Origin of the sequence: Actinomyces sp. HMSC075B09 (genome assembly GCF_001812395.1) — a bacterium.
In the GTDB taxonomy this organism is placed as follows: domain Bacteria; phylum Actinomycetota; class Actinomycetes; order Actinomycetales; family Actinomycetaceae; genus Gleimia; species Gleimia europaea.
In genome coordinates this window covers 648,916-706,586 of sequence record NZ_KV808731.1, presented here as the reverse complement: position 1 = coordinate 706,586, position 57,671 = coordinate 648,916, and the positions used below count along the sequence as shown (strand labels likewise).

48 protein-coding genes, 2 tRNA genes and 1 CRISPR repeat array (2 of these 51 only partly in view) are annotated in these 57,671 nt (G+C 55.6%); of the genes, 11 read left to right on the top strand and 39 right to left on the bottom strand.

Annotated elements, in window-relative coordinates; genetic code table 11:
* The 3 genes in view from HMPREF2854_RS04005 to HMPREF2854_RS03995 are tightly spaced (at most 58 nt apart) and all read right to left on the bottom strand, a layout consistent with a single transcriptional unit that may run on beyond the window.
* Nucleotides 1-4: the 5' portion of a CarD family transcriptional regulator gene (locus tag HMPREF2854_RS04005; RefSeq protein ID WP_070619239.1), read on the bottom strand. It extends 503 nt beyond the left edge of the window; only the first 4 of its 507 coding nucleotides appear in the window; it begins with the start codon at nucleotides 2-4; its stop codon lies off the left edge, out of view.
* 58 nt (nucleotides 5-62) lie between these two features.
* The gene (locus tag HMPREF2854_RS04000; protein WP_070619236.1) at nucleotides 63-758 is read right to left on the bottom strand and encodes a response regulator transcription factor; all 696 of its coding nucleotides are present in this window, start codon (nucleotides 756-758) and stop codon (nucleotides 63-65) included.
* Entirely contained in the window at nucleotides 759-1,922 is a 1,164-nt protein-coding gene (locus HMPREF2854_RS03995; RefSeq protein WP_070619233.1) for a sensor histidine kinase, read from the bottom strand.
* A gap of 198 nt (nucleotides 1,923-2,120) precedes the next feature.
* Here HMPREF2854_RS03995 and phoU point away from each other — a divergent pair, with 198 nt between their 5' ends.
* Nucleotides 2,121-2,771, top strand: a complete 651-nt coding sequence (gene phoU, locus HMPREF2854_RS03990; RefSeq protein WP_034508788.1) for a phosphate signaling complex protein PhoU — start codon at nucleotides 2,121-2,123, stop codon at nucleotides 2,769-2,771.
* A gap of 96 nt (nucleotides 2,772-2,867) precedes the next feature.
* On the opposite strand, the gene HMPREF2854_RS03985 is transcribed toward phoU, so the two are convergent.
* The 14 genes from HMPREF2854_RS03985 to HMPREF2854_RS03920 form a co-directional block, all read right to left on the bottom strand.
* Nucleotides 2,868-3,605 (bottom strand): phosphoglyceromutase, encoded by a 738-nt coding sequence (locus tag HMPREF2854_RS03985; RefSeq protein ID WP_034508785.1) that lies wholly within the window; start codon nucleotides 3,603-3,605, stop codon nucleotides 2,868-2,870.
* Between the two features lie 149 nt (nucleotides 3,606-3,754).
* Nucleotides 3,755-4,453, bottom strand: a complete 699-nt coding sequence (locus HMPREF2854_RS03980; protein WP_070619230.1) for a TetR/AcrR family transcriptional regulator — start codon at nucleotides 4,451-4,453, stop codon at nucleotides 3,755-3,757.
* 76 nt (nucleotides 4,454-4,529) lie between these two features.
* A complete protein-coding gene (locus HMPREF2854_RS03975) occupies nucleotides 4,530-7,733 on the bottom strand; it encodes a DEAD/DEAH box helicase (protein ID WP_070619227.1) in 3,204 nt (1,067 codons plus the stop codon).
* Nucleotides 7,734-7,882: 149 nt separating this feature from the next.
* A complete protein-coding gene (locus HMPREF2854_RS03970; RefSeq protein WP_070619225.1) occupies nucleotides 7,883-8,974 on the bottom strand; it encodes an ABC transporter ATP-binding protein in 1,092 nt (363 codons plus the stop codon).
* Between the two features lie 158 nt (nucleotides 8,975-9,132).
* A complete protein-coding gene (locus HMPREF2854_RS03965) occupies nucleotides 9,133-10,437 on the bottom strand; it encodes an ABC transporter substrate-binding protein (RefSeq protein WP_070619222.1) in 1,305 nt (434 codons plus the stop codon).
* Between the two features lie 62 nt (nucleotides 10,438-10,499).
* On the bottom strand, nucleotides 10,500-11,399 hold the full coding sequence (locus tag HMPREF2854_RS03960) for a carbohydrate ABC transporter permease (protein ID WP_261666650.1): 900 nt from the start codon (nucleotides 11,397-11,399) through the stop codon (nucleotides 10,500-10,502).
* Nucleotides 11,396-12,325, bottom strand: a complete 930-nt coding sequence (locus HMPREF2854_RS03955) for a carbohydrate ABC transporter permease (protein ID WP_070619219.1) — start codon at nucleotides 12,323-12,325, stop codon at nucleotides 11,396-11,398. The genes HMPREF2854_RS03960 and HMPREF2854_RS03955 overlap by 4 nt, the downstream gene beginning before the upstream one ends.
* 218 nt (nucleotides 12,326-12,543) lie before the next feature.
* The gene (locus HMPREF2854_RS03950) at nucleotides 12,544-13,740 is read right to left on the bottom strand and encodes a cobalamin-independent methionine synthase II family protein (protein ID WP_070619216.1); all 1,197 of its coding nucleotides are present in this window, start codon (nucleotides 13,738-13,740) and stop codon (nucleotides 12,544-12,546) included.
* A 165-nt stretch (nucleotides 13,741-13,905) separates the two neighbouring features.
* Nucleotides 13,906-13,978, bottom strand: a tRNA-Thr gene (locus tag HMPREF2854_RS03945).
* 171 nt (nucleotides 13,979-14,149) lie between these two features.
* The gene (locus HMPREF2854_RS03940; protein ID WP_083309367.1) at nucleotides 14,150-15,709 is read right to left on the bottom strand and encodes an alpha/beta hydrolase; all 1,560 of its coding nucleotides are present in this window, start codon (nucleotides 15,707-15,709) and stop codon (nucleotides 14,150-14,152) included.
* Between the two features lie 7 nt (nucleotides 15,710-15,716).
* The gene (locus HMPREF2854_RS03935; RefSeq protein WP_070619213.1) at nucleotides 15,717-16,898 is read right to left on the bottom strand and encodes a DNA polymerase III subunit delta'; all 1,182 of its coding nucleotides are present in this window, start codon (nucleotides 16,896-16,898) and stop codon (nucleotides 15,717-15,719) included.
* Entirely contained in the window at nucleotides 16,895-17,557 is a 663-nt protein-coding gene (gene tmk, locus HMPREF2854_RS03930; protein WP_070619209.1) for a dTMP kinase, read from the bottom strand. Before tmk ends, HMPREF2854_RS03935 begins: the two co-directional genes overlap by 4 nt.
* 63 nt (nucleotides 17,558-17,620) lie before the next feature.
* The gene (gene topA / locus HMPREF2854_RS03925) at nucleotides 17,621-20,353 is read right to left on the bottom strand and encodes a type I DNA topoisomerase (RefSeq protein ID WP_070619206.1); all 2,733 of its coding nucleotides are present in this window, start codon (nucleotides 20,351-20,353) and stop codon (nucleotides 17,621-17,623) included.
* A gap of 131 nt (nucleotides 20,354-20,484) precedes the next feature.
* Nucleotides 20,485-21,993 carry a DUF7059 domain-containing protein gene (locus tag HMPREF2854_RS03920; RefSeq protein ID WP_070619203.1) on the bottom strand — a complete coding sequence of 503 codons (1,509 nt, stop codon included), beginning with the start codon at nucleotides 21,991-21,993 and terminating at the stop codon, nucleotides 20,485-20,487.
* A gap of 244 nt (nucleotides 21,994-22,237) precedes the next feature.
* Here HMPREF2854_RS03920 and HMPREF2854_RS03915 point away from each other — a divergent pair, with 244 nt between their 5' ends.
* Nucleotides 22,238-22,867, top strand: a complete 630-nt coding sequence (locus HMPREF2854_RS03915) for a superoxide dismutase (protein ID WP_034509031.1) — start codon at nucleotides 22,238-22,240, stop codon at nucleotides 22,865-22,867.
* A gap of 80 nt (nucleotides 22,868-22,947) precedes the next feature.
* Here HMPREF2854_RS03915 and HMPREF2854_RS03910 read toward each other — a convergent pair whose 3' ends face one another.
* The gene (locus HMPREF2854_RS03910) at nucleotides 22,948-25,461 is read right to left on the bottom strand and encodes an ABC transporter permease (RefSeq protein ID WP_070619200.1); all 2,514 of its coding nucleotides are present in this window, start codon (nucleotides 25,459-25,461) and stop codon (nucleotides 22,948-22,950) included.
* Complete coding sequence (locus tag HMPREF2854_RS03905) at nucleotides 25,458-26,216, bottom strand: ABC transporter ATP-binding protein (protein WP_070619197.1); 759 nt, start codon at nucleotides 26,214-26,216, stop codon at nucleotides 25,458-25,460. The genes HMPREF2854_RS03910 and HMPREF2854_RS03905 overlap by 4 nt, the downstream gene beginning before the upstream one ends.
* A gap of 211 nt (nucleotides 26,217-26,427) precedes the next feature.
* Here HMPREF2854_RS03905 and HMPREF2854_RS03900 point away from each other — a divergent pair, with 211 nt between their 5' ends.
* The 4 genes from HMPREF2854_RS03900 to HMPREF2854_RS03885 all read left to right on the top strand — a co-directional run bounded on the left by HMPREF2854_RS03900 (nucleotide 26,428) and on the right by HMPREF2854_RS03885 (nucleotide 30,021).
* On the top strand, nucleotides 26,428-26,619 hold the full coding sequence (locus HMPREF2854_RS03900; RefSeq protein WP_070619194.1) for a PspC domain-containing protein: 192 nt from the start codon (nucleotides 26,428-26,430) through the stop codon (nucleotides 26,617-26,619).
* 156 nt (nucleotides 26,620-26,775) lie between these two features.
* On the top strand, nucleotides 26,776-27,471 hold the full coding sequence (locus HMPREF2854_RS03895; RefSeq protein ID WP_070619191.1) for a FadR/GntR family transcriptional regulator: 696 nt from the start codon (nucleotides 26,776-26,778) through the stop codon (nucleotides 27,469-27,471).
* Between the two features lie 204 nt (nucleotides 27,472-27,675).
* Complete coding sequence (locus tag HMPREF2854_RS03890; protein ID WP_070619189.1) at nucleotides 27,676-29,109, top strand: four-carbon acid sugar kinase family protein; 1,434 nt, start codon at nucleotides 27,676-27,678, stop codon at nucleotides 29,107-29,109.
* Nucleotides 29,110-29,136: 27 nt separating this feature from the next.
* The gene (locus tag HMPREF2854_RS03885) at nucleotides 29,137-30,021 is read left to right on the top strand and encodes an NAD(P)-dependent oxidoreductase (RefSeq protein WP_070619187.1); all 885 of its coding nucleotides are present in this window, start codon (nucleotides 29,137-29,139) and stop codon (nucleotides 30,019-30,021) included.
* Nucleotides 30,022-30,107: 86 nt separating this feature from the next.
* Here HMPREF2854_RS03885 and HMPREF2854_RS03880 read toward each other — a convergent pair whose 3' ends face one another.
* The 3 genes from HMPREF2854_RS03880 to tadA form a co-directional block, all read right to left on the bottom strand.
* Nucleotides 30,108-32,468: a glycogen/starch/alpha-glucan phosphorylase gene (locus HMPREF2854_RS03880; protein ID WP_070619185.1), complete on the bottom strand. Its 2,361-nt coding sequence runs from the start codon at nucleotides 32,466-32,468 to the stop codon at nucleotides 30,108-30,110.
* 410 nt (nucleotides 32,469-32,878) lie between these two features.
* A tRNA-Ser gene (locus tag HMPREF2854_RS03875) sits at nucleotides 32,879-32,964 on the bottom strand.
* Between the two features lie 25 nt (nucleotides 32,965-32,989).
* Entirely contained in the window at nucleotides 32,990-33,628 is a 639-nt protein-coding gene (gene tadA / locus HMPREF2854_RS03870; RefSeq protein WP_261666648.1) for a tRNA adenosine(34) deaminase TadA, read from the bottom strand.
* An 81-nt stretch (nucleotides 33,629-33,709) separates the two neighbouring features.
* Here tadA and upp point away from each other — a divergent pair, with 81 nt between their 5' ends.
* Nucleotides 33,710-34,348 carry a uracil phosphoribosyltransferase gene (gene upp / locus HMPREF2854_RS03865; RefSeq protein WP_034508711.1) on the top strand — a complete coding sequence of 213 codons (639 nt, stop codon included), beginning with the start codon at nucleotides 33,710-33,712 and terminating at the stop codon, nucleotides 34,346-34,348.
* 85 nt (nucleotides 34,349-34,433) lie between these two features.
* Here the strand turns inward: upp and HMPREF2854_RS03860 are convergent, their stop codons facing one another.
* The 5 genes from HMPREF2854_RS03860 to HMPREF2854_RS03840 all read right to left on the bottom strand — a co-directional run bounded on the left by HMPREF2854_RS03860 (nucleotide 34,434) and on the right by HMPREF2854_RS03840 (nucleotide 37,986).
* A complete protein-coding gene (locus tag HMPREF2854_RS03860) occupies nucleotides 34,434-35,270 on the bottom strand; it encodes a MetQ/NlpA family ABC transporter substrate-binding protein (RefSeq protein WP_070619184.1) in 837 nt (278 codons plus the stop codon).
* 100 nt (nucleotides 35,271-35,370) lie between these two features.
* Nucleotides 35,371-36,075 (bottom strand): methionine ABC transporter permease, encoded by a 705-nt coding sequence (locus HMPREF2854_RS03855; protein WP_070619181.1) that lies wholly within the window; start codon nucleotides 36,073-36,075, stop codon nucleotides 35,371-35,373.
* Nucleotides 36,072-37,061, bottom strand: a complete 990-nt coding sequence (locus HMPREF2854_RS03850; RefSeq protein ID WP_070619609.1) for a methionine ABC transporter ATP-binding protein — start codon at nucleotides 37,059-37,061, stop codon at nucleotides 36,072-36,074. Before HMPREF2854_RS03850 ends, HMPREF2854_RS03855 begins: the two co-directional genes overlap by 4 nt.
* A gap of 113 nt (nucleotides 37,062-37,174) precedes the next feature.
* A complete protein-coding gene (locus HMPREF2854_RS03845; protein ID WP_070619178.1) occupies nucleotides 37,175-37,588 on the bottom strand; it encodes a fluoride efflux transporter FluC in 414 nt (137 codons plus the stop codon).
* Entirely contained in the window at nucleotides 37,585-37,986 is a 402-nt protein-coding gene (locus HMPREF2854_RS03840) for a fluoride efflux transporter FluC (protein ID WP_070619175.1), read from the bottom strand. The genes HMPREF2854_RS03845 and HMPREF2854_RS03840 overlap by 4 nt, the downstream gene beginning before the upstream one ends.
* A gap of 80 nt (nucleotides 37,987-38,066) precedes the next feature.
* Between HMPREF2854_RS03840 and HMPREF2854_RS03835 the strand changes: the two genes are divergently transcribed.
* Together HMPREF2854_RS03835 and gluQRS are read left to right on the top strand one after the other, a co-directional pair.
* Complete coding sequence (locus HMPREF2854_RS03835; RefSeq protein ID WP_070619165.1) at nucleotides 38,067-38,828, top strand: hypothetical protein; 762 nt, start codon at nucleotides 38,067-38,069, stop codon at nucleotides 38,826-38,828.
* A 39-nt stretch (nucleotides 38,829-38,867) separates the two neighbouring features.
* Entirely contained in the window at nucleotides 38,868-39,779 is a 912-nt protein-coding gene (gluQRS, locus tag HMPREF2854_RS03830) for a tRNA glutamyl-Q(34) synthetase GluQRS (RefSeq protein WP_070619162.1), read from the top strand.
* 77 nt (nucleotides 39,780-39,856) lie between these two features.
* Here gluQRS and HMPREF2854_RS03825 read toward each other — a convergent pair whose 3' ends face one another.
* Entirely contained in the window at nucleotides 39,857-41,374 is a 1,518-nt protein-coding gene (locus HMPREF2854_RS03825) for an MFS transporter (protein WP_083309365.1), read from the bottom strand.
* Between the two features lie 349 nt (nucleotides 41,375-41,723).
* Nucleotides 41,724-41,942, bottom strand: a complete 219-nt coding sequence (locus tag HMPREF2854_RS03820; protein WP_070619159.1) for a hypothetical protein — start codon at nucleotides 41,940-41,942, stop codon at nucleotides 41,724-41,726.
* 417 nt (nucleotides 41,943-42,359) lie between these two features.
* Between HMPREF2854_RS03820 and HMPREF2854_RS03815 the strand changes: the two genes are divergently transcribed.
* A complete protein-coding gene (locus tag HMPREF2854_RS03815; RefSeq protein WP_070619156.1) occupies nucleotides 42,360-42,620 on the top strand; it encodes a hypothetical protein in 261 nt (86 codons plus the stop codon).
* Between the two features lie 80 nt (nucleotides 42,621-42,700).
* Nucleotides 42,701-46,636: direct repeats of the CRISPR family, unit length 29 nt; unit sequence GGGGTCATCCCCGCATGCGCGGGGAACAT.
* 61 nt (nucleotides 46,637-46,697) lie between these two features.
* On the opposite strand, the gene cas2e is transcribed toward HMPREF2854_RS03815, so the two are convergent.
* Genes cas2e through HMPREF2854_RS03775 form a run of 8 tightly spaced genes read right to left on the bottom strand, consistent with a single transcriptional unit; the run spans nucleotide 46,698 to nucleotide 55,706 of the window.
* A complete protein-coding gene (gene cas2e, locus HMPREF2854_RS03810) occupies nucleotides 46,698-47,081 on the bottom strand; it encodes a type I-E CRISPR-associated endoribonuclease Cas2e (RefSeq protein WP_261666647.1) in 384 nt (127 codons plus the stop codon).
* A gap of 20 nt (nucleotides 47,082-47,101) precedes the next feature.
* A complete protein-coding gene (gene cas1e, locus HMPREF2854_RS03805; RefSeq protein WP_070619150.1) occupies nucleotides 47,102-48,031 on the bottom strand; it encodes a type I-E CRISPR-associated endonuclease Cas1e in 930 nt (309 codons plus the stop codon).
* An 8-nt stretch (nucleotides 48,032-48,039) separates the two neighbouring features.
* Entirely contained in the window at nucleotides 48,040-48,711 is a 672-nt protein-coding gene (gene cas6e / locus HMPREF2854_RS03800; protein WP_070619147.1) for a type I-E CRISPR-associated protein Cas6/Cse3/CasE, read from the bottom strand.
* 2 nt (nucleotides 48,712-48,713) lie between these two features.
* Nucleotides 48,714-49,421: a type I-E CRISPR-associated protein Cas5/CasD gene (cas5e, locus tag HMPREF2854_RS03795; RefSeq protein WP_070619144.1), complete on the bottom strand. Its 708-nt coding sequence runs from the start codon at nucleotides 49,419-49,421 to the stop codon at nucleotides 48,714-48,716.
* Complete coding sequence (gene cas7e / locus HMPREF2854_RS03790) at nucleotides 49,418-50,533, bottom strand: type I-E CRISPR-associated protein Cas7/Cse4/CasC (RefSeq protein WP_070619141.1); 1,116 nt, start codon at nucleotides 50,531-50,533, stop codon at nucleotides 49,418-49,420. The genes cas5e and cas7e overlap by 4 nt, the downstream gene beginning before the upstream one ends.
* 8 nt (nucleotides 50,534-50,541) lie before the next feature.
* On the bottom strand, nucleotides 50,542-51,165 hold the full coding sequence (casB, locus tag HMPREF2854_RS03785; RefSeq protein ID WP_083309364.1) for a type I-E CRISPR-associated protein Cse2/CasB: 624 nt from the start codon (nucleotides 51,163-51,165) through the stop codon (nucleotides 50,542-50,544).
* Entirely contained in the window at nucleotides 51,146-52,816 is a 1,671-nt protein-coding gene (casA, locus tag HMPREF2854_RS03780) for a type I-E CRISPR-associated protein Cse1/CasA (RefSeq protein ID WP_070619133.1), read from the bottom strand. The genes casB and casA overlap by 20 nt, the downstream gene beginning before the upstream one ends.
* Nucleotides 52,809-55,706, bottom strand: coding sequence for a CRISPR-associated helicase/endonuclease Cas3 (locus HMPREF2854_RS03775; RefSeq protein ID WP_070619130.1), 2,898 nt, complete (start codon nucleotides 55,704-55,706; stop codon nucleotides 52,809-52,811). The genes casA and HMPREF2854_RS03775 overlap by 8 nt, the downstream gene beginning before the upstream one ends.
* Nucleotides 55,707-55,925: 219 nt before the next feature.
* Between HMPREF2854_RS03775 and HMPREF2854_RS03770 the strand changes: the two genes are divergently transcribed.
* Nucleotides 55,926-56,912, top strand: a complete 987-nt coding sequence (locus tag HMPREF2854_RS03770) for a diaminopimelate dehydrogenase (RefSeq protein WP_070619127.1) — start codon at nucleotides 55,926-55,928, stop codon at nucleotides 56,910-56,912.
* Nucleotides 56,913-57,038: 126 nt separating this feature from the next.
* Here HMPREF2854_RS03770 and HMPREF2854_RS03765 read toward each other — a convergent pair whose 3' ends face one another.
* Together HMPREF2854_RS03765 and HMPREF2854_RS03760 are read right to left on the bottom strand one after the other, a co-directional pair.
* Nucleotides 57,039-57,263, bottom strand: coding sequence for a helix-turn-helix transcriptional regulator (locus HMPREF2854_RS03765; protein ID WP_070619124.1), 225 nt, complete (start codon nucleotides 57,261-57,263; stop codon nucleotides 57,039-57,041).
* A protein-coding gene (locus HMPREF2854_RS03760; RefSeq protein ID WP_070619121.1) for an ABC transporter permease crosses the window boundary here: on the bottom strand, nucleotides 57,263-57,671 show its 3' portion. The gene runs 434 nt beyond the window's last position; only the last 409 of its 843 coding nucleotides appear in the window; its start codon lies beyond the right edge, outside the window; the stop codon is at nucleotides 57,263-57,265. The genes HMPREF2854_RS03765 and HMPREF2854_RS03760 overlap by 1 nt, the downstream gene beginning before the upstream one ends.

The following is a 57,671-nucleotide window of genomic DNA, read 5'->3' as shown; positions in this document are numbered from 1 at the left end:
TCATTGCTGTAAAACTCCTGATGTTAGCTCAACACCCCTATTTTACCAGCAATTACGTGCACTTACTCGAGGGGATCCACCATCTTGTATCCCAGTCCGCGCACAGTTTGCAACAGTTGCGGGTTAGAAGGATCTGCTTCAATGCGCGAACGCAAGCGCTTTACATGCACGTCCAACGTCTTCGTGTCCCCCACGTAATCCGGGCCCCACACGATGTTGATAATCTGCGTCCTCGTAAGCACGCGATTCACGTTGCGCATCAAAAGCTCAAGCAGTTCGAACTCGCGAAGAGGCAAGTGAACCGGCTTTGAATCCACCTCAACTTCGTGCCGATCAACGCGCACAAGAACCTTGCCTACAGTGAGGACATCTTCCTCGTCTCCGCTTTCAATTTCAGGCACGCGCCGGCGCAACACCGCACGAATGCGTGCGAGCAATTCACGGTATGAGTACGGCTTTGTCACATAATCATCCGCGCCGAGCTCCAAGCCCACCACGCGATCTACCACATCGTCTTTAGCCGTCACCATGATGATCGGTACCTTCGAAGTACGGCGCACCTGGCGGCACACCTCCGTGCCCGAGATTCCTGGAAGCATCAGGTCAAGCAAGATCAGATCAGGAGTAGCGGCCTCCAAAGTTGCAAGAGCAACCTCGCCGCTTTCCGCCTCTAGCACCTCGTACCCGTCTCTGCGTAGACTGAAAGCAAGAGGAGTGCGCAACGATTCCTCATCCTCCACAACTAAAATCGTCTTCAATTAGCGTTCCTCGCTCTCTTCCGGATCCTCAGAATCCACATTCTCTTCGCCCTCGGCTTGCGGAATCACCAGTGTGAATGTGGAACCGTGGCCCTTCTTGGACCACACCGAAACAGTTCCACCATGATCTGCAGCAACGTGTTTCACAATAGACAAGCCCAGACCCGATCCGCCAGTATTTCGCGACCTTCCCGGATCCACGCGATAAAACCTTTCAAACACGCGTTCCTTCTCTGCCTCGTCCATACCGATTCCGGTGTCCACAACCGCCACGCGCACCAGGTCATCTACAACCGAGCTTTTAACGCTCACGCGCGTGTGCGGATCCGAGTAACGAATCGCGTTATCCACCAGGTTGCGAACGGCGGTGACAAGCAGGTTGTGGTCACCCCACACGATGCCACCAGAAGGCTCCCCCACCTCTATATCAATATTCGAGGCAGACGCCCGGTTGCTCTCCAGCTGAACGGCTTCCCACACAACCTCGTCAATGTTAATCCGCTGGGCCCGCATCAGAGGATCACCGGTTTCGAGGCGCGAAAGCTCAATCAGATCCTGCACGAGGGTGGATAGGCGCGCGGCCTCCGCTGCCATCTTGGGGGTGAACATGCGAACCACTTCGGGATCGTAGTCACTGTCTTGCAGAGTTTCAGCAATCAGACCGATCGCACCGATCGGGGTTTTCAACTCGTGGGACACGTTTACAGTGAAGTCACGGCGAACCGCGTCAACCCGTTTTTGCTTCGTCTCATCGTCGATCAAAATGAGCACGCGCCCGCCAAGGAGCGCCGCCACGCGAATATCTAGGTAAATGGGGGAATCCGACGAGTATCGCGAGCGAGGTAGCTGCATCTTCTTTCGCAGTGTCACCCCGTTTTTGCGCACGTCCTCAACCATTTCAAGCACTTGTTTGTGCGCGATCTCTTCGTCACGAACGAGGCCAAGGGTGTACGCCTGGGCGTCCGCCCGTACAACATGATTCTCACTGTCCACAATGACAGAGCTTGACGCCATAGCAGTGAGAGCCGACTTAAGCTCAGGATTCACAGGCGGCTCAAATTCCTCGTCCTGTGATGATTCACGAATCTGGGATTGCGATACGCGAAACGCAAGCCCCGCTCCGGCCCCCACGAATAGGCCAACGAGGGCCACCAAAATTAGCAAACTGGTCTCTACACCACCCACAATATAGACAATAGGGCGAAAACCTAGCGCTTGTCGTGATTACACTAAACATCCGGCATCCGTTAACCGTTCGTTAACCTGTTGCATCCAGCCGGGACACCCGCGCATGGTGTTATTACTTTCGGCTATAAGTAGGCCCTCCCTTTGGGCCTCAAGCACCACATTGGAGGAATAAGAATGCGGGAGATGTACACCCAGGAGCTCACCCAGCTCGGCAACCAACTTTCACGTATGGCGGGGCAGGTGTCACGAGCTGTTGGCCGCGCCTCACGCGCACTCGATGAGAATGACAGTGCACTGGCAGAACAGACTATCGATGCGGATGAGCGGATTGACGACCTCGCCTACATTATCGATGAGATGTGCACGCAGCTTCTGGCCCTGCAAGCTCCTGTTGCCCGCGATCTGCGACTGATCGTTACCGGCCTGCGCATGACCAAGACGCTAGAGCGCATGGGCGACCTTGCGCGCAACATTGCGGTTATTGCTCGCCAGCAGGCACACACCGACGCACTGCCGCCCGAGATCGCGGAGATTGTTACGAAGATGGGCGAACAGGCGCGAATCGCGGGCGAGAACACTGCGAAGCTGATGGAGGATCCCAACACCGACCTCGCAAATCAAATGCAGACCGATGATGACGTGATGGATGACCTGCACGTGCAGCTCCACCGCATGCTTTTGGATCCCAGCTTTGTGCTCACCCCCGCGCAGATCATTAACTTGACGCTGGTTGGCCGCTATTACGAGCGTTTTGGCGATCACGCCACCAATGTTGGCCGCAATGTCATGTACCTGATCGAGGGTGAACGCTTCCTCACTGACTAGGCTACGTGTCCCTGCTAGTTAGAGGCGCTCCCTACTGTTCTTAGCGCAAAGAAGGGGCGATGACCGTTGCGGTCATCGCCCCTTCTTGTAGTTTGCTTACTTACCCTGCGCGGCTACAGCAGCGATCTTCGCCTCAGCCTCGGGATCAAGGTAGGTGCCGCCCTTCTTGATGGGCTTGAGCGTTTCTTCGTCAAGCTCATAAAGTAGCGGAACGCCGGTGGGGATGTTCACTGCCGAGATGTCCTCGTCGGAAACATCATCAAGGTGCTTCACGATTGCGCGTAGCGAGTTGCCGTGCGCTGCAATCAGAACGGTCTTGCCGCTCTTGATGTCTGGAACAATCTGCTCATCCCAGTACGGAAGCAGACGCTCGAGGACGTCCTTTAGGCACTCGGTTGCCGGAATCGGCTCGCCCGCGTAACGCGGATCGCCATCCTGAGCAAACTCCGAACCAGCCTCGATTGCCGGTGGCGGTACGTCGTAGGAGCGGCGCCACTGCATGAACTGATCCTCGCCGTACTCGTCGCGGATCTCCTTCTTGTTCTTGCCCTGCAGCGCACCGTAGTGACGCTCGTTTAGACGCCAGGAACGCTTAACCGGAATCCAGTGGCGGTCAGCAGCGTCTAGCGCCAGGTTTGCCGTGTAGATTGCGCGGCGAAGTAGGGACGTGTAGAGGATGTCCGGCAGGACACCTTCCTTCTTAAGAAGCTCGCCGCCATGAACGGCCTCTTCCTTACCTAGTTCTGTCAGCGGAACGTCAACCCATCCAGTGAACAGGTTCTTTTCGTTCCAATCGCTTTGCCCGTGACGGAGCAGAATCAGTTTAAAAGCCATGGCTTCATTATCCCATGTCTGGCAGTCAATGTCTTTAGGTTAAGCCTGGTTTTGGTCAATAAACTTCCAACTCGTGGTTCGTTTCCCCCTATTTTCCGCCAATTGTTGCACGTCTTAAAGAGGGAACATTCTTTGGCGAGAAGCTTCGCTCAAATCGGTTTCGACATCGCGTACAGAAGCGGAATGATCGTTTCAACAATCGGCTTAGCGGGCGACTGCGCAATGGGAAGATGCTGTGGCACCGTGCGTTCAATCCGCGGCGGTGAAGCCGGGCCAACCACGCGGCTTCGAGCCTGGCTCTGGTGTTCCTTATAGCTCTCCACCAGGGCGTCAACCGCGGCAGCCCTCATAACAATCCCGATCACCGCGTGAGTGATCACGCGCATCGGCGCCTCGGGTTTACGCCTTGCGGCCTGGAGGATCGTTTCAAGAACTCCCCCCAAAGCGGTTAAAAACTCCTCGTTGAGGTCGGCCAGGCGTGCGCCCCATTCCTGGTCTCGCACGGAACGGGCCTGCATTTCTGTGTGGAGGGCGTAAAGAGTGCGGTTAACCCCAATCGCGTCCATCGCGTCAAACAACAGGGAGTCGATTTGTGCTGGCTTTGCCGCGTCCACGCTGCGCCATTTTTCAACCTGCATGTCAAGACGCTCAATCAGATCCGCATACTCGTCCTCCGCGAGCGCCGCGAGCAACGATTCCTTTGTAGAAAAGTTTGAGTAGAACGCGCCCCGGGTAAAACCCGCGCGGCGGCACACATTATCGAGAGTGAAGCCCTCTACTCCCTCAAGAATTATGATCTCGCGCGTTGCATCAATGAGTCGCTGCTGGGTTTCAAACCTGCTGCTCACGCCGGCTCCTCCCTGTCACGTGCGCCTTCAAGATTATATGCGGGTGTGGATAACCTACCCGATTTGTGGCGCTAAGTTAGGAAGCTACCGCCCGGGCGGACATGTAAAGGTCTGGAGGCAGCGAGTGGTCAAGCTCCCACGTGATCTGCATCGGCCGCGCCCCTTTGGCTTCAACCAGATGCGCGGGACCAGCGAATGTGTATGCCGCACCCTCCCCCAAAGCGTCTTTCTTATGCTCTCTGATGAAGAGGGCAATGTTGGATTCCCCCTCCAGGTACCGCATGCCCGCCTTGGTGTGCGGTCCTGCGCTAGACTGCGATTCCCAGTGAAATAGCGTGGGTGTAAGCGCGAAATCGCGGTACAGAGTGTTAGGTGAATAGTCAGCCTCCGACTTTACAAGTGTCACCAGCAAGGCTTCCGTGTTGGTGTACTCGCAGTACTTAACCCCCTCACGCACGCCGCCGGGCGCCTGGCCTTGAAACTCGTATCCAACGCCGATGCCAGCCAGCAATTCTTCGCGCGTGTACACCGCGCCCACTTTAAGCGGTGACCACAGCCCCATTTCGCCAGCGGGCTGCTGGTATAGCTTCTTCGTACGATCACTAACAGCTACGAATATTTGCCTCAGTTCATCAACGAGGTCCGGTGTGGATCTCAAAACTTGCAAGGCGTAGTCGATGGACGCGATCTTTTTCTCGTCACGTTTACCGCTGGGCCAAAACGAGTACATGAGCATGTGCGCGTAGAACTTTTCGCGCGCCGTCATCGCCTCGTAACGGTAGTGTGGCGTGGAAAGAATCTTGAGGTAGATTTCGATCCGCTCTGGGTCAGACACGTGCGCGAAAGCGCGAAGCCTGCGGCGAACGTCCTCATAAGCATCCGCGGCGAGATCGCTACCCGTGGCCGCCACGTGCAGTAAACGCTTCCACGAAATGGGGCGCTTTCTGAAGTCTTTTCGACTGTAAATGTCTGCAATGTCGCGGTGGGAGTCTTTCAAATAATCCGTGAGTTGGTAGTCCTGCGCGTCAACCCGCGCGGCAAGGGCCGCGTTCCGAATTTCGGCCGGTAGTTTCTGCGTGGATACGTTCAGATTGTTCTTTATTGATTGCAGGACTACCTTCTGCGACTTTTCTTCGAGGAAAATCTGCGATCCGGCAGGCAGATGACTAAAGCCCTTCTCCACAGCTGCCATGAGATTCTTGCGCGACGTACCCGTAAGCACCTGCAACTTAAGGTCGAAGCGGAAGGCCTCGTTTTGGTTACCCACAAAGTCCAAAACAGTTAAGACCGTCTTGTTATTCGACAGCCGCAAGCCGCGGCCTAGTTGCTGCAAGAACACCGTGGGGGATTGGGTTGGCCGTAGCATCAACACCGTGTCTACACTCGGCACGTCAACGCCCTCGTTGAAAATATCTACTGAGCAAATGATCTGAATTTGGCCGCTAGCGAGGGCTCCAAGCGCCTTGTCACGCTCCATAGAGGATTCAGCGGAGGTGACGTACTCGGCTTTGAGGCCAAACTTTCTAAACGAGCGCGCCATGTATTTTGCATGATCAATGTCCACGCAAAAGCAAAGTGCACGCATGCCCTCTAAGTCTAAGATCTTGTCGCGCATGGCCTGCACAATCTGACGCACACGCGCGTCATTGCCGGTCAGGACATTCGACAACTCACTGGTTACGTAGTCACCGCGCACCATTTTTACGCCGGATAAGTCCGTGTCGTCATATTGAATGAAGTAGTGGAAGGGACACAGCAGGCCTTCTTCTAGTGCGTCCCATAGCCTCAGTTCGCTTGCCACACGCCCGTTGAAGAATTCGAGGGCAACGTTCACGCCGTCACCGCGCTCAGGGGTTGCGGTCAGGCCCACCAACTCGCGTGCATTGAAGTGGCGCATCAGGCGCTGATAACTGGCGGCTTGAGCGTGGTGGAATTCGTCGATAATGATGATGTCAAAGAAATCTCGCGGAATTTCGTTCAGCACGTCTGGGCGAAGTGACTGGATAGAGGCGAAAGCGATGTTGTCGTAGCGGTTCAGCGTAGCGTCATTGAGCTGTGCCAGGCTGTAGCCGTCGGAGGTGGACCAGATGATCTGCCGCGACTTCACTACATCGCGGAAGGTCCTCATGGATTGGTTCAAAATCTCGTTGCGGTGGGCCACAAACAGTGTTCGAGGGGGCCGGCCCAGCTCGCTGGCCATGCGTTCGCGTAGCGCCTTGTAATCGAGCGCCGCCACAACGGTCTTCCCGGTGCCCGTGGCAGCCACAACAAGGTTTTTGTGGCACCCCATCGCTCGTTCATACTCGAGGTCGTCCAGCATGATCTGCTGGTAGGGATAGGGCCGTATGTCGAGTGCGGTGAAGTCAATCTCGGCGTCAGATTTCTGCTCGAAACCACGCCCATCTTGGAGCGCCCGGTCAAGTTTTGCCGCGTCGCGATCTGGATCGTAAATTTCAAACGAGGGCGAAGCCCAGTATGAGTCGAAGGTAGTTTCGAACTTTTCAAATACCGCGGGAGTGTTATTTTTTGCCAGACGCACATTCCATTCCAGGCCGTCCTGCATAGCGGCAGCCGACAGGTTGGAGGAGCCTACGAATGCGGTGTGGTAGCCAGTGTTGCGGTGAATCAGCCAGGCTTTCGCATGCAGGCGCGTGGATTTGGTGTTGTAGTTGATCTTGATTTGAGCACCGTAATCGCGAACGAGGCGGTCAAGAGCTCTGCGATCTGTAGCCCCCATGTACGTGGTTGTAATGATACGAATAGGAACCCCACGAGCTTTGAGATAAGCGAGTTCTTCAGCAATAGTGCGGATCCCCGTCCATTTAATGAATGCGATGAGGGCGTCCACACGGTCCGCAGAACGAAACTCCTTCTTAAGCTCCGTTTGAATAGAGGGGTCATACTCGGCGTTGGTCAGTAGCGCCGCGTCAGTAAGCGGAGTATCGGGCCTCACGGTTTTGACCGAGTTGTCAAAAACTTTGATTTCCGTAAGTAGCTGCGCTCTGCCGTCCTTCAAAGCAATCGGCTTGTCTGCGCTGTTTCCGCCGTTAATGACTTCCAGAACTCGGTCTGTTAGGAGGAACCTCTCGCGTTCCCCTTTGGTTTTCAAGAGGGAGTTTTCGAATCGCTCCGCTACGTATCTGGATATGACGTAGGGGAAGTCCGCGTTGTCAATGGCTTCACTTACGACGCGCTGTCCATACTTGTGCAGGGCCGCTTCGAGACCGGCGTCAATAATCGTCTCGTATAGGCCGGGCGGCAGGTCGAAAGGCTCGTCCATCAAACACTTCCAGAAGACTACGCAGCTTGTTCTTTGCTTTTATATTACGAAAGCGCAGCGCAAATTTTCTGTCCGTTATTCTCCTTGGCGCGGCCACACCGGCAGATGCAAAATATCGACTCACTAAGCGGTTGCCAGCGCAGCCTGGCCTAGCGGATCGCGTGTTCGGTTTCAGCGTCGAAGAAGAGGATCTCATCTTCCTGTGGCCGCACGTAAACAATGTCGCCAGGCTGGGGGCGCGCCTTGCGGTGAAGCATTACCGCAACTCGTTCAGGAGCGGTAACAACACCGTTTGCATCTACCATTTCGCCGTAGAGGAAAGCTTGTGAGCCCAGGAGTTCAACGTGGCTGGTACGGATCGGAATTCCGCCTTCAGAGGGCGCAACCACGTCCCATGCTTCGGGGCGCACGCCAACGATTACCTGCGCTCCGGCGGCCTCGGCGACATTTCGCGGGATGTGCACGCCGTTGCTGCCCAGGAGGGCTCGGCCGTCATCCACGGTCGTGTTGAAAAGAGTGATTGCGGGCGAGCCGATGAATCCGGCGACGAAAGCATTGTTGGGGTTGGAGTAGAGGTGTTCGGGCGTATCAACCTGCTGGAGCTGGCCGTCCCGCATTACGGCAACGCGGTCTCCCATGGTCATGGCTTCCACCTGGTCGTGGGTCACGTATACCGTGGTTACGCCCAGGTTGCGCTGAAGGTTCGCGATCTCGCCGCGCATCGTGACGCGTAGTTTGGCGTCGAGGTTGGATAGTGGCTCGTCCATGCAGAACACGGTAGGTTTGCGCACGATTGCGCGCCCCATCGCCACACGCTGACGCTGACCTCCAGATAGTGCGGAGGGTTTGCGCTCCAACAGTTCATCGAGTTCTAGCATGCTGGCCGCCCACTGCACGCGTTCTTTAATTTCGCTCTTGGACACCTTCATGTTCTCTAGCGCAAACGCCATGTTTTGCGCCACGGTCATGTTGGGGTACAGAGCGTAAGACTGGAAAACCATGGCAACGTCGCGCGAACGAGGACGCACGCCGGTCATGTCTTTATCACCAATGAGAACACGGCCAGATGTGGTGGGCTCCAGGCCTGCAACCATGCGTAACGAGGTGGATTTCCCGCATCCGGAAGGCCCAACCAGTACAACGCATTCGCCGTCTTCTATTTGGAGGTTGAGCGAATCAACTGCGGGCTTGGAGGCGCCAGAGAAGACTCGGGTTGCGGATTCAAAAGTCACACTAGCCACGGTTTGTCCTTCAGTAGTTATCTAACTTGGATCTAGGTCCATATTGTTGGCCTCTTAGGGTGGCCGTGCCCCACTTGCACTCCCCGCCAAGTGGGGCACGGCCGCAGAGCTAAGCTCTGCTTATTGAAGAGGCCAAAATAATTCGATTTACCAAGCCGCTACTTGAGCTTTGGCTTGATGTCGGAGTCGATGATTCCCTGCTGTTCCTCATCGATTTGCTTGAAGGTCTGCGCAACGTCAGCGCCCTGCGCGATCTTATCTAGCGCTGCACCAATACGCATACCACCGCCGGAAACGTAGACGCGTCCAGCATCCTGCTTCTGGGTGAACTCAAGCTGGTCTACAGCGGTCTTGAAGTTCGGGTTCTCCTCGAAGTACTTCTTTGCCTCATCGGTCTCCTTGGCGGAGATGCGTACCGGCATGTAGCCCGTGGACTGCGAGAACTTCACCGTGTTTTCCGTGTTGGTGAGGAAGGCGAGGAACTTAGCTGCGGCTTCCTTCTTCTCAGACTTGGCCGCGATACCAACGCCAGCACCACCGGTGGGACATCCGGGAACACCCTCGGGGGTGGGAAGGAAGGCAGTGCCTACGTTGATCTTGCCGTCCTCGCTCACTCCCTTAAGCGAACCGGTGGATTCGAGCATTGCCGCACCCTGACCGGATACGAACGGAGCGGTGGCTTCCTTAACCGCCTTGAAGTAGCCCTGGTCGAACTGCGACTTAAGGAATTCGCCGGCCTTCACAGATTCCGGCGAAGACATGGACATGGTGTAGTCCTTGGAGTAAGCACCACCCATTGACCAGATCATTCCCTGGAAGTACCAGTCCATGTAGGAGGAACCATCCGGAATCACCAGCGGAGCCACGTTCGGGTTGGCCTGCGCAAGCTTAGGAGCGAACTCGTCGTTCCATTCCTGCCAGGTGTTCGGGCCGCGGTCAGGCAGACCGGCTGCCTGCCACATATCCTTGTTGTAGTAGAACAGCGGCGTGGAGCGCGCGTAAGGTACGGCAAAGTGCTTGTCGTTTAGCACGTACTCGTCGTAGAGGCTGGGAACGTAGTCAGCGGTGTCTGCCGGGTCCAGTAGCTCATCTAGCGGAGCCAGCTGATCGTTCAACGCGAAGTTGAACCAGGTGACGTCGGATGCGACAACGAGGTCGGGCACCTGTCCACCCGATAGCGCGGCGTTAAACTTTTGGGCCACTTCCTCATAGTTCTTACCCGCGTCGGTCAGCTTAACCTTGATGTCCGGATTCTCAGCCTCGAAAGCTGCGATCATCTCTTCTTCAAGAGCCTTCGACGAGCCGGGATGGTTTGACCAGAACTCGATGGTGGTAACACCAGCTTGGTCAGCGCCGGAGTTGTCTGCACCGTTGTCAGTTGGGGCACTGCCTGTTCCGGCGCAACCTGCGAGGCCAAGCGCGACGGCCGCGAAGCCGGCGATGCCAATGCGTCGAATGTCCATTTTCTACCTTTCAGGTGATTGTTGTTTTGGGATGGATCAGATGTTGGTGGCGCGTTTTGGGATTACCCCTTGACGGCGCCGGATGTTAGCCCCTTGATCATGTTCTTCTGCAGAATCAGGAAGACGATGAGTACGGGGATGACAGCTAGTACGGTTCCGGCCATTACGGGCCCCCAGTTGGTCATACCTTCGTTGTTTTGGAGGAAGGTAAGACCGATTTGGAGGGGCGCAGTGGACTCGTCGTCCGACATGAGGAACGGCCAGAGGTATTCGTTCCAGTCATTGACGATAGTGATGAGGGCAAACGCAGACAGCGTGGGCCACGACATCGGAAGAACGATGCGGAACAGAAGTTTCATGGGACGCGCTCCGTCCATTCTTGCCGCCTCAATCACTTCGGTGGGTAGTGACATGAAGTGGTTGCGCATTAGGAATGTGCCAAACGCGGTGCCTGCAAGAGGCATGATTATGCCGATGAAGGTGTTGCGCAGACCCATGGTTGCGATGAGCGAGTAGTTGGAGATGACGGTGATCTGATTAGGCACCATCAAGGACGCGATCACAAACAGGAATACGAGGTTGCGCCCAGGGAAGCGCAAAAGTGCGAGGGCGTAGGCTGAGGCGACTCCCAGCGCAATCTTGATGGCCGAGAGAACCGCGGTAATGATGATTGAGTTGCGCAGGTATTTTCCGAACGCGAGGTCACTGCGAACCGTCTCAAAGTTGTCCAGCGTCCACGGGTTAGGCCAGTAGTTAGCCGGATGGGTGTAAATATCGCCGGGAGTTTTGAACGCAGCAATCACGATCCAGTAGATGGGCACGAGGATGATGGCTAGGGACAAAGCCATGGCAAGGTAGCCAAGGACTTTGAATCCCCAGTGCTGGCCCACATAGTTGAGTTCTTCATGAGAATCACTGTTCTTCTGGTTTTTCTTTCGAAGAGGCATGCGTAGAGCGCTCACTTTTCACCTCGCTGCATGTAACACACTTGAATCATGGTGACTACCAGCAGGATGAGGAACAGGATGGTTGCGACGGTTGCGCCGTATCCCGCACGAGAATTCACAAACGTTTCTTGGTAAACCTGGTAGACCATCGTGGTCGTTCCAGTGCCCTGCGGGCCACCCCGAGTCATTACGTTGATAATGTCGAACACCTGCATCGAGTTGAGCAACACGGTGATTGACAGGAAGAACGTTGTGGGGCGCAATTGGGGCAGAAGCACGCGGGTGAGGTGCCTCCACGCAGAGGTTCCATCGATTTCTGCCGCTTCGTCCAGGTCTTTGCGCCGGCCCTGCAAGGCAGCGAGGTAGATGACGAAGCTGTAGCCCAAGTTCTTCCAAATGTAAGTCAGGGTCACCATGAAAAGAGCCCAGCCGGGGCGTTGATAGAAGTCCGGCGACTGGCTACCCAAGCGAATAAAAATGTCTGCAATGAGGCCGAAGCTGGGGTCGAACACGAACTGGAAGGCAACCCCGATTGCGGCTCCAGAGATGATGTAGGGCGCAAACACTACCGAGCGAACAAAGTTTCGACCCTTTAGCTTTTGATCGAGCACAAGGGCAAGGCCCAGGCCCAGTAGTAACGATCCGATCACGGTTGCCGCTGTGAAGACTACGGTGTTGGTGACCACTGTCCAAGTATTTGGATGGCTCCACCATTCTTTGTAGTTAGCAAATCCGATATATTCCGCAGTCGGTGAGGAGATGTTCCAGTTGGTGAATGATAGGCGGATATTATCGGCAAGGGGACGGTAGGTGAATACCGCGAGGAAAATCAGATTGGGAACAAGCAAGATTGCTGCTAGCCACCACTCGTTCCGGTCAGGCCGGTCTGAGCGTTTTTGCAGCGTGTCACGCCGTTCTTTGGCAGACGTAATCGACCACATGCGTGAAACTGTAGGGAGGCAAAGTTAACGGCAGGTGTCGCGGCCAGGAACGATCCGTGTCGGACAAGTGAGCCCCAGGCCACTAAATTTAGAGAAGCCGTAAAACACGCGGATTCCAGTGTTGCCGCACCGAATTACTTGTTAAGTTTTGCCTCGCGCAATCGTGGTTTTACATGACGAAACCTCCGCTTTCGCGGAGGTTTCGTTTCTGTGCGATCTTAAACTAGTTGCGCGCCCTCAGCCAATGACTTCAACTTCGCCCACGCTATCGAGGGATGAATACGTCCCCCGAAGCCGCAGTCCGTGGATGCCACCACCCGATCTGGGCCAACGATGTCCACAAATCTGGAAATGCGTTGAGCTACCAGCTCAGGGTGTTCCACAACGTTTGTAGAGTGACTGACGACGCCAGGAACCAAAACCAGGTTCGAAGGCAGGTCGACTTCACGCCACACCGTCCACTCATGTTCGTGGCGCGCATTGGCTCCCTCGAACGAAATGTATTTGGCGTTGACGGTCAAAACGTTGTCCACGATTTCCTTCAACGGAATATCCGTGGTGTGCGGCCCGTGCCAAGAACCCCAGCAAAGATGCAGGCGCACCAGATCAGGATCAATCCCTTCTAGCGCGGTATTAATCGCATCAACACGCACCTGGATATAACGCCTGTAGTCATCAAAACTGGGCGCAGGATTGATTTGATCCCACGATTCCGCCAGTGACGGATCATCGATCTGCACGGTGAGGCCCGCGTCCGTAATGGCGCGATACTCTTCGCGAAGGGCTTGCGCCCACGCCTGCACGACCTCTTCATCATTGTCGTAGTAGGCGTTAGACAGACGGGCTGCCGAGCCGGGGGAAACCGCAGCTATAAACCCGTCTTTGCGATCAATTCCGTTAGCCTCAAGAGCACTGACCAGCGCATCAATATCCTGCTTCACAGCGTCATGACCGATGTACTCGATCGGCCCTGTAATAACGGGGAAATTTTGCTTTGTCTGTTCCTCTTCAGAGAGCTGTTTCACGCCTGGCATTACCGCAGCTTCCGGATCGGAATAAACGTCTTTGAACTTCACCCAATCTCGACGCTGCTCGAACTCCACCAAACGGATGTTTGATCCGGGTGCAGGCGGCGCAAGCGGATACTCTTTGTCAGTCATTTCGAGCCCCGCAAAACGCGAGAACGAGTAGTACCACCACGGACCGAAATCGAGTTTTTCAGTCATTACGTGGCCGTACTCACCGTCATTAACCCAGTCAATTCCGATCTCTTGTTGCCTTGCAACAACATCATTTACCGAAGACTGAAGGATCTGGGCGAACATGGTCTCTCCCATTTCCTTTCTCCTCAAATTTGCGTTGAGCAGTTCTTCGGTACGCGGCAGGGAGCCGACATGGGTGGTACGAATCGCCATCTTTCCTCCTTCAACAGTAAATCGACGATGGTGCTTTTCAAGATAACAATTTTGGGAAGAAAGAGTTCAGGGCCGTCACAATCCGGTCACGCAAGTGGACAGAGTGCCACGATGTGCTAAAGACGCGTTAACAAAAAGCCCCCGCTTTCGCGGGGGCTGGCTCAGAGCCGCCTGTGGGAATCGAACCCACGACCTATTCATTACGAGTGAATCGCTCTGCCGACTGAGCTAAGGCGGCAACGCCACAAGGCACGAGCCTTACTCTAGCGAATGAACACCCCCACCGCCAAACCGCGCGCTGTGATCTACAACCGACTGAGAGGCCTCGCCGCTCGCAGATAACGGCAACCAAACCGTGAGCGCTCCATCCTTCGGCCGGAGTGCTAATCCGGTAATGCGAGATTGCCTTTCACTGCTTGGGTAGCTGGCAAGTTTTACCCTCGTCAGGCAGCTTGCCGGCCAGCATGAAGTCATCAACCGAATCAGTCACGCAGTTGCCCGCTTTACGCGAGTAGGCCGTGTGCTTGAGCCCCTCCACTTTGAGCAAGTGGCCAGACTCCAACTGCTTCGCCAAGCTCTCCGCCCAGTAATACGGAGTTGCCGGGTCAAACGTGGTACCAATAACCAGAATCGGATCCGCGCCGCTTGCTTTCACCTCTCGACGAGTGTCACGGGACTCAACCGGCCAGCCTTCAATAGACGCAGAAGAGTAGATGAACCCCTCGCCTAGTAGCGGCGAATTGTGCAAGATCCGGTCCGCATACATCTGCATCTGCTCATCGTCCAGCGCCTTGTAATCCAAAGAGTTAATCACCGTGAACGCGTCAAACGAGTTGGTTTTATAAGATCCATCATCTTGCCTATCCGCATACAGGTCAGCAACCTGCAACAAGATGGACCCATCTTTTTGGCCCATTGCCTGCGACAGGCCCGCCCACGCCACGTTCCAAGTTGAATCGTCATACATGAGGGCGAGGATGGCAGACGTTGCCAACGCTTTGGTGAGCGGGCGTCCCGGGTCAGCAGTAGGCAAAGGCTCATTCTCCAAAGTCTCCAACCACTCGCCTAGTTGCTCTTTCATCTGATCCATGGTGCCCTTGAGCGGAATCTGCCCCTTCTTTGAGCCCGCATCTAGCCAGAAGGCGAGAATATTTTCAAACCCAGAAGCCTGGCCTTCTGCGACCTCGTCCACTGGGATTGACGGGTCAAGCGCCCCATCGAGCACAAAACGCCCTACCTGTTGTGGGAACGTGTCCACGTACAACGCTCCGAGGAACGTGCCGTAAGAAAAGCCCATGTAGTCGAGTTTTTCCTGCCCGAGCGCTGCGCGAACTATGTCCATGTCACGCATTGCAGATTCAGAGTCAGAATGTCTGGCCATCTCTGGCGACTTCTCCAGACATGCCTGGCCCAGTTTGCGAGACGCTTCGCGGATCTCCTCCACCGTTGCGGGAGCATCCTCAGCCCTAAACTCGTCAGTTTCTTCCGCGGTTAGACAACGCACGGGAGCAGAAAGTCCAACGCCCCTCGGATCAACGGCAACGATGTCGTAGCCTGCCATCAGCTTCTCGGTAAACGTGTAATCCACCATGCTTGGTAGCGACGAAACCGCGCTACCTCCGGGCCCACCTGGATTGAACACAAGCGGCTTAGCGCCTGCAGACTTTGAGTACTTCACCAGTTGCAACTCGATGGTGCCATTGCTCGGACTCTCATATTCGAGGGGCACGGTGACTTTCGCACACTTAAACTCTTTTTCCGCCGCACGCCCATCCGTAAAGTCCATTACGGACGCGTCACCATCGCAGTTTTGCCAGCCGGCGCGCTGATCGTAAAAAGTTTGAAGTGCCGGCTCGGGAGCCTCTATCTGAACTGTTTCCTCCGGCACCCGCGCCTGCGGCGTAGTAGAACACGCCGACAACAGGAGCGTTATCGCGCCAACTGTTGCCAGGAGCTTCACATTCTTCACGGTTCTTCTACCTTCCTGGCACCAGTGCCGCTAACAGGGCTTCCATGATCAGGAGCGGTTTCGTATTTGTTTGTAGCAACTGCCGGCTACGTTCCACATGGCCAATGGATTCCAACGTTGCATGCACATCCAGTTTTCGCGCCCGATCGCGAAGCATGTCATCCAAGCCCACGCTAATTTGCCCCACTTCAGCGCCTAACTGCCCCGCCAGCAAATCTCTAAAGAACGCCAACAAATCAAGCAGAACCCTATCCAACGCATCGCGCTGCATACGCGTTGCCTGACGCTTTTGCTCTTCCTTCAAGTTCTTAAAGTGATAGCGCATATGGGCCGGAATCGACTCTCCCTCACCGATTCCCAATGCTCGGCGAAGTTCAGCCTCCTCCGCTTCGAACGCCACTTCTTGCCGCTTCGTTTCAATCTCCGTAGCACGCGTCATCAGGGTTTCCGCGTTCAACACGGCCTCGCCAATCGACGTAGCACTCAGCGCCAAATCCATCAGCTCTTGGTATTCGCGGATCTTTGTGTCATCACTAGCCAAGCCCTTAGCTCGACCAATGTGGGACTGCGCCAGGCGCGCGGCAGCAGCCGCCCGCTCTGGAGTTACCCCGTACTTATACGTAAGGAGCTGCGCCACGTCACCGGCCGGCGGGATGCGAAGCGCCAAATGCCTACACCGCGAACGAATCGTGGTGATCATGTCTTCCAGGCTCGGAGTACACAGCAACCAAACTGTACGCTCAGGAGGTTCTTCAATCGCCTTAAGCAGCGTGTTTGCTCCACGCTCCATCATGCGATCCGCATCCTCAATGAGGATTACACGCCAGCGACCCCGCGAAGGCGCAGACTGAGATTGATACACAAGGTCACGGATTTGCTCGATCGGGATGATCACCGAGCTGGTCTCAACATCCGTCACATCACCATTTGAACGGGCCAGCGTAGAGGCACAGCCTGGGCAAGTGCCGCACCCTACCTCTTCACCCGTGCACTGCAACGCTGCCGCAAAGGCCCTGGCCACACTCGAACGCCCCGACCCCGGAGGACCCGTGATTAGCCACGAGTGCGTCATGGCCCTAGCGTTCTCAATATTTTCAGGATTCTCTACGATGTCGCGGGCACGCCTTGCCGCGGCCTGTAGCGTCTCAACGGCACGGGCCTGGCCTACAAGATCATCCCAAACACTCACGCTTTGCCAACTTTGTTTGCCCGCAAATGCTTTTCAACTAGCGGTTCCAAAGCCCGGCGAATCTGCTGTTGCACGCTCTCAATATCACCAGAAGCATCAATCACGCGATAGCGGTCCGCATAGGTTTTAGACAGCTCGTAGTACTGCTCGCGAACGCGATGCTGGAACGAGTTTGGCTCCCTCTCCAACCGGTCCGGCTCGCCCGTACGACGCTCAAATGCAACCTCCGGATCCAGATCCAAGAAGATCGTCACATCCGGCAATAATCCCCTAACAGCCCACAGATTCAACTGCAAAATCTCATCCACGCCCAGCGCACGCGCAGCACCCTGGTATGCCACAGAAGAATCCAAGTAGCGGTCTTGCAACACCACCTCGCCGCGAAGCAATGCCGGGCGCACCTTCGTTTCCATGTGATAGGCGCGCTGCGCAGAATACAGCAGGGCCTCCGTGTGAGGATCCATGTCATCCGGACCATGAATGATGAGCTCGCGGAGCTTCTCCCCCAGCTCGGTGCCACCCGGCTCGCGCGTAAGCAACGGGGCAACCCCGCGCTCCTTAAGCCACTGCTTGGTTAGCGCGATCTGTGTGGATTTACCGCAAGAGTCGCCGCCCTCGAACGTAACGAACAAGCCGGGGTGGGTATCAGTTGAACTCATATAAATATCCTCGCATGAGGGTAGGACAAATTATTTAATCCGCCCACCCGGCCGCGCTTACTACTACTCAGCGGCCTTCTTCGTTGCGGTTTTCTTTGCAGCAGGCTTCTTCGCAGTTGTCTTTCTTGTGGTTTTCTTCTTCGTAGTCGTTTTACGCGTAGCCCGTTTTGCCGGCCCCTTCGCCCGCTTTTCCGCCAAAAGCTCAAAAGCGCGCTCTTCGGAAAGCCCCTCAACACTTTCACTACTGGGCACGGAAATGTTGGTAGTACCGTCCGTAATGTACGGGCCCCAACGGCCATCCTTAACCGTCACCTTCTTTTGCGAAACCGGGTCTAGCCCAAACTCACGCAAAGGCGGCTTCGCTGCCCTGCGGCCCCGCGTCTTCGGCTGTGCAAGTAGCGCCAACGCATCCTCGAGGCTGAGCGAGAAAATCTGCTCCTCGCTCTCCAAAGAACGCGAATCAGTGCCTCGCTTAATATAGGGCCCGTACCGGCCATTCTGCGCGGTAATAGGCGTGCCCTCCTCATCCTTGCCAATCTCGCGCGGCAAAGACAGAAGCTTCAGAGCCTGATCAAGCGACACAGTTGCCAAATCCATCGACTTAAACAGGGAGGCCGTAGCCGGCTTAATCTTCTTCTTCGAGCCGGCCTGCTCCTCCTCGCTAATAACCTCGGAAACGTAGGGGCCAAAACGGCCATTCATCGCCACAATGTCGCGGCCATTCTCCGGATTCATACCGAGCACGCGGCCGTCATTTTCAGCTTCCTTGAATAGTTCCGCAACCTTATTCGGCGTCAGTTCATCCGGGGCGACGTCGCTCGGAATATTCGCGCGAGCCTCATCCTCGCGCTCCAAATACGGCCCGTAACGACCCACACGAACCGTTATGCCACCACCCAAATCAAGCGAGTTCACCGCGCGCGCATCAATATCTCCAAGAGACTCAACCTGGTGGCGAAGCCCCTTGCCATCAGCCGAAACCTTCGGCGCGTCATCCCCCTCACCCAGGTAGAACGACTTCAGCCAGGCCACCGCATTTTGATCCCCAGCCGCAATATGGTCCAGATCCTGCTCCATCGAAGCCGTGAAATCATAATCCACAAGATTGCCAAAATGCTTCTCAAGCAACCTCGTAACCGAGAACGCCAGCCAAGACGGAACCAACGCCTGCCCACGCTTCGTCACATAACCGCGATCCGTAATCACCGAAATCGTTGCCGCATACGTAGATGGACGGCCGATCCCGCGCTCCTCCATCGCCCGGACCAACGAGGCTTCCGTATAACGCGGCGGCGGCGTGGTCTCATGCCCCTCAGCGGTGGCACTCACAACATCAACTAGCGCGCCCTCGCCCAACTTCGGCAAACGCTGATCACCGGACTGCTTATCTGCGTAGCGCTCCGCGTCCCGGCCCTCCTCATAGGCCGCCAAGAAACCGCGATGCGTTATTACCGTGCCCGAAACCGAAGCGATCACATCATGCTCCCCGGACGCGAGCGGACCCACCTCGTTCATCGAAGGCGTACGCATCGCGATTCGGAGCGTATCCGTAGTACCCGTAGCGTCCGTCATCTGCGACGCCAACGTGCGCTTCCAGATCAAATCGTAGAGGGCAAGCTGCGCTGAACTTAGCTTCGTTGCAAGCTCAGCCGGCGTGCGGAAATGGTTACCCGCCGGACGGATAGCCTCATGCGCCTCCTGCGCACCCTTTGCCTTCTTCGCATAAACCCGCGCGGATGACGGCACCGAATCCGCCCCAAACATTTCGCGAGCCTGCGCCCGCGCCGCCGAAATGGCCTCCTTCGACAGCGCCGTAGAATCCGTACGCATGTACGTGATGTAACCGTTTTCGTACAGCGACTGGGCCGTTCGCATTGTGTCGCGTGAATTCCAACGGAGCTTACGACCTGCCTCCTGCTGCAACGTCGAGGTTGTAAACGGAGCAGCCGGACGCCTCTTATACGGCTTTTGCTCCACCGATAAAACCTTCGCGCCGCCCGCGCCCAGGCCGGAAAGCACATCCGCGAGCGCCTTCGCGGCGTCCTCGTTCAAATGTAAAACCTCAAGCGGCTTCTTCAGCTGGCCGTCATCACCAAAATCACGGCCCTGCGCCACGCGTAGCCCGTCCACCTGGCTAACCCGGGCGGTGAACTTGCTGTCAGCCTCAAACTCGGCCTCGATATCCCAATAATTAGCGGCAACGTGAGCCATGCGCTCGCGCTCACGATCAACCACCAGGCGCGTAGCCACCGACTGCACGCGGCCCGCCGATAGCCCGCGATTCACCTTGCGCCAAAGCACCGGGGAAACCTCGTAGCCAACCAGACGGTCAAGAATTCGGCGCGTCTCCTGCGCATCAACCAAACGCGTATCAATATCACGCGTATTCTCAAGCGCCGCAGTCACCGCGTCTTTCGTGATCTCGTTGAACACCATACGCTTAACCGGCACCTTCGGCTTCAAAACCTCCAAAAGATGCCATGCGATGGCCTCACCCTCGCGGTCCTCATCCGTTGCGAGGTAGAGTTCGTCGGCCTCTTTAAGCGCGCGGCGCAACTGCGTAACCGTTTTCTTCTTATCCGGGTTCACCATGTAATAGGGCGCAAAATCGTGTTCGACGTCCACGGCGAACTTACCGAGCGGCCCCTTCTTTTTATCCGCAGGAAGCTCCGAAGGTTGCGGCAAATCACGAATGTGCCCAACCGAGGCTAAGACAGTAAAGTCCGGGCCAAGATAGTTAGCAATCGTCTTCGCCTTGGCTGGAGACTCCACAATAACGAGTTTGTTACCCGCCACTTTTTCCTCTTCCTTCCGCTACTAGCGGATACGGATCATTCCCTAAAGTCGAACCCGAAACGTCGGTTGTTAAACAACTTTTGCACAAGTCCTATCACAGACGCCAACCAGAGAAACACGCAAACCGCGTCTTAGGCTGTCACCCGCTTCAACATACCAGCCCGCACAAGTAGCCCAAGCTGGCTGTACACATGCTTAGAGATTACATCTCTATCCTCATCCGTTAGCACGTGCAGGGCCGAAATGATCTGGCCAATCGCCAGCTCCCCATCACACGCCCCCAACGCCGCTGCCATCCACGAGTTCAACTGGATTCGCCTGCCAAACCCGCCTCCCTGCGTCGCAATAATCACCTGCGGGTCCGTGGCTCCCGGCTCGTAATGGCGTTCCTCGCGCACGTCACTTTCGCGCACAAAAACAGCATCTTCAGAGGTTTCCGGCGTTATCTCGAACCGGAAGATTTCACTCATTGCGCTGCCAATGTAGTCACCCGAAGCGCTCTGCGAAGTCACCACCTGTTCACAGACAATCGAGGGGGTTTGTGAGCCGCGCTCCAGCGCTACCATGCCCAGCCCCACGGCATGCACACCGCGACGCTCAAAATCTGCAATCCACAGCGCGAAGGCGTCCTCGTACTCAGCGGGGCTCATCGCCAGGCGCGCACCGTTATCACGCATCCACATTTCCACATACTGAGCCGGATCCAGCTGTTCGCGCTGTACCACCCAACCATTCAACCCCGCCGCTTCGAGCCACGCGCGCGGATGGCTATCCCACTGCCCCGAGATCTCCCAGTTTCCTAGCAGCAGTGCGCGTCCGTCCGACTTCAAGTGATCCGCCGCGCCCGTGACCACCTCTTTCATCAAATCATCACCCGTGCGACCACCGTCGCGATATTCCACGAGGCCGGCGCCGCGTAGTGAATCCGGGGTGATTACAAACGGAGGGTTAGACATGATCAGATCGAACTGCTCGCCCTCCACCGGGTCATACAGGGAACCTTCACGAGTCTCAATGTCCAGCTCGTTCAACGCGAAATTGAAGCGCGCAAAATCAAGCGCCCGGCCCGACAAGTCCGTTGCCACCACGCGGTTTGCATGCGTTGTCGCGTACATTGCCAACACGCCGCAACCCGTTCCTAAATCCAGCACGCTGTCCACCCGATCACGCGGCGTCAGCTGCAAGAGTGTACGCGTGGCGCCGCCGATTCCCAGCACATGATCGCGACGCGGGGCCATACCGGTCAGCCCCTCGCCCAGGTCCGAAGCTATCCACCAGTTGAACTCGCCATTACTCGTCACCGCCTCATGCGGCTGCAACTGAACAAGGCCGCGCACCTTCCCCTCGCGTTCTTCCACAAGGCCCAAACGCACCAAACCATCCACGCCCACCGTCGGCAGTGCCCTAGCCACCTCAGCGGTGGAAACTTCATCCCAAAGCACAAACAACCGCGCCAATACGCTCAAGTCACCCTGTCCACCTCGAGCCGCAAGCAACGCCGGCACCCGCTCGTTTCGAAGCAGAGCGTTAGCGGCAACCTCGCCAAACAACGCATTCACATCGTCCACGAAAAAGCGGGCGGCAACTAGATCTTTTCGTAAACGGCGGATCAAATCTGGTTCAAGTAACAGAGCGGGCATATTTATTTACTCAACCTTAATGTCATGTAATGAGCTTCAATCATTCTTCCACAAAAGCGCAATATATCAACGAAACGAAGACCGATTTGCAAATCAACCCACCTTCACTTGTAGGATTGCGCACCGGAGATATAGGTCTCACCGGCATGCGAGGCACTACAGCCTTCGGTAGAGTCGAAGTGTCGCAACAGGAAATCCGATGCAGTTATTGAAGTTGACACCGACCTTAACCTAGGAGTTGAACATGGCTGTCTACACCCTGCCAGAACTTGATTACGATTATGCTGCTCTTGAGCCGCACATCTCGGCGCAGATCATGGAGCTGCACCACTCCAAGCACCACGCAAACTATGTAGGTGGCGCAAACACCGCCCTCGAAAAGCTTGAAGAGGCACGCGAAAACGGTGACTTTGCCGCAATCAACCTGTGGGAAAAGAACCTGGCCTTCAATCTTGGCGGCCACGCAAACCACTCGGTTTTTTGGAAGAACATGACGCCAAACGGTCAGGGCCGCCCCGAGGGTGAGCTCGCTGCCGCCATCGACGAGTACTTCGGTTCCTTTGAGAAGTTCCAGGCACAGTTCGCCGCCGCAGCACTTGGCCTGCAGGGCTCTGGCTGGGGAATCCTCGCATTTGACACGATTTCGGGCCGCCTGGTCACTTACCAGCTGACCGATCAGCAGGGTAACATCCCGGTAGGCGTTGTACCCCTCCTCATGCTCGACATGTGGGAGCACGCCTTCTACCTGGATTACAAGAACGTGAAGGCTGACTACGTGAAGGCCTGGTGGAACGTCGTTAACTGGGAGGACGTTGCGAAGCGCTTCGACAACGCCCGCGCCAAGTTCGGTGACCTCCTGGTAGTTAACGCCTAAGCTAACCGCCTGGTAACACTCATTTCAGCCCCGCTCCGTGATTTGGAGCGGGGCTGAAACTTTACCTAAGTAGCGGTCTTCTAGCCGACATCGGCGAGGGCTTCTACCGGGGACGCCTTTGCGGCCAGGCGAGCCGGCATAATCGACGCCAACAGGGCCGCTAGGAACGAGATCAAAGCAGCAACTGCCACTTGATCCCACGGGATAACCAGGTGGCGAGTAGCCTCACCAATGGGAAGCGCGTGCAGGCCAAGCGCCCCATAGCCGATTCCCATGGCCACGCCCACGACGGTGGCAACGCCCGCAATCAGCACGGTCTCCCAGGTGATCATGCGACGAAGATCGCCCTTGGTCATACCAAGTGCTCGCACCATCGCATTCTCACGTCGGCGTTCAACCACGGACAGGGCGAGCGTGTTGGTAACGCCCACAAGAGCCACCAATACCGATACGGCCAGCATGACAACGGTTGCGATCAACATTGATTTGATTGCCAAAACCATTGCCGCACGCTCTAGGGCGCTTCCTCCTATTTGCGGAGCCTGGACTTTGTCCATGAGGTTGTTCCTCGTCTCCAGCACCTGCGAGATGGAAAGCCCGTCTTTTATCCTCACAAATGCCACGGACGAGTCCACTGCCTCCTCGCCGTACATTGCACGCACCGCCTCGAAATCTTTCGAAGATAGCGTGTAGTTCGGGGTGTGCGCAGCCTGCACGGCAAACGTCATCGATTTGTCGCCCGCGCTGAACTGTTTTGTTCCTTCATCCGGGTCGTACAGCCATCCGTCCACCGCAACGGTGCCTTCAGGTGGCGTGGCAACATCAGTGTGGGCGACCTTCGAGAGGTCTGCGGCCTCGTTGATCTGCATATAGCCGTTGCCCATAGGATCAGCCTCGTCACCGGCCGGAACTCGTAGAGTCTTGGTAACTGCAACCTGGGTAACGTTCTCAGTCTTATTAATGGCCGTGATTTCCGCGTCCGTCAAAGGGCGATTATCTTCAGTACTGACAATCAGATCAATCGGACGCTTCTCGTCAATCTCCGTCAAAACGGAGGTTTCCACCGATTTTGCGCCAACAATCATCATGGTCACCAGTGTGATTCCAAGAACGAGGGCAGTTCCGGTAGCTCCGGTACGAGCGGGATTGCGCCACGTGTTTTCACCGGCCATCTGGAAGGTGACACTGTTCTTGCCAATCAGCTTCCCGATGCCTCGCGTAATGTATGGAACCAGCCAGGTCAGAAGCATGAGCGCACCGATGAAGCTGACTACGCCGCCGAGGAACGCGAGACCAAACTGAGCCGCTTCTTTTCCAAAGTCGGGGCTCACGGTGGCAATGGTGATGCACGCGAGGCCGATACCCGTGATTACGATGCCGAAGATCAGGCGGGTGAGCCGCTTGCTCTTCTGCACGGCAGCACTATCAACCGGCTCTAGAGCGACCATTGGCGAAAGGTTTCCTGCTTGGAATGCTGGACGAATACCTGCAATAAGGGTTATCAGTACGCCAATCGCGAGGGCTGAAGCATAACCCCAGAGCGGGATAGCCAAGAACGCGTCAGTCCACTCAGGAACAATTTTTGTGAACTTGTTTAGAAGCGTTGAACTAACCGCACCAAGCAACAGGCCCGCGATTGAGGCCAGCAGACCAACGATCAGGTTTTCTTTGATCATGAGGCCGCGAATCTGCCGGGCATCCGCGCCAATAGCTCGCAGAAGAGCAAGTTCTCGCTTCCGCTGCGCCAACATCACCTGGAAGGTAGTTGAGATAACGATGATAGCGGTAACGGCTGCAATACCAGGGAAAACCAGGACTACCGCAAGCACGGCAGGCATGCCCTCCGCGATGTCCTCCATCTGCTTTTCAACATATTCTTCAGAGGATAGGACAATCTCCTCGGTATCCAAATCTGGCAGGATTTTGTGGGCTTCTGCGCGTACGTATTCAACTGCAGCATCACCCTTCTTGCCATCAACATTGAAGACAACCTCGGACACATAGCGATCTTCATACAGCTTCGGGATTTGGCCGGCGGCATACAGGATGCTTGGCGCCGAGTTAATCCCGTTCTCCACTTCAGTGAAGCCGGAAATCTTGAACTCGCGGTCTATCCCAGTCATTTTGACCTTGCTGCCCACTTTCACGGACAGGTTGGCTTTAACGAACTCGGGAAGCGCCACTTCATCTGATGCGGCTGGTAGCTTACCTTCGGCTAGTTTCGGGTTTCCAAACGGTTCGGGTCGCACCTGCGCGATTCTGAGAAAACCGCTATCGGCCCCGCCGGGAACGGTCACTTCTTCAATGCCGACATATATTGGTTCGCCGTGAACTTTTGGATCGTTTTTGAGGTGTTCCCAGATTTTGTCCGTCGGATTTTGTACGGAGTCATCAAGGTCCTGGTACACGACGTCACTTATGATTCCGTCAGCGCCTAGTACATTCGATGCGACTGAAGCTTTGGCAGAATATTGGAGCGCACCAGCTAGTCCGAACGCGGTGAGTATGAACGCTACCGCGAGCGCCACGGCTATTACTGTGGCCCGGTAACGCGAACCGTGCGACTTCATGTTTGCGGATAGTAAGCCTTTCACCGGGTCACGTCTCCAATCGTTTCGGGCGTTGGCTGCGCAATGTCAGCAACGATGCGCCCGTCTCGTACAACCAGTGTGCGGTCCGCAATCGAGGCGGCGTTCACGTCGTGGGTGACCATGATTACGGTTTGTCCGAGGTGGTCTACGGCGCTGCGAAGCATGTTGAGAACTTCGGCGGAGGCGGCGGAGTCGAGGTTGCCGGTTGGCTCGTCGGCGACGAGGACGGCTGGACGGGACAGGAGTGCGCGGGCAACGGCGAGGCGTTGTTGCTGGCCGCCGGAGAGCTCATGAGGTTTGTGCGTGAGGCGGTCTTCGAGCTGCAGGTTGCGCACGATTTGGTTCATCCACTGTTTGTCAACGCGCTTGCCGGCAAGCCGCATAGGAAGGGTGAGGTTTGCTTCCGCATCAATTGTGGGAACGAGGTTAAAGGCTTGGAAGACAAAGCCGATGTTGTCGCGTCTAAAGTGGGTAAGTACGCGGTCGTTCATGCTGGTGATCTCTCGCCCAGCAATCGTAACGGTGCCTCGCGTTACTGAATCAAGGCCAGCCAACGAGTGCAGGAGCGTCGATTTTCCGGACCCGGATGGGCCCATGATTGAGGTGAACTCGCCCTCGAAAATATCGAGGTCGACGTTGTCGAGGGCCACCACGCGAGTGTCGTCTCGACCATAGATTTTTGTAACGGAACGTAACTGTACGATCGGTGTGCGTTGGCTACTTGCGTGCCTTGCAACCGGCATTGTGTGGGCGGACATTGTTTCCTCTTTCGATAGGTTTAAATCGTTGTTTCCAAACTATCGACAGCCAAGTTTTCGCGTTATCCGGTAACACCCTGGTTTATCCCTGAGTTACGAAGCTGGTTATTTTTGCGAAATCGTGGTTAAAAATCAGGGTGATCCCCGATAGTTTTGCAATCCACCTAATTCCATAATGGAAGTACGAAAAACCTAGTGGTTGGAGGAAATCATGGCACCACGTCTTTACCGTTCGCGCACGGACCGCTACATCGGTGGCGTGTGCGGTGGCCTTGCTAGGACTTACAACTGGGATCCCACTCTTGTACGAATTGTTGCGCTACTGCTAATTCTCGGCATGGGTTCGGGCCTGCTTGTATATCTGATTTTGTGGGCGATCGTCCCGCTTGAACCTGCGTACTGATCTCTATTTGTTTCACTTGCAAGGGGGTGGGGCTCTTCCGAAGTCCCACCCCCTGTTTTACGATCGGTTGATGCGCGTTCTGGCTAAGACTAGATATCTCGGTTCATTTCGTTGTTTAATTGGGCAATAATCCATTCTTCACTGAGGTAAATATTCATGCCTAGCGACCGCGTCCAACGAGCGACAACGATGATTCTTGACGCAATCGTTTCAAAGAAGTTCAAAGTTGGTGAGGCCCTCCCTCCTGAGATTGAGCTTGCGGAGTGGTTGCAAGTTGCGCGTCCAACGATGCGGGAGGCTGTGCGAACACTTACTGAGCGTGGTGTAGTAAACGTGGTGCACGGCCGTGGAACGTTTGTAGTTGACCCGGCCGAGTGGACGGACCTCAGTTCGATTATTTGGTGGATCTCGCAAACGTCGTCTCCAAAAGAGCTGGGAATGTACCTTTCGGAAGTTCGTCGAATGCTAGAGGTTGGCGCATGCGGTTTAGCTGCAGAACGCCGCGTTGATGCCGATATAGAGCACTTGCGACAAAAACTAGATGAATATGATGCCGCCAGCGAGCAGGGCGACATAGAGGCGGCTACTCGCGCCGACCTCGAGTTCCATCAAGCCATCTTAAGCGCCTCTAAAAACCCTTTCCTAGCTTCGATCATGACCCCGCTTTCTACTGCTCTCCATGATTCTCGACTTCTCACAACCTCTGTTCCTCAGATTCGCAAGCGGGCTAGGCATCACCATTTTGAGATTTTGGAGGCCATCGAACAATCCGATGCGCAAAGGGCGAAGGATGCGATGCGAGCTCACATGACTCAGACGAGTTCTGACATTGAGACACACCTGTCGGATTAACTCGTTAGAGGCTCAAAACACTCATTCACGCCCGCCTGATGCTTTAGCGCACGCTGCGGTCGGATAGCGATTTATCCCTTTGCCCTGCACCGTTGAAGCTTCATTCGTTGAAACCTTGACACCTCAACCGGGTAAACCTATTCTTAAATTGTCTTAGACCTCTGACGTCTAAGGTCTCTAGAGTTTCAACAAAGGAGTTGTTGCATGAAGACGCTAGCTGAACTAACTGCGGCACATCCGCCGGCCGTGAACGTCGACGCGCAACGAGTGCGTGATGAAAACGCTCGGACCTCGCCGCCCATCCTTGTGGTGCTCGATGATGACCCTACCGGTACACAGTCCGTATCCGACTTGCCTGTACTAACGTCCTGGGAGCCCGAAGACCTCGAATGGGGATTCAGCACGGGAAAACCAGCTATCTACGTGATGACAAACTCCCGTTCCCTCTCCCCCGAAGATGCGAAGCAGATAAATCGCGAGGTAGTCGAGTCCGCTTACAAGGCGATCAAAAAACACGATGGTCTGGAAATCAGTTTTGTATCCAGATCTGATTCAACGCTACGCGGTCATTTCCCGCTTGAGCCGAACACTCTAGCCGACGCGATGAAAGAGCAGACGGGGCGCGACGTTGATGGCATCGTAGTTCTTCCCGCGTTTGCAGATGCTGGCAGGATCACGATAGACGGGATCCACTATGCGGGGTCTGAGGCTGATGGTTTCACGCCTGTGGGTGAAACCGAGTTCGCCAAAGACGCAACGTTCGGTTTCAGTTCCTCGGCGTTGGCCGCGTGGATTGAAGAAAAAACAGGCGGTGCTACAAAGGCCAGCGACGTCATTGCAATCGACTTAACGACACTTCGAACCGATCTTGACGCTGTCGTCGAAAAGTTGCGTGCCGCTAAAAACAGGCAGCCGATCATTTGCGATTCTGTCACTGAAGATGACCTGCGGCTCCTTTCGCTTGCGCTGAATCAGGCAGAAGCTGCCGGCTCAACTTTTCTATACCGAGTTGGCCCCCCATTTGTCAGGGCCCGCATCGGACAAGATCCTAAATCCCCGCTTACAACAAAAGAGGTGGAAGAATCCCGACAGGGACGAAGCACTGTGCCAGGCGGGCTGATCGTTATCGGAAGCCACGTAGATCTAACCACTCGTCAGTTGAACTATTTGCGCGACAACGTTGAACTGGAAGAGTATGAGATCGATGTTCAAAAAATTCTTGATGACAACGCCAGAGATTCGCATATCGCCGATGTTATAAACAGTGCGATTTCGGGTCTTGATAACGGCCACGTTGTTGTTCGAACATCGCGCAAACTGGTGCGAGGTAACGATGGTGCTTCATCACTTGAAATCTCCCGACGGGTATCAGCAGCGGTTGTCGACGTCGTGCGAGGAATCGTTGGACGCACCACTCCTCGATTCGTGATTGCTAAAGGTGGAATCACTTCATCTGACGTGGCTTCGAAGGGATTGGGCATTAGGCGCGCAACCGTTATCGGCCCCATGCTTCCCGGAATTGTTTCACTTTGGAGCGGACAGAACGAGCCTGCTCGCGGCATTCCTTACATTGTTTTCGCAGGCAATGTGGGCAACGAAACTTCACTGGCCGCCGTCGTAGAAAAACTTTCAAACTAATCTTCTAAGGATCAAAGGAGATCAAAAATGTCTAAGAAAATCGCTGTTTTGGGACTTGGCGCTATGGGCCTGCCCATCGCCACTAACCTGAACAAAAAGTTTGCGGTTACCGGTTTCGACCCCGTTGCAGAGCGAACCTCACTTGCTGCAGATGCCGGTATAGCTACGTTTTCGTCGGCGCGCGAGGCGGCCAACGGCGCAGATTTCGTTGTACTGGCTGTACGTAACCAGGCGCAGCTTGACAACGCTCTTTACGGCGAGGACGGCGTCGTAGCGGTGCTCAACGAGGGAGCTACCATCATCTTGACTTCAACTGTCGGTGTCGACGTCGCCTCTAATGCCCAGGAACCTCTTTCACAAAAGGGTATCGGTTTGGTCGATGCCCCCGTGTCAGGCGGCCCCGTGCGCGCAGGTGAGGGAGACCTTCTGGTAGTTGTCGGTGCGGTTCCCGAGGTATACGAGAGGGCACTACCTGTACTTGAGGAAATGGCCGGAACTCTCGTTAAAGTTGGCGACACGGCCGGCAAGGGACAGGCCATGAAGACTGTAAACCAGCTACTCTGCGGCGTTCATATCGCAGCGGCTGGCGAGGCACTCGCACTAGCGCGAAAGCTTGAGCTTGACGTCCCCCAGGCACTCCATGCTCTCATGTCAGGCGCGGCAGCATCGTTTATGCTCGGGGACCGCGGCGAGCGTATGTTGCGGGCGTACGAAGAAGAGGACGTCGAAGTTAAATCGCGCCTCGACATTTTTGTGAAGGATATGGGAATCGTCACGGATGCCGCTAAATCAGTTGGTTTGGCCGTTCCGGTGGCGGCAGCCGCGCAGCAGGAATACCTCATCGGGGTTGCTCAGGGCATGGCCGCAAAAGATGATTCGTCTGTAATCCGCGTGGTGGCACCGCAGGCTTAACACGTTAGACCGAATGCTTCTTCGTTGGAATCTAAATAGTTTGGGTCCTCAACCTTCAGGTTGAGGACCCAAACTATTTTCGCGTGTTAGATCTTGGTTGGTTCGATCTTCCACACTTCGTTCGCGTAGTCACGGATGGTGCGGTCAGAAGAGAAGCGTCCGGACTCGGTGATGTTCTTCCAAGTCATTGCCGCCCACTTCTTGCGGTCCGCGTAGTCCGCAGCCATTTGGTCGCGCACCTTGCGGTAGTCCTCAAAGTCGCCGAGCAGGTAGTACATGTCGGCCGGCTCGTAGCCGTTCGTGTTGAGGAGGGACCAGCGCAGGTCGTGGAACATTCCGGTACCACCGTCGTCTAGAGTGCCGTCGGTGAACGCGTCGAGGACGCGGCGCAAGCCCGGAACGCTCTCGTACTGGTGGCGCGGGTCGTAAGTGCGACGAAGCTCGGGGAGTTCCTCTTCACGCGCACCAAAGATGTAAGCGTTGTCGTAGCCAACCGAATCCACGATCTCCACATTTGCACCGTCGAGCGTGCCTAGGGTCAGAGCGCCGTTCATCATGAACTTCATGTTCGAGGTGCCGGACGCCTCCTTACCCGCGGTAGAAATCTGCTCAGAAACATCCGCTGCCGGGATGATCTTCTCGGCTGGCGAAACGTTGTAGTTCTCCACGAATACGACCTTCAGAACCTTAGAAACTTCAGGATCGTTGTTGACCAGGCGGCCAACTTCGTTGATCAACTTGATAATCGCCTTGGCACGCACATAGCCGGGAGCTGCCTTAGCACCAAAAATGAATACGCGCGGCGGAATATCTGCCTTCGGGTCATCCTTTAGACGGAAGTACAGGTCAAGCACGTACATGATGTTGAGCAACTGACGCTTGTACTCGTGGAGGCGCTTGATCTGAACGTCAAAAATAGCATCCGGATCAATGTCGATACCCTGACGGTTCTTGATCCACTTCGCGAAATCAACCTTATTTGCGTGCTTAATTTCGTTCAGACGGTCATAGATTTCGTCATTGCCGGCGTCCACGTACTTCTTCAGCACATCGAGGTCACGCACCCACTCGTCTCCGCCAGTCACTTCAGTGAGGAGGGCGGCTAGGCGCGGGTTGCACTGGTTCAGCCAGCGACGCGGCGTTACACCGTTGGTCTTGTTGTTGAACTTCTCAGGCCAAATGTCGTGCCATTCGCCCAGCGTTTCACGCTTAATGATCTCCGTGTGGAGGGCCGCAACACCGTTAATGGAGTAGGACGCGTAGCACGCAATCCACGCCATGTGTACAACACCGTTGGATACGGGAGCCATGTAGTTGATTCGACCGTCATCGAGGCCGAGTTCCTTCATCTCCACACGGAAACGGCGATCGATTTCCCATACGATCTCCATGATGCGTGGGAATAGGCGATCAAAAATCGAGATCTCCCAGGTCTCCAACGCTTCAGCGAGGACCGTGTGGTTGGTGTAAGCGAATGTCTTCGAAACAATCTTCCAAGCTTCGACCCAGCCGAGGCCATGCTCATCCATCAGCAGGCGCATGAGCTCTGGAATAGCGAGCACCGGGTGCGTATCGTTCAGCTGCACGCAGTTGCACTGTGCAAAGTTCTCAAACGTGCCGTGCACTTCCAGGTGGTTCTCAACGATTTCCTGCAAAGAAGCAGAAACGAAGAAGTACTGCTGGCGTACGCGCAGCACCTTGCCTTCATAAGTGGTGTCATTCGGGTAGAGCACGCGAGAAATGTCGTGCGTGCGCTCGCGGTCCACGATAGCGTCGGTGAAGCGCTGCGAGTTGAAGGCGTCGTAGTCGAACTCTTCCATCGGCTCGGCCTTCCACAGGCGGAGCGTGCCAACGTTCTCCGTGCCATAGCCGGTGATCGGCATATCGTATGGAACAGCCCTTACCTTGAGGTCGGCGTAGTCAACGATACGCATTTCTTCCTCATGGCGAATAACCAGAGGGTATCCCTCTTCCATCCAGGAGTCGGGGTGCTCGGTCTGGAAACCACTGCGGAACTCTTGCTTGAAAAGCCCGTAGCGGTACAGGATGCCGTAACCAACTGCGGGGAGGTCCTGAGTTGCGCAAGAATCCAGGAAGCATGCTGCTAGACGTCCAAGGCCACCATTTCCGAGGGCAGCGTCGGGTTCCTCTTCGAGGATCTGTGACAGATCTTGACCAAATGCTTTTGCAGCCTCTTCGGCCTGATCTACCAGGCCAAGGTTGAGGAGGTTGTTAAGGAGGGCTCGGCCCATGAGGAACTCAGCGGAGAAGTAGTGCTGACGCCTTCCCTTGCGGTAGAGCTCCTTGGTTGCGTACCAGTTGTCAGCAATCTGGTCTACCACTGATGCGGATAGTCCTTGCCAGAACTCCATCGGAGTTGAAACTGCCGGGGGCCGTCCAGAGACGGCGCGAACCGCTCCAGCGGATGCCGTCGTAAAGTCGGTCATTCGTTATCCTTCCAAAGTGAACAGACTCGCCAAACCATTTCAGTCAAGCGAGCTTGAACATCGTCGCTAGTTTATCGAGATGGCGCCCATTGCTCGAATTCACCAATGCAATAAATCCCCGTTTTGTGCTCAAGAACACCAGCCAAAGCAATCATTCACTACATGGGCCCGGATTGTCGGCTCCTTTTTTGCGCTGTATCTAACGGCTGTGCGGTTGTAATAGCGCAGGGTTCGCGTCATCTCCTGTCCAAAAACAAGTTTGAAACAACAAGATCGCGGGGGCAGAAAAGATCAATCCGGATTCACGTCTGACAAGTAGCGCACCCACACCAGATCAGAGGGGCGGGGCGGGGCGTCATAACAAAAATCTCGCGGCATATGCAGAACACACGTCGCGAGATTTTATTCAGCGGTAGCGGTGGGATTTGAACCCACGGTGGCTATTAACCACACAGCATTTCGAGTGCTGCACCTTCGGCCGCTCGGACACGCTACCTTTGGACTTTCATCCGGCCCTCATACTACATGGTGCGGCGCGTTGAGAAAAACCCGCGGAGTTGAATTTCGCATTCCGTGCGCAAAATCTCGGGAATTACCTCCACCTGATGGTTGAGACGCGAGTCGCGAACCACATCTCGAATTGACCCTGCGGCCCCTGCTTTTGGATCCCACGCTCCCATCACTAAGCGTTTTACGCGCGCGTTCACTATTGCTCCGGCACACATTGTGCACGGCTCAAGAGTGACAACAAGGGTGAGGTCATCTAACCTCCACGTGCCGCGTAGTTTCGCGGCATCACGTAGCGCACTGATTTCGGCGTGACCAGCAGGATCGGATTCCGCTTCTCGGGTGTTCCACCCCTCCCCCAGGATCGTTCCCCATTCGTCGATCACAACGGCCCCAACGGGCACGTCGCCCGCGGCTCGCGCGCGATCAGCCAGGTAGAGGGCGCGGCTCATAGCGTTTTCGTAGATGGATTTCATTTCCGAGGGCGCGGGCGGATTCCTGCGCTCCCCACGTGCATTCGGAGCCTCGGCTCGCGCCTCTTGCTTGACCAGCCGAGCCTTGGCCGCGGCTTGTTTTTCGGCTTGCTCAAGGTGTGCTTTGAGGTTTTGGGTACCGTGTATCTCTACTCGACTCGGAAATGAATGATCAGCCATAATGCTTGATTTTAGCGAATTATTTTCAAACCATGCCGCAAAGATTAACTTCCTCGTACCTGGTCAAGGTACGGTATAAGCATGCGTTTACATGTTGCTGAACACCCCCTCATTGCTCACAAATTGACTGTTTTGCGTGACGAGAGGACGCCGTCTGCGACGTTCCGTCTTCTTGCTGACGAACTCGTTACGCTTCTTGCCTATGAAGGCACTCGCGACGTCCTGGTTGAGGACGTCGAAATTACGACTCCGGTTACTAAGACTGTTGGTAAGCAGATCACTGGTCCGCGTCCGCTGGTTGTGCCGATTTTGCGTGCCGGTTTGGGCATGCTGGAGGGCATGACGCGGATGCTTCCAACCGCTGAGGTTGGCTTCCTCGGCATGAGGCGTGACCACGAGACGCTTGAGGTTGAGACTTACGCGAATCGTTTGCCCGATGACCTGTCGGGACGCCAGTGCTTCATTTTGGATCCGATGTTGGCTACCGGCCACACCATGGTTGCGGCAATCAACTACTTGCTTGACCACGGTGCACGCGATGTGACGTGCCTGTGTCTGCTGGCCGCTCCAGAAGGCTTGAAGACGGTTGAGGAGGCTGTTGGCGACCGCGCTAATGTACAGATCGTAACCGCATCTGTGGATGAGTGCTTGAACGAGAACGCTTACATTGTTCCCGGTTTGGGTGATGCGGGCGATCGCCTGTACGGAGTTTTGGACTAATCGTTTCTTGTTGTGATAGAAGTTGAGCCCGGATCAAACGATCCGGGCTCAACTTCTACCTATTCAGTCAGTTTCTCTCGCGTTATTAGAACGCGGGGATAACGGAGCCGTCGGTCCAAGTATCCTTGATGAACTGTGCAACTTCTGGCGAGTGCAGGAGCTTGTCAAGAGTCTTGATGGCCTCGTTATTGTCATCTTCGGAGCGCCATACGAGGACGTTGACGGCCGGGGAACCTTCGGGATTCTCTACGAGGAGAGCGTCCTTTGCGGAGGACAGACCACCCTCCTCGGCGTAGTTACCATTGATAACCGCGATGTCTACGTCCGGGAGGGAGCGCACTAGCTGCGGGCCTTCAACCTCGACGAACTCAACGTTCTTTAGCTTCTCGACGTTGAAGATCGTTGCGTCTTCACCTTCGGGAACCTTCACGATGCCAGCGACTGCGAGCAGATCGAGGGCACGGCCCTGGTTCGCAGTGTCGTTGATAATGCCGATCTTTGCGCCATCCTTGAGGTCGTCTAGCTTCTCAATCTTGTCGGAGTAGATCGCGAGGGGCTCCAAGTGGATGCCTTCGCCGTGCGAGAAGTCAACTCCCAGTTCCTTCTTCTGACCCTCGAGGTAAGGCACGGTCTGGTAGAAGTTAGCATCGATATCACCGGACTTTAGCGCCTGGTTAGGGATGACATAGTCGGTGTATTCAACAATGTTGAGATCAATGCCAGCGTCAGCAGCGAGCTCATCCTTAACGAACTTCAGGATGCGCGCGTGAGGCGCGGGGGAAGCTCCAACCGTGAGGGTGGTGACACCCTGTTCGGAAGCTGCCTGGCTTTCAGTGCTGGTTTCTCCTCCGGAAGAGGAGCATCCTGCGAGGGTTAGAGCTAGGGCAGCTGCTGCTGCGGCAAATACACGGGTCTTACGCATTGTAATCAAGTCTTTCTGTGTTCAAGTTTGAAATTTGTTGGAGTGCTGGCAAACGTGTTGCCCGGGAAGTCCAGGATTGCTATCCCGGCTGGTGGAGAGCTCAGCGGTGATCCACCAGCCGGCTCAGCATGTCTCCAACAACTTGGACTATTTGAACGATGATTACGATTCCCACCACGGAAACTAACATGACGTCTCCTTGGAATCGGTTGTATCCGTAGTTCATTGCGAGTTGGCCGAGGCCGCCGCCACCGAGCACGCCCGCGATTGCGGAATAGCCGATGAGGGTGACTGTAAGAACTGTTACGGAGTCAATGAGGGCAGGTAGGGCTTCGCGTACCTGTACGCCAAACATGATTTCCCACCTGCTGGCACCCATCATGTGGGCGGCTTCGATCTTGCCTGCGCTTACGCCGCGAACGTTCGTTTCTACGAGGCGGGCAAAGAAGGGGATTGCGCCAACGCTGAGCGGTACCACCGCGGCCTTCCAGCCGAGGGTGGTGCCTACAACGAAGCGAGTAAATGGAAGAACTGCAATTAGCAGGATGATGAATGGGATTGACCTGCCAACGTTAACGATGAATCCGAGTATTTGGTTTGCTACCCGGTTTGGGGTGAGGCCACCGCGGGCTGTAGATACCAGGAAGAGGCCGAGCGGGGTTCCAATCACTACGGTGATCACGGTTGCCCATGCGGTCATGCCTAGTGTTTGCCATACGGACGGCCAGAACGCCTCTTTAATGGCGGGGTTATCTAGCCACTGACCGTCAGCAGCGAGAGCGACTAGCGCTGTTGCTACGCTCATGATCGCACCTCCACTGCTACATCGTTCTGTTCCAAAGTTTCCATGATTTGCTTTAAGTGCATGGTGGGCACGGTTAAAGCAAGGCGTCCTACTTGGACGTTGGACAGGGTTTCAAATGTTCCTGCCGCTACGTCGCCACCCATTCGTGATGCCATGGCAAGGACAGTGGCTCCGGTTGGGACGCCGGGGGTTGACGTGAACATGACGTCAAGAATCGTCGAGTTGGCGTCCTTATCGGTTTCGTCAATAGACGGCATGGGGACGAGTTCACGCGCAAGTTTCGATTTTGGGTTTGCAACGATCTCGTGGACGGGACCAGACTCGAGGATCTGCCCGTGTTCAAGCATGGTTGCGGAATCACAAATTTCACGCACAACACCCATTTCGTGCGTGATGATAACGATGGTTACACCAACTTCGTCCCTGATTTGTTGTAGCAACGCCAGAATTTGGCGAGTGGTTTCAGAGTCTAGGGCGGAGGTGGGCTCGTCACACAACAGCACGGCTGGTTTGGTGGCGAGGGCGCGTGCAATTCCTACGCGCTGTTGCTGTCCACCCGAAAGTTGGGAGGGGTAGGAGCCGGCGCGATTCTCAAGACCGACAACTTTGAGTAGTTCTGTTGCTCGCTCAAGACGCTCTTTTTTGGACACCCCCGCAATTTTGAGCGGGTATGCAATGTTTTCAAGGGCGGTGCGCGAGTCCATTAGGTTAGCGGATTGGAAGACCATACCAATCTTGCGGCGTGCTTTACGAAGGGCTGAGTGGCCAAGGCCGGATAGATCTGTGCCATCCAGGTATACGGAGCCATCGGTGGGCTGTTCAAGTCCGGTAAGGCAACGGATAAGAGTTGATTTGCCCGCTCCGGACTGGCCAACGATGCCGTGAATTTCTCCCGCATTTACAGTCAGGTTTGCGTCGTTAAGGGCGCGCACTTCATTTCCGCCGCGCAGGACATAAGTTTTGGAGAGGTTTTCGAGCTTGATCATTGGCTGGCTCATGTCCCCTCCTTCATGTCCGACGTTCTTGAGGATGTCTACGATTCTAGAACGAGTTGCCGCAAATCCCTTCTTCGTGTCCACCTTTTGGCGCGAGGTTTACCTCACATCCCGCTGATTGCAAGGCCAAGGAGGGCGCTAGCGACGCTGGCGAGTAGACCAAATGTTGCGGTGATCATGCCGGATGCGATGCTCGTTTTTCGCGCCTCGGGCAGGGTAAGGATGTTGAGCACGTCAACCATTGCGGTAGAGAAAGTGGTCCAGCCTCCCATCAGTCCGGTGCCGATGATCAGCCAGGTTTCGGCGCTGAGGTGTCCAACGAGAAGACCGGCGAGGAAGGACCCGATGATGTTGATGGTGATGATGGGCCATGCCAGGGCAGTGCGACGAATCAGGCCGGCGTCGGGTTTGACGGGAATGAGGCCACGTCGTTTGAGCAGGTTTTGGAGGGCGAGGTCGGTGCGGTAGCGCGCGTAGGCGCCAAGGCCGCCGGCAAGGGATAGGTAGAGCCAGGTCATGCTTGCACTCCTTTGGCTGCGAGGTGTTTCGCAAGTCGAGTTCCAAGCCATGCGCCCGCAATGCCGGCAAGGATGGTGAGGGCGCCCGCGCCTAGCGCAAGGGCAAGGTTAGTGCCGCGCGCAATAGCGAGGGCGAAGGCGGAGTATGTGGTGAAGGCTCCAAGAAAGCCGGTGCCGGCAAAAATTTTTATGCGGTCCCACAGGGGGTGCATGCCACGTCGAACGCTCCACGTGGTGATTAGGCCGCCCATGAGGAATGCGCCAAGCACATTTACAAAAACGGTGGACACGTTGATGCCTGCGAAGGTGCTTGCAATGAGGGTGTCGATGAGGGCACGCGAGAGGGTTCCCAGCGCTGCGCCAAGGAACACGAGGAGGCCTGGTTTTATCTCGTACATAATCTCTCTACTTGCTGTGAGTGGTGCCGCCAGCCAGTCTACTCTTAGTGGTAGACGGGATTTTGGGGAGGTTCACGGCCATGTCTTGTTGCGAGTTGCCCGGCGAGACGCGTTCTGGGCTGTGGTCAAATCCGAAGACAATTTGGGCAGCACTGGCATTTTTCACTTTCTTCTTGGCGGTGTTTTCAACCGGGTCGCTGACGGCTGACGCGGTGGCGAAGCCGGGTTATTTGATGTTTGCGTCGGTGGTGGCGATGGCGCTGTTCGCGGCTCCCGTGGCGCATCGAGAGTGGGCATTTGGCCGTGATTCCAATGCGGTGCTGGTGGTGTTGGGTTGGCTGGTGGCAACGGTTGTGTTCGTGCGCGCGTTTGCTGAAGTTTCACGTTTGGATGTGGTGACGGTTGGTTTGCCGCGCCCTCTTTTAGCGTTGCTGGGGGTGGCTTCAACGGTGATGGCGTTTCGAGCATCTAATGCGCGCTGGCCTAGTGCTCCGCGCGGTGACCAAGCGTGGCGGACGCAGCTTTCGGCCCTGTTGTCTCGGTATTATTCATGGCCGGATGTGGCTGTGAGGCAAGCAGTGGAGGCTACAACCGCGAGCGCAAATGAGGCTGGATTGCCGTTGCAGGAAGCATTTGGTGACCCGTGGCAGGTGGCGGCTGAGTTTGTGTTGAAGAGCCCGGATAATGCGCGCCCGAATGCGCGGATTCTGCTGGTGGCTGGCCTGGGGTTTGCAGCGTTGTCGGTGGCCTCGTTTGTGGTGGGCGGAGTGTCGTTGTATGCGGTTCTGGTTGGCATTTTGGGTGCGGGCATGATTTCGCTGTCATGGTTTTTGCGGCGGTAGGCTTGTTTTTACGCATTGAGCGTGTGGAGGGGAGGCCGCGTGGCTGCTGGTAGGTTTGCGCCGAGTCCGTCGGGTGATATGCACATTGGGAATCTGCGCACGGCTTTGTTGGCTTGGGCGTGGGCGCGGCAGTCGGGCCGCGATTTTGTGCTTCGCGTGGAGGATATTGACCGGGTGAAACCGGGCGCGGCGCAGCGCCAGATTGAGGATTTAGCGACGCTGGGCATTGATTGGGATGGCGACGTGCTGTTCCAGAGCACTCGCAGGCCGGCGCATGAGGCTGCGATTGCGCAGCTACGCGAAGCGGGCTTGTTGTTTGAGTGTTACTGCTCGCGTAGGGATATTAAGGAGGCGGCGAGCGCTCCGCATGTGCGGCTGGGGTCGTATCCGGGAACTTGTCGCGATTTGTCGCCGGCAGAACGTGAGCAGCGCAGGGCGGAGCTGGCGAGTGTGGGCCGGCGGCCTGCTTTGCGGTTGAATCCGACGGTTGATGTGTGGTCGGTTGAGGATGACTTGTTTGGCACGGTGACGGAGCCGATTGATTGCGTGGTGTTGCAGCGCGGTGATGGCACCTTGGCGTACAACCTGGTGGTGGTTGTGGATGATGCGTTTCAGGGTGTGGATCAGGTGGTGCGGGCTGATGATTTGCTGTCGTCGGCGCCCGCGCAGGCTTATATTGCACACGCTTTGGGGCTCGAGCAGCCCCGTTATGCGCACGTGCCTCTTGTGATTAATGAGGCGGGTGACCGGCTGGCTAAGCGTGATGGTGCGGTTACGTTGCGCGAGTTCTTGGATTTGGGTTGGACTGTTGCGGACGTGGTGGGCAAGATCGCGGGGTCGCTGGGGTTTGAGGCGAGGTCGGCGGAGCAGTTCCTGGACGTGTTTGATCAGCGCAAGATGGTGCGCACTCCTTGGGTGTTCTCTCCTGCGGCTGGCCCGGCTAATAGTTGAGGGGGCGGGCGCCGGCCCGCGTTAACCAGTGGGGAGGCGCGTGATTGAGGGGTTGGTGACCTCCTCGTGAATGGTTGTTATGTCTTACGGGCGCGGCGTAGGTCTAGGTAGCCGACTAGCAGGGCGAAGAGTTGCGCGGTGATGATCGCGATGAAGGCGATGAGGACGGCATTGTGGAAGCCGTACATTGGAGCCGTGGCGAAGTAGATGGCTGTCATGATGGCGTTGCCGATGGCGGTGGCGATACGTTCTACGGTTTGTTTGACGCCGCCGGCGGTGCCGCCGTGTTGGATGGGGACGTCTTGGAGGGCGAGGGTTTGGTTGACGGCTCCGAATGCGCCTTGACCGAAGCCGAAGAGGGATAGGGGCGCGGCCATCCACCACAGGTTGATGTCGTGACTGGCGATGAGGGCGACGGAAACGGCGGTGAGTAGTGACCCTACGATCATGAGGATGAGGGAGATTTGCACGACTTTGCGGCCGGCTTTGAGGGCGCGGTTTGATGCCCAGCGGGCGGCTACTGCGGAGAAGAACGAGCTGGGTAGCGCGATGGTGCCTGCAACCATGGCGGAGGCGCCGAGCCCTATTTGGAGGTACATCGCGATGATGGTGTAGGTGGTGGTGGAGCCAAGGAAGTAGGCGCCGGCAACGATAGTGCCCATGGAGAATGATGGGATTTTTAGTAGGTCAAGGTTGACGAGGGGGTAGTTGCCTCGTTTGGTGTAGTGGGCTTCCCATTGCCACCAGGCGTATAGGAGGGCGACGGCAAGCGCGAATATGAGGGCGAGCTGCCAGCGGAGTGGCCGCACGGTGAATGGGTACATGATGCCGAGCACGGCGGTGACGAGCAGGATGATGCCGATGGGGTCGAGGTCGATTTTTTGCCGCTGCCTGGCGGGGAGGATTTGCCCGTTTTTCTTGGCTTGGCGGCGTTCGCGCCGGGCAGCGGCACGTCTGCGTTCGTTGGCGAAGGGAAGCCAGTAGAGGGCGAGGATGAATCCGATGATGCCGAAGGGGACGTTGATGAAGAAGGTGTAGCGCCAGCCGTTTTCCTCGCCGATTAGGGTGATGAGGGCGCCGGCGAGGACGGGGCCGATTGACACGGCGACGGCTACGGTCATGCCGAAGAGTCCGAAGGCTTTGGCGCGGGCTTGGCCTTTGAAGGTTTGTTGGATGATGCCCATGACTTGGGGCGAGAAGAGGCCGCCGCCGATGCCTTGGATGATGCGTGCGATGTTGAGGAAGGTGGGGTCTGGTGCGAGTCCGGAGAGGATGGAGCCGACTACGAAGGTGATGAGGCCGATTTGGAAGAGGGTGCCGCGTCCGATGAGGTCGCCGAGTCGCCCGGCTGGTACTAGCACGATGCCGATGGCGAGGGCGTAGCCGGAGAGCACCCATTGGAGGTCGGAGTCGGTGGCGTTCAGGCCTACGCCGATGGTGGCGAGGGCTACGTTGACTGATGACACTGCGATTAGTGACATGGCTAGGGGGATGAGGAGGACTGCGAGGATCTTGCGTGGTTTGAAGACGCGGTCTACGCCGGGTACGCGGATTTCTCCGTCAAATGAGTCACCCGGGGTGAAACTGTCAGCCACCGATTTCCTCCTGCCTTCCTAAATCCGTGAACATTGTTAAATATAAGCATCCGCCCGAGTAGATGCATAAGACAGCCGTTGTACAAACACTCGTTGTAAAGGCTCTGATTGTGTGCTCGATCGCGGGCTCACAAGCGATCACGGGCGCGCGGAACGGGGCCTCGCGTTTGGGGTAGTTGTTGGTGCCTGGCGTGGAACTTTTTGAGTATGTGCCGCGTGAAGCTAGCAACGCGGCGCTGGCCGAGTCAGGTTGAGTGTCATGATCCTGACCCGGTCGGGAGGCGTGCGTCAACGCGCCTCCCACCCTTTCGGGTCTTTCATGGGTAGCGGCGCGCCCCTAGGCCCCTAGCTATTGTTGCTCAGGTGCCGAGCCTTCCTCAGGGCTGGGGACCGCACTGATTTTGGCGGCTTCCTTGGCTCGCTTGGCGTCTTCGGCCTCGTATTTCTTAATGTCCTCACGTATCTCTTTGGGTATCTTGCCTTTTCCGGTTACTGTGCCGCCGGTATCTAGCGCCCACCTTTCGTGGAGCGTCAGGGGGCGAAGCTCTTCGGGATCAGGACGGCTCATTTTGGGCTCTCCTTAGTAGGTTGTTTTAGTACGCCCCGCCTGTGGCGAGATCATTTTTATCTAAGCAGAGGGTACGGACATTATTTTTGAAACCCGCTAGTCGCTTGGCTGGCGGTAAGGTAAACCCCGCAGGCGCGGGGAGAAGTGGTACGTGTTTGAACCAGAAATTGAAAAAATGGGGTCATCCCCGCAAACGCAGGGAACACACATAGCATTCTAGTCTTTGCTGGCCGCGTGTGAGATAACCCTGTATGTGCGGGGGCGTTTCGGACGGCCAGGTAGGCAAGAAAATACCCGTGAACCAATTCTTGAGCGAGGCCAAAAGAAGTAGGCCTGAGTTATGCGCGCCTTGACAATAAAGCACTAACGCACGACATTCTAGAAGCGGTATCCGCACTGGAACCAGGGAGGAAAAGCATGTCACGTCGCGACGCTGCACAAAAATGGCTTGATAAGGAAATCGACAACGGGATCTACCCACCTGAAAGCGTGCTCCTTGAACAAACGTATACTGACGGCGAGTATGAGCTCTTCGACTTGGATACCGGCTCAGATGTTCCCGTTATGGGAGGTCTAACGTGTATTCTGGTTGATTCTCAAGGGGAAGTGCACCCTGTGTCGTCTTCCCCTCACGAACCGCTTTTCCATGTAGTTATGGCGATGCTCCCGGACGAATAATCGTTGCCATTTTTCTGAAATTTCCTGACCATTGAACTACTCCCCATGAGTTGGACTGATTTATCCAGTTTTCTTCCGGGGGACAGTTCCCCGCATGCGCGGGGAGGATGGTGCGCTTAGCTTTCTTAGCTTGCTTTGCTCGTGGGTCATCCCCGCAGGCGCGGGGAGGATGATCCGGTTTTGCCGCGATTGTCGTAGCAGTACGGGTCATCCCCGCATGCGCGGGGAACATATGGCCGCAACAAAAGGGAACGGGTTGCCCTCGGGGTCATCCCCGCAGGCGCGGGGAGGATCAACATTCTCTATCGCATGCGCCGCCAGAATCAGGGTCATCCCCGCAGGCGCGGGGAGGATGGAGTCGATAGGCTAACGCGCCAAACCGGCCCGGGGTCATCCCCGCAGGCGCGGGGAGGATACAGGGTTCCGTCTCATTTTTTTGATCACCCAGGGGTCATCCCCGCAGGCGCGGGGAGGATTTGGCGTGGCTAGTGTCTCATCCTGCATTATTGGGGTCATCCCCGCAGGCGCGGGGAGGATTTCGGATAGGTTTCATAGGGTTATTACTCCGTTGGGGTCATCCCCGCAGGCGCGGGGAACATGAAATAATCATCCTCGGTGCCTATCAAGTCCGGGGGTCATCCCCGCATGCGCGGGGAACATCTCATGCCGCTAAGTTCGCCCACCGTGGCTTTAGGGTCATCCCCGCATGCGCGGGGAACATCCTAGCCGGTCGAGCATGGTGAGCATCGCCCCGGGGTCATCCCCGCATGCGCGGGGAACATCCTAGCCGGTCGAGCATGGTGAGCATCGCCCCGGGGTCATCCCCGCATGCGCGGGGAACATGGAATAACAGGCGCGGGGGCTTCGTGCTTGATGGGGTCATCCCCGCATGCGCGGGGAACATTGCTTGCGCGGGCTGCTCGCCACTTTTGGCAAGGGGTCATCCCCGCATGCGCGGGGAACATGAAGATCGGCTCATAATGATCACCGTCGCCATGGGGTCATCCCCGCATGCGCGGGGAACATGGCCGGGCTGTGTGGCTAGTAACGTGACCTTCGGGGTCATCCCCGCATGCGCGGGGAACATCTTCGACGCACCGGCCGCCGCGACGTCACCGGAGGGTCATCCCCGCATGCGCGGGGAACATTTGTAAACCTCGTGCGTAAGCTCTAGCGCCGGGGGGTCATCCCCGCATGCGCGGGGAACATCACTTTACCAACGCCGCCGCGCCTAGCCTCCCAGGGTCATCCCCGCATGCGCGGGGAACATAACAATCCCGCGTTTAACGCTGCTAAAGGCGTGGGGTCATCCCCGCATGCGCGGGGAACATTTAGGACGGCTACGGCGTGCGTGTCGTCGCCGGGGGTCATCCCCGCATGCGCGGGGAACATTGATCGTGTTAGGCAACACTTCAACCAGCAAGGGGGTCATCCCCGCATGCGCGGGGAACATTATGAAACCGAGAAACCTTGGGCGTTCGCTTCGGGGTCATCCCCGCATGCGCGGGGAACATCTTCCACCTGCTCGAGCCATGTCCAGATGACCAGGGTCATCCCCGCATGCGCGGGGAACATCCTTCAAAGACGCGCCCGCCCGCCCCAAATTCGGGGTCATCCCCGCATGCGCGGGGAACATGGCCAGTTGGCGAAAATCCTCACCCAGAACGGGGGGTCATCCCCGCATGCGCGGGGAACATGTCGTGGCGCGGCAATCAATGTGAAAATGCCCGGGGTCATCCCCGCATGCGCGGGGAACATTGACTATCACCGTGACCATAGGCGGGCGCAGCGGGGTCATCCCCGCATGCGCGGGGAACATCTTCAAACCCGATCGTTATTGGGTGCGTGTTCGGGGTCATCCCCGCATGCGCGGGGAACATGATGAGCTTTACGAGCCCGGCGAATCCCACGAGGGGTCATCCCCGCATGCGCGGGGAACATGGAACAACAAGCGCGGCGGGTTTGTGCTTGACGGGGTCATCCCCGCATGCGCGGGGAACATCGCGAACCCGAAACCGCTTTGATGACGACTACGGGGTCATCCCCGCATGCGCGGGGAACATTCCCTAATAGCGTCCACAACATCACCGGGGATGGGGTCATCCCCGCATGCGCGGGGAACATGTGGCTGTAAACGCGTACCGCGTCTTATCAGCGGGGTCATCCCCGCATGCGCGGGGAACATCAGACTTACCGGGCTAACGTTGTGGGCGCGGCGGGGTCATCCCCGCATGCGCGGGGAACATGTTTTAGCTGGTTGGTGAGGTCTTCCACGGTGGGGGGTCATCCCCGCATGCGCGGGGAACATCCAGCTGATGCTCAATGGCTAGAAGCACGCCAGGGGTCATCCCCGCATGCGCGGGGAACATCGGTGGACGAGGAAACGGGCGCGTATGAGTGTGGGGTCATCCCCGCATGCGCGGGGAACATCTAGCACCTAGCGCTTCCATGCGGTAGATGCCGGGGTCATCCCCGCATGCGCGGGGAACATAGCTTGAGGATCAGTCGGTTGTGGATTGCTTTGGGGTCATCCCCGCATGCGCGGGGAACATCAGCAGTAGCGCATAGTTGATTGTGTTCGTAGCGGGTCATCCCCGCATGCGCGGGGAACATGCCTGCGGGGCTGGAGCCTGTTGCATGGCTTGGGGTCATCCCCGCATGCGCGGGGAACATGATTAGCGCGGGTGGGCAGATGACGATTATGCGGGGTCATCCCCGCATGCGCGGGGAACATGCGCAGCATGTCGTTGAATTCGCCGGCCACTAGGGGTCATCCCCGCATGCGCGGGGAACATTATTTAGTCACGTTCATTGTTGGCGCGGTCACGGGGTCATCCCCGCATGCGCGGGGAACATTGGACGACGCGCCAAGCGAGTTGTCCACAGCTGGGGTCATCCCCGCATGCGCGGGGAACATTCAAAACGCCAATATCATTAACTTTCAGCTTGTGGGTCATCCCCGCATGCGCGGGGAACATGATGCTCATATTGGCATGGTTCAAAACCCCGTGGGGTCATCCCCGCATGCGCGGGGAACATGCGAAATATTTCGGGTGGGTGACGTGGTGGAGGGGGTCATCCCCGCATGCGCGGGGAACATCTTCCTATCTGGCTTCACTGTCTGGGTTTGGGGGGGTCATCCCCGCATGCGCGGGGAACATACCAACACGGAGCTAGAAGCCGCCGATAGGGCGGGGTCATCCCCGCATGCGCGGGGAACATCGCGTCTTTCTCGAGATAATGCTCATCGAGCAGGGGTCATCCCCGCATGCGCGGGGAACATTATCCAGCAGCCGGCATGTAGTACTTTTCGCTGGGGTCATCCCCGCATGCGCGGGGAACATCGCCGCTAAGAATGCCGGTAAAGACTTGTATGAGGGTCATCCCCGCATGCGCGGGGAACATCCTCCTTTCAGGTCCTTGTTGAGGAAGTCTTCGGGGTCATCCCCGCATGCGCGGGGAACATCTGTCTTTCTTGGTGGACTGGATACCGCTGATGGGGTCATCCCCGCATGCGCGGGGAACATCACCCAGGCCGTAGAGGATGCCCTCTACAAATGGGGTCATCCCCGCATGCGCGGGGAACATCGGTGAGGACGGTGACGCCGTCGAGGTCTCGCAGGGTCATCCCCGCATGCGCGGGGAACATTCGGTTTAATACCCGCTTGCTTCTGCTCTGGCGGGGTCATCCCCGCATGCGCGGGGAACATTCAGGCAATACCGTGTAAGCGGCGAGCGACGAGGGGTCATCCCCGCATGCGCGGGGAACATGGCCCAGCAGGCGCAACAGTTGGAAAATATTGCGGGGTCATCCCCGCATGCGCGGGGAACATGTCGGGGAACTCATCGGGAAATAGCTGGCACAGGGGTCATCCCCGCATGCGCGGGGAACATCCCCCGCAATCACTGCCTGACGGGGTGGAGCCGGGGTCATCCCCGCATGCGCGGGGAACATCATGGTTACTCGCTTTCTTTACGTGGGTAGCAGGGGTCATCCCCGCATGCGCGGGGAACATACTTAGGAATCGTTGATTTCCTAAGGAATTAATTAAATCATAACCGTGTTTCTGACCAACTTTATTTACGTTGCCGACGCTCGATCGAGTTTTTATAGTAACGTCTGCGCCCCGCAATCGACCATCCCGAAGCCTCGCGCACCTTCGCACGATCCGTCACTTCGCCCATAACTTCCTTGCTCGACAGGTCAGGCCTACGAATGAGAGTCATGCCATCAAAGTCAGTAGCTTCCCAAGCATCACCAATCGTCTTAATCCCTAAACGCTGCTCATTCCTTTGAGGAAAGATCAAGGTGGCCCTGCCGCTACCAATATTCTCGCAAGTAAACTCCCAAATCTGATCTCGAACTCGTGAAGACACTGTTCCTACAAAAACTCCTGGCGACACTTCAAGCAACCACCTCGTCAACTCGCCACGCAAACCCGTTGACACCGCGGTTGTCACCAGAACCATCATGACAAGCCCTAGAAATCAGCGTAGTTCGTACCAGCAGCCACAGAACTTTGCTTCAAGTCCCACAACGAAACTACGTTCGCTTCCAACTGCTCAGCCGTCACAGTCTCGCCCTCTAAAAGAATCTTCACATCACGAACAGCGCGTTCAATGATCTTCTTCTCAAATATGCTGTCCCGCATCTTCTTCCTCGCCATTACAACGCAATCATCCGGATAGTCACGAGCAACATCAAACGCAATAGGAATCGAAGTCTCCGCCTTATATAAATCCGCGATGTCGTAAACGAAAGACCTGTCATGCCCCACATGCACAAAACCAAGACCAGCAGAGCAGCCCAATGACACTATAACCGCGTGTATCACGCCATAAAGAGAGTAATTTGCAACCGAAAGTGCCTGATTAACAGGATCACTATCACTAAACCGATTAGGATCGTAAGCCCTTCGAGTCCAAGGCACGCCCGTCCGCACCGAGTTCTGCTTATAAACTTCCCGCATGCGTGCGCCCTCACGCCCCCGCAGTGAACGCATACTTAACGCAGAGACATCCTCTCCTGCAAAACGCATGCTGTACATTGATCGCGCAACCTCAAGACGAAGCCTCTCGTTTGAAACTTTTCTCGCCTGCTCTTGTAATAGAGCCGTAGACTGCGCCAACGATCTACCGTGCGCGTAATAGCGCACAGAGTTCTCCCCCACCCAAACGCATGTGACACCGCACTCCGCTACCAACGAAACCGCCTGATGACTAACACTAGTGCCAGGCCCCAACAGCAAGGTTGTAATGCTTGCTGCCGGCAAGCGAACCGTGCCTTTCTCGTCTCGTATAGTTAAAGAGTTTTGATCGCGGTGGATAACACACCTCTCCACATACAAAAATGAAAGACGATCAGTTACACGCGGTAATGCGACACGTTCGAGCGGGGGACGTGAACTCATTACATTTCCTACCTAACAGGACTCAAAGTCATCAACCCACATCCATATGCTTTAGCCCGCCCAATTCCTTCAACAAGCGTCATACGTAATAGATCCGGATCGACCACTTCTAGAACACCCTCATACGTGACAACGCGCAGCGACACCCTCCGGCGACTATCCGCTGCCTTCAAGAAGGAGACCTGCTGACTTCTGGTTACGTCAACAGCCGGAGCTTCTGACCCATCAGGAAGAGCTTGTGGCACAACTTTGAAGCCATGCTGAGACGCCCTCTCCAACAACCAACGTATTTGATGTTCAGGAGTCTTGTGTCCAACCCGTTTGCCTCTCCCACCCCTCACAAACTCCTGTTTCACAGGATTCGCAGTCAGACGGAAATGAAACTGCTGCCCCTTAGCCAGATTCTCAACAAGCGGTGAATAATCTCTACTCACTGCCGTAGGAGTCTCGGGCCAGCCCGCCTGTTCTTGAATGACCGCCAGGTCCGGTTTCATTTCAGAAACCACATAGAGGTAGGTAGCCCGGTCATCGTAATCTACCCGCCACAGTACGCGGCCGTTAGCATCAGCCATCGACCGAGGGAAACAACTAAGCACAGCAGCGTGCATGCGTTGCGGGCTACCAAGCAGTTCCCGCGCGCCACGCTTGTTGGGGTTCAACTCACATCTACTGAGATACACAGCTATCCCTCCAATGCACTGATCGGGTCATGAACCGGCTTGGTTGCTTCAAGCATTACCACCGAGGTTCGCGCAACTCTTCGCCAAGCATACTTTCGATACGTGCGGTCAAAACTAACCGGAACGTCCCGCACGGTTTCAACAAAGCAAGCTGGATCAGCATCATTCTCAGCATCTGCATCAAATACCAGATCCGCACTATACCCAACGCGAAGTTGCCTCTTCTTAAACCAGTCACTCGCCTGCCATGGCAGGTTAGGCGGCTCCAGCGCATCCTTCACCCCCAGGTCAGACATACCAATAACCAGGGGAGTTGTTGGAGGGCAAGAACGCCTACCCAAAAACAAGGGAAACACCGGCGCGTTTAACGCATCCTTTATGGTTTCTAAAAACTCACGGTCCCCTTCGAGGGCAACCGTAAACACCGCATCAGCAAGATAAAGTCGCCGCGTCAAAGGCATCTTCCTCCCACTGTCATTTTCAGCCGTTTGAAAATCCTCCAACAATGTGCCTGGCTGATCGGTTCGCACAGCCATTTTCAAGCGCGCTAGATCATCTACAGACGCATCGCGAGGCCGGCCCAGAGCGGCAGCCAAAAGCCCTACAATTCCGGACTTAGTTGGCTCCCGCCTCGTACCACGGACCGTAAACCTCGAGGAATCACCCCACGATTGAAGAGGTCCCGCAATTCGAATCAGAAGCGTGGTCACTCGCCATCACCTGTCGGAATTGCGGTAGCCGCCACTTGCGTCGCAAGCGAATCTAGCGAGAACTTGTTATCTGTAAGCCTTGTAAGCGAGCCAGCGGCCCTGTCCGCAACCATTACAAACTGGTCCTTCGGATCGCCGTACGCTTCATACATGGTTTGTGCATAGTCAATCAGCGAATCGACAGACTTTTTCACATACCCGTCACCACGATCGGAACGAATTGCGGACTCAAACGCTCCTACCAAAGACATCGGCCCCTCACGCAAAGTCACATAAACACCTGCCGGCAGCGTGTTGTTAGCAAACGTGTTCACCTTGCCTGAAGGCATGGAACTCACAAATGCTTTAAGGAAAGCTTCCACGGCGTTGCGTGCATCATCTGAACTTTCCAAATTCGAAACCAGCTGACGAACATTTATCGTTGCGTAACGGTACAAACAGGAAGATACGAACTCTACGGTTCCGATCATTCCGGCGCCCGCATCAGTCTTATCAGTCATCGCTTTGTAGTCATCAACAGCTGTGAAGTAGTCAAACTCAGTCTCAACCGCATGAGTGGAAATGGCGTGAGCCACTTGACATGCAGCATCAATATTCAAAGCTGGCGTATCAGCCACCATACGTCCAAATAGGGCCATGTCGAAAGCATTATCAGACTGCAAAGCTTTCATAGCTTCAGTCTTCTTCGGCTTGCCCTCGCTCTCTAACGCAAGATTAGCAAGGGCCCGAACCTGAGCTTTAGAGAGGAAGAACAGCGTCTTTAGCTCTTTAGCTTTCTCCTCACCATCACCGTCAGTCTTAGTTACGGCTTCCGTACCAATACCAAGCTGTTTGAACACGCCTTCGGCTAGCGCGGTTGCCCGCTCAGCTGCCTCTGGGTCCAGCTGAACAATTTCTTTTGCCACCAGTTCAAGAGCACGCTTAGTGCGAGTGCCCAAATACTCATCCGAAACGAAAGCTCCAAATGTCTCCCGGGTAGCTCTCTTCCAAGATTGCGAAGAAACTCGGTGGCGCCTAACACCGCCGTACAGCGCGGTCTTTGGGCTTCCTGTCTCATCACGGTTTACATTGGAAGAAGGCAGCGGTTGAATAACGTGAATGTCAATAAACATGAGAGTCCTCACTTGTCAGTTAGTTCTTTATCAAGATTGTTAGATACGTAGTCTCGTGACCAGGCGCGCCGGACCCGTTCCCGACCAAACGCGGCATCATAGTCGAATAGGTCTTGCACCAGCTTGTAATAGTCGAGCTTGATATTCGCCCCGCGCATCATTGATATGAGAGCTGCAATATGGCGAACTAACTCATCAAACGAGACTGCTGTAGCTGCTGCGTTCATACGCCTTCGCACACCTTCAGACTCGCTTCCCTCTATGAAAGCCAGCTGCCTCGCTGCCCCAGCAAAGCTGACACCTTCCTTGTGCATGAGATCCGACTTGCTTTGCTGGTGGCGTGCAAACAGGCACATCGCGGCATGAACTACCCGCTCTTCATGAGTTAACCGTTCGCCTCTAATAGGAGGCATCAACCCATCAGGCACATGCGTCAAATCCCAAACCTGTGGGTCTGCCGCATATGGAGCAAAAATAGACCTCCGCAAGGTGGCAAGTTGACCTTTCGAAGTGGAATCACCAGCTTCTGCTTTCGCATACAAAGAGCGAATTCTGGCTACCACCAGTTTTGCGAGTTGGTTTCTTTTCTCGGTGTAACTCAACAACTGAGCTTCACTGCTCATCAGTTTCATCCCCCTCGTAGTTTCTCAAAGTTTTACTAACAGCTATCCTCAGGAAGATTTGTGCCTTCCCTAAACTCATGGATTCGTTCCCCAAGTAGACGGCTTCGTTGACCGATCTTGACAGCTCTTCTTCACGCTGTCGCACAACATTTCTAAGCTGATCCGCCCATCTTTGACGGGCTTCTTTCTCATTTGAACCAACTGAAACAAGCCAGCGCCTGAATAGTTCATCCAGAATGAAGAAAGTAATTTGTTTTTCTTTATCGCGCGCCATAGTCGCCTGATCAGATGAACTACTTATTGACGTTGCCTTCAACAAGTTGGAAGCAAAATAAGAAATATGAGTAACCACATCCTGAGTAGACGAAAGCGTGTCTATAATCAGCCGACGCATCGAAGTACTAGATAGTAATGAAGCTGGTAAAAGAACTCGATCGTCAAAAAGCTCGGCATAGGACGATGACTGCGGCCCGTACTCATAACCCACTCCCCGCAGCGGAACGATCTCTTTTTCGCTCACAAAATGTTGCCATACTAGGTGCGCATTCCATTTGACGATTGCGGAGGGCAAGTAGCGAGGAACTTCCGTCTTATTACGACCTACATATTTAGGGCTGGTTCCAACCAGTACGGATTCTAAACCTCGCCACATTGCAACGGACGGATCGTACATTCGCGGCATATACACATCAGTCTTAAATTTTGTTGACTGCGGTTTCGAATACCGCCAGGTACTCATCGTCTCGAAATCCTGCTTGTGTTGGGGAAGAATTTTGTCTCCTTGCGCAAGCAAAACTGAATGAACACGATCATCTTCTCTAAAGAGCCGAACGCGACGTGACTGCCATGTCAAAAGCTCGACAATGCCGTTAAGCGGCGCTTGTTCAGCACCCGCAGGGCCTCGCTGTTGCGAAGTGTCTGGCGTTCTCTCCCAGGGCGCTAGATCACCTGCGGGATTCGGGTATTCGAGCTGAAGATCCGCGAAATAATCTACCGGAACCAGGTTACGAAGAATCGTTTGATGCAGGTTTTCGGCCTCAACCCATATCAGTCCCAGTTGGCCTGCCCAACCTGTGCCTATGGGGTAGCCTTTCCCGCCTTTTACTCGCGGGTCGCCCAAAGCTCCCGATTTGATCCCAGACGTGTCGTAACCCTGACAGTGGACGAGCCATCTCGCAGCTTCAGCGAGACTTACCGATTCAGCCCCTTCCCCGCTGCGCATAACCATGAAAGGCTCACCATCTGGAATCTCCGCAATGATCTTCGCTATCGAATCCGTCTTACCTGACTTAGTTTCAAGATCCGCAACCTGCATGAAAGGCGAATCCGCATCAAAAAGCCAAAAACGATCTCTTGTCCGGTCAAGGTATTCTTCGACCGTGGAATACATCAGCGCCGGATCTTCCCACGCGTCTTCCCAACTTTCAAAGTCAAAAACCTCAACAACATCTTCGTCGTCAAACTCACGATAAGCGCAATACACGATTGCTAACAGCAGCCGCAAAATCGCGCCATCCATCGTTCCTAACTCCGATGAGATAGACCGAATATTCTCGGCATCCCGAAACACTTCTCTCAATGAAAGCTCACGAACACTTCCATCAAGAAAGGTCACGGGAAGCCATTCTTCCTCTACAAGATTGAAGTATCTATCAGTCATCCTTGACCTCCTCAAGACCTCTTTCTCGTGTGTACCTCAATTTTCTTCCAGCCAACACGGCCTGCCCGTCTCGAAGCGGCAAAACTAGTTGGCCTGCAACCAGCCTGTTTTTCTGCCACTCACCAACATGATAACTAAGTTGATCTAATATTTTATCAATATAGCGAACATCTGCGGCGAACGCGGGCAAACGCACCATTGATTCGCTCAAAAGTCTCGCTTCTTCGTCAGATATAGGTCCGTTCATTGGCAGGAATCTAACATCGCGGTCACTTCCCGGATCAAAAATCTTCCACACCGGGTTGTCCGCAGTTCCCTCATCTTCAACGAGTAGAACTTCTATTGTGTCTTCTCCATCACGAACGCGAGCCCTGGCGGACGCATCATCATCTGTAGTCGACGCATCGAGCCAATTGGTTAGCCCATCCCTGCCTTCACCGGGGCTACGCAAGCGGAATGTTTTTGCGCTTTCTTGGCGAGAACGCGCCGTATCAGCAGCTTGTTGTTCTAACACGGACTCAGCCGTTTCCCACCTGGGGTTACTTGCACCCGCGCAATCAAACACCTGATATGTCAGTTCCGGTATTTCGTCTGGAATCACCAACTGACGCGGTTGCTTCATACGTAGCAGCTCGGCGGTTCGAAGCAGAAGCAACGGTTCGTAGACGTTCCACTTGATAGATTTCATCTCTTGCGGAGCGTCGTTACCTAAATCGGGAACACCAATTAAGAAGCACTTGGGTGTACGAAGCCGTTCGGGCCGCTCGCGTTCGTGACGGTGGACTCTACCAATGCGCTGAAAAACTAAATCGATAGGCGCTAAATCAGTGATTATTGCGTCGAAATCTAAATCCAGGCTTTGCTCAACCACTTGAGTTGCTACCACGATTTGCCTACGCGGCCTGCACACATCCGCGCCGGGTTTACCAAATCTCTTAAGCAACCAAGCATCGTTTCCTGAACGATGCTTAGACGTGAATCGAGCGTGCACAAGCCGCACGTCCTCCCCGAAGATCTCTTGTAGCTCGCCGTACACCTTCTGCGCATCCTTGACAGTATTGCGAACTACCAGCAGGCATCCACCATCGTCAAGTAGACGGCTTGCAAGGCCAGGAATGTCTCGCTCTTCAACGAACTCGTAATTGACACACTTTGCGGGCAAAGCCTGCGGCATTTCGATACTCGTTGCCCTTTTCTGCTTCGTGTAGGTGAGCACTGGATAGAGCAAATCTGGCTGGCCTGCTTCAGGCTCACTAACCTTTCTGGCTCGGACCGCTTTCTTCTGCCCCGCTTCATCTCGCACTAATGCCCCACGCGCATAGGCATCTGTAATCTCTTTTCGAATACTAGGAGTCAACGTTGCAGACAGCGCTACTACCGGCACACCATAAGCGCCCAACCATTCCAAAGCCATATAAAGGTATTCGCGCATGTACACGTCCGCAGCATGAATCTCGTCAATAACCACAACTTTGCGGCTAATCCCCATGTGCCTAAGCGCCAAATACCTGGCTCGCAAAGCGACCATTAACAGTTGATCAATTGTTGCAACAACGATCTCAGACAGAAGACTCTTCTTGCCTGACATCCACGGCGAACGAACCGTCTTGCCAGAAATATTCGCCTCACTATTAGATACATCTGGAATGGAAGGAATGTATCCTTCTGAGTCAAACCCGAAGTCCCATGCACTGTACGAATTCGCAAATTCCATGTTCTGATACAGCTCATTCATCTGAGCTTTTCCATGCATCAGCGCCATAGTCGCTTCACTTGCGTTACCGGCAAGATCAGTACCCGATTCAACCCAATTTTTAACGCGAGCGAACATGCTGTCCGTAGTGCTTTGGGTAGGCAACACCATCAGAATTCCGGAAGCACCACTCCTCTGAGCGAGGATTTCCGCTGCGAGCAGCCCGGCCTCGGTTTTCCCTGCCCCCATGACATCTTCAATCAAGAGAATCCCCGGAGCATCCATCTCTCTCGCAACGTTCAACACTTCTGACTGAAGTGGACGCGCTACCGCAGACGGCCCTAATCCAAACCTACGCCTCACCACTTCATCAGCGTCGCCCTGCAAGCTCGCCGCTTCCCAAGTTGGAGAAATATGAACCAGGTTCCAACCTCGTTCCACGCGCTGACGGAAAAGTTCTTCATTTTCTAAATATTTTTGCGGCTCCTGCGACCCTATGGGGAAGATCGGAAAATAGCGATCATTTGATGCAATCCAATCCGAAATAATAGTGAGCCCTTCAAGAACCACTAATGCCGCTTGCGTCCAGCGCGTATCCTTAACTTCATCCTCAAAATCCCCCAACCCGGAACGCTCAAACAACCAGTCCAGAAGCTCGGCTCTAGACTCAACCCAACCTTCAGCGCCCAACTTGTCTTGTGAACGTCGAGCTTCAGTTAGTTCAATAACCGAAGCAGGCACCCCATGGTGACCGCCAACGACCGACCCTAATGCAACCGCCGCACGCCGCTTCCAGGAGCGTCCCATCAAGTAGGCAGACACAAACTCGGCACCAACCAATCCGTGCTTCAAAGCCGAACGAGTCATCGGGGCTATGAAGGGATTATCGAATCCTAAATCAATCACGTTCACGTGTAGCGCAGGCACTTTCCCCGAAAACGGAGGACTTGCCTTGCCAATATCGTGAGCGCCCACAAGGAATCGCGCGAGTGCTTTGACCGCTTCTTTCGAAAGCCTTCTAGGGGATTGATTCATCAGCGTCTCGAACTGCATGGGTGCGATCCACTCTTCTAAACATTTGTCAGCCACCCCCATCGCGTCCATGGCATGCAAGTACAGGGGAAGCCACGCCGTTGGTTGTCCACCCTCGTAGTTGGAACTCTTCGCCCACAGTTTCCGCGTCGCTGCGTTAAGCATTTGCCCCTCACAAAGTGTCATCTTTTTGGTTGTTTTTATCTAAGCAGAGGGTACGGACATTATTTTTGAAACCCGCTAATCGCTCGGCTGGCGATAAGGTAAACCCCGCTAGCGCGAGGAGCATGCAACCCGCCTGCCCCGCTTTTGAACCACATGATGAACTGCGGATGCGAGGGGCGTGGTAAACGCGGAACACTATAGGCAACGAAAGGAGAGGTCATGTCACAATCACGCAAGATCCGAGTTGCCATTAACGGGTACGGAAACCTGGGGCGAGCAGTTGAGCTGGCCGTGCATGAAAGCCCCGACATGGAGCTCGTCACCATTTTCACCCGCCGCGACCCGGCAAGCTTGGGAACTAAGTTCGTCCCGGCAGCGCCCATTGAGGACGCCCCCAAGTACGTTGGGCAGGTGGATGTTTGCGTGAACTGTGGGGGTTCGGCCACTGACCTCGTAAATCAAGGAACGCAGTTTGCGGCCCTGTTCAACACGGTTGATTCTTACGATAACCACTCCAACATTCCCGCCTATTTTGATTCGATTGACGAGGCTGCCAAAGCCGCGGACCACGTCAGCGTGATCAGTTCCGGTTGGGATCCCGGCCTGTTCTCTCTGACCCGCCTCATGGCACAGGCTGTGCTCCCCAATGGTTCCACCACAACATTTTGGGGGCCGGGAGTGTCTCAGGGGCATTCGCAGGCGGTTCGCCGCATCGAGGGCGTGGCTGACGCCGTCCAGTACACGCTTCCCGTAGAAGCTGCCAAAGAGAGCATTCGCGCCGGCCAAAACGCTGAGCTTTCCACGCGGGATAAGCACACGCGCCTGGTCTACGTGGTTGCGCAAGAGGGCGCTGACAAGGCCGCGATTCGCGAAGCTATCGTCACTATGCCTGCCTATTTTGCGGACTATGACACCACGGTTGAGTTCATTAGCGCCGAACAAATGGCCAGTGACCATTCGGGGATGCCGCACGGCGGCGAAGTGATTCGAGCCGGCGAGACGTCCCCGGGAACACACCAGGCGATCTCATACCGCCTCACCCTCGAATCTAATCCGGAGTTCACGGGCGCCATGGTTGCCGCAACCGCACGGGCAACCGCGCGCCTATTCGAGGCTGGCAAGCGCGGGGCCGCAACCGTTTTCGACATTCCTCCGGCCTACTACTCGCCAAAAACGCCCGCACAGCTTCGCAAGGAGCTGCTCTAAACCGCAGGGCGAAATAGCCAAGCAAAACACCGGCCCCTACGCATGCAGGGGCCGGTCTTTGTATCTACTCACCTACTGTGGTTACTATCCGCGAATGGTTACAACAGCCTCGTCGAAAAATAAAAATCAGCGCAAAGGTGGGAATTCTCTTAGAGAAAATAGGGACTCAACTGGAACATCGAAGAACGCGGCCAGTTGGAGTGCGAGGGCAAGCGAGGGAGCATACTCGCCGCGCTCTAGGTAGCCAACCGTCTGGTAGTGCACGCCAAGGGCGTCAGCAAGTTCGCGTCGCGAGACTCCCCTGTCTGCCCGCATAACTGCGATGCGGTTATAAACTCGATCCTCAGCCATTACGCACCCAATTGACTACGAAGATTATTTTGCATTTTCTGCATTGCTCCTATGGACTCGTGGCGGAAGAAGCGTTTGATCAAGAACGATGCAACGAAATACCCGGCTACGAGCCACAGAGCAAGAATACCCGAGGCTAGCAAGGGCTGGAACGATCCAACTACCTCCGCGGCGCCGGCCTGGGCGGGCATCACCACGGAGCGCACAAGGTGGCCAGACCAGAACGTTGGCAAAACCAGCTGCACCGCCTGCACCGGTCGGGGCAAAATATCTAAAGGAAACGCGATCCCGGAAGTCGCGAACAAAGCGAACACGCCCAGAACAATCACAACATTTCCATACATTTCGCGGACCAGGCTTCCGAGAATCAACCCAATGGGAGCGTGCGTAGCAACAGCGAACAGCATA

What these genes read in the sequence shown, in the direction of transcription:
- phoU (WP_034508788.1), top strand. Translation starts at nt 2,121, where the DNA reads ATGCGGGAGATGTACACCCAGGAGCTCACCCAGCTCGGCAACCAACTT.
- HMPREF2854_RS03890 (WP_070619189.1), top strand. Translation starts at nt 27,676, where the DNA reads ATGAAGACGCTAGCTGAACTAACTGCGGCACATCCGCCGGCCGTGAAC.
- casA (WP_070619133.1), bottom strand. Translation starts at nt 52,816, where the DNA reads ATGACTGATAGATACTTCAATCTTGTAGAGGAAGAATGGCTTCCCGTG.
- HMPREF2854_RS03965 (WP_070619222.1), bottom strand. Translation starts at nt 10,437, where the DNA reads ATGGACATTCGACGCATTGGCATCGCCGGCTTCGCGGCCGTCGCGCTT.
- HMPREF2854_RS03775 (WP_070619130.1), bottom strand. Translation starts at nt 55,706, where the DNA reads ATGCTTAACGCAGCGACGCGGAAACTGTGGGCGAAGAGTTCCAACTAC.
- HMPREF2854_RS03815 (WP_070619156.1), top strand. Translation starts at nt 42,360, where the DNA reads ATGTCACGTCGCGACGCTGCACAAAAATGGCTTGATAAGGAAATCGAC.
- HMPREF2854_RS03860 (WP_070619184.1), bottom strand. Translation starts at nt 35,270, where the DNA reads ATGCGTAAGACCCGTGTATTTGCCGCAGCAGCAGCTGCCCTAGCTCTA.
- casB (WP_083309364.1), bottom strand. Translation starts at nt 51,165, where the DNA reads ATGAAACTGATGAGCAGTGAAGCTCAGTTGTTGAGTTACACCGAGAAA.
- HMPREF2854_RS03950 (WP_070619216.1), bottom strand. Translation starts at nt 13,740, where the DNA reads ATGGCGATTCGTACCACCCATGTCGGCTCCCTGCCGCGTACCGAAGAA.
- tadA (WP_261666648.1), bottom strand. Translation starts at nt 33,628, where the DNA reads ATGGCTGATCATTCATTTCCGAGTCGAGTAGAGATACACGGTACCCAA.
- HMPREF2854_RS03850 (WP_070619609.1), bottom strand. Translation starts at nt 37,061, where the DNA reads ATGATCAAGCTCGAAAACCTCTCCAAAACTTATGTCCTGCGCGGCGGA.
- tmk (WP_070619209.1), bottom strand. Translation starts at nt 17,557, where the DNA reads ATGAGTTCAACTGATACCCACCCCGGCTTGTTCGTTACGTTCGAGGGC.
- upp (WP_034508711.1), top strand. Translation starts at nt 33,710, where the DNA reads ATGCGTTTACATGTTGCTGAACACCCCCTCATTGCTCACAAATTGACT.
- HMPREF2854_RS03955 (WP_070619219.1), bottom strand. Translation starts at nt 12,325, where the DNA reads ATGTGGTCGATTACGTCTGCCAAAGAACGGCGTGACACGCTGCAAAAA.
- HMPREF2854_RS03905 (WP_070619197.1), bottom strand. Translation starts at nt 26,216, where the DNA reads ATGTCCGCCCACACAATGCCGGTTGCAAGGCACGCAAGTAGCCAACGC.
- cas1e (WP_070619150.1), bottom strand. Translation starts at nt 48,031, where the DNA reads ATGAGTTCACGTCCCCCGCTCGAACGTGTCGCATTACCGCGTGTAACT.
- HMPREF2854_RS03985 (WP_034508785.1), bottom strand. Translation starts at nt 3,605, where the DNA reads ATGGCTTTTAAACTGATTCTGCTCCGTCACGGGCAAAGCGATTGGAAC.
- HMPREF2854_RS03855 (WP_070619181.1), bottom strand. Translation starts at nt 36,075, where the DNA reads ATGAGCGTAGCAACAGCGCTAGTCGCTCTCGCTGCTGACGGTCAGTGG.
- HMPREF2854_RS03900 (WP_070619194.1), top strand. Translation starts at nt 26,428, where the DNA reads ATGGCACCACGTCTTTACCGTTCGCGCACGGACCGCTACATCGGTGGC.
- HMPREF2854_RS03820 (WP_070619159.1), bottom strand. Translation starts at nt 41,942, where the DNA reads ATGAGCCGTCCTGATCCCGAAGAGCTTCGCCCCCTGACGCTCCACGAA.
- HMPREF2854_RS03915 (WP_034509031.1), top strand. Translation starts at nt 22,238, where the DNA reads ATGGCTGTCTACACCCTGCCAGAACTTGATTACGATTATGCTGCTCTT.
- HMPREF2854_RS03765 (WP_070619124.1), bottom strand. Translation starts at nt 57,263, where the DNA reads ATGGCTGAGGATCGAGTTTATAACCGCATCGCAGTTATGCGGGCAGAC.
- HMPREF2854_RS03880 (WP_070619185.1), bottom strand. Translation starts at nt 32,468, where the DNA reads ATGACCGACTTTACGACGGCATCCGCTGGAGCGGTTCGCGCCGTCTCT.
- HMPREF2854_RS03895 (WP_070619191.1), top strand. Translation starts at nt 26,776, where the DNA reads ATGCCTAGCGACCGCGTCCAACGAGCGACAACGATGATTCTTGACGCA.
- cas7e (WP_070619141.1), bottom strand. Translation starts at nt 50,533, where the DNA reads ATGTTTATTGACATTCACGTTATTCAACCGCTGCCTTCTTCCAATGTA.
- HMPREF2854_RS03770 (WP_070619127.1), top strand. Translation starts at nt 55,926, where the DNA reads ATGTCACAATCACGCAAGATCCGAGTTGCCATTAACGGGTACGGAAAC.
- HMPREF2854_RS03885 (WP_070619187.1), top strand. Translation starts at nt 29,137, where the DNA reads ATGTCTAAGAAAATCGCTGTTTTGGGACTTGGCGCTATGGGCCTGCCC.
- HMPREF2854_RS03845 (WP_070619178.1), bottom strand. Translation starts at nt 37,588, where the DNA reads ATGACCTGGCTCTACCTATCCCTTGCCGGCGGCCTTGGCGCCTACGCG.
- HMPREF2854_RS03835 (WP_070619165.1), top strand. Translation starts at nt 38,067, where the DNA reads ATGTCTTGTTGCGAGTTGCCCGGCGAGACGCGTTCTGGGCTGTGGTCA.
- HMPREF2854_RS03920 (WP_070619203.1), bottom strand. Translation starts at nt 21,993, where the DNA reads ATGCCCGCTCTGTTACTTGAACCAGATTTGATCCGCCGTTTACGAAAA.
- HMPREF2854_RS03975 (WP_070619227.1), bottom strand. Translation starts at nt 7,733, where the DNA reads ATGGACGAGCCTTTCGACCTGCCGCCCGGCCTATACGAGACGATTATT.
- HMPREF2854_RS03840 (WP_070619175.1), bottom strand. Translation starts at nt 37,986, where the DNA reads ATGTACGAGATAAAACCAGGCCTCCTCGTGTTCCTTGGCGCAGCGCTG.